Annotated in this window: 47 protein-coding genes and 7 pseudogenes; 28 read left to right on the top strand and 26 right to left on the bottom strand. The window is 63.8% G+C overall.

The features are described from left to right. Positions 1-48: 48 nt before the first annotated feature. The 5 genes and pseudogenes from VK682_RS23830 to VK682_RS23810 form a co-directional block, all read right to left on the bottom strand. A pseudogene (locus VK682_RS23830) lies at positions 49-251 on the bottom strand (transposase); the annotation flags it as partial. 156 nt (positions 252-407) lie between these two features. After that, positions 408-1,388 carry a glycosyltransferase family 2 protein gene (locus tag VK682_RS23825; protein WP_324782678.1) on the bottom strand — a complete coding sequence of 327 codons (981 nt, stop codon included), beginning with the start codon at positions 1,386-1,388 and terminating at the stop codon, positions 408-410. Positions 1,389-1,877: 489 nt separating this feature from the next. Then, the gene (locus VK682_RS23820; RefSeq protein WP_089851582.1) at positions 1,878-2,198 is read right to left on the bottom strand and encodes an H-NS histone family protein; all 321 of its coding nucleotides are present in this window, start codon (positions 2,196-2,198) and stop codon (positions 1,878-1,880) included. Between the two features lie 182 nt (positions 2,199-2,380). Then, positions 2,381-2,479 (bottom strand): annotated as a pseudogene (locus VK682_RS23815) (IS5/IS1182 family transposase); the annotation flags it as partial. Between the two features lie 160 nt (positions 2,480-2,639). Further along, positions 2,640-3,265 (bottom strand): annotated as a pseudogene (locus tag VK682_RS23810) (IS5 family transposase); the annotation flags it as partial. Here VK682_RS23810 and VK682_RS23805 point away from each other — a divergent pair. Further along, positions 3,255-3,374, top strand: a pseudogene (locus tag VK682_RS23805) (IS481 family transposase); the annotation flags it as partial. The pseudogenes VK682_RS23810 and VK682_RS23805 sit on opposite strands and share 11 nt — an antisense overlap. Here the strand turns inward: VK682_RS23805 and VK682_RS23800 are convergent. The 4 genes from VK682_RS23800 to VK682_RS23785 all read right to left on the bottom strand — a co-directional run bounded on the left by VK682_RS23800 (position 3,371) and on the right by VK682_RS23785 (position 7,510). Further along, positions 3,371-3,697, bottom strand: coding sequence for an IS3 family transposase (locus tag VK682_RS23800; RefSeq protein WP_324782677.1), 327 nt, complete (start codon positions 3,695-3,697; stop codon positions 3,371-3,373). The pseudogene VK682_RS23805 and the gene VK682_RS23800 overlap by 4 nt on opposite strands. A 669-nt stretch (positions 3,698-4,366) precedes the next feature. After that, entirely contained in the window at positions 4,367-5,392 is a 1,026-nt protein-coding gene (gene proX, locus VK682_RS23795; RefSeq protein ID WP_324782676.1) for a glycine betaine/L-proline ABC transporter substrate-binding protein ProX, read from the bottom strand. A 116-nt stretch (positions 5,393-5,508) separates the two neighbouring features. Beyond that, positions 5,509-6,456 (bottom strand): ABC transporter permease, encoded by a 948-nt coding sequence (locus tag VK682_RS23790; protein ID WP_324782675.1) that lies wholly within the window; start codon positions 6,454-6,456, stop codon positions 5,509-5,511. Continuing rightward, positions 6,449-7,510, bottom strand: coding sequence for a quaternary amine ABC transporter ATP-binding protein (locus tag VK682_RS23785; RefSeq protein WP_324782674.1), 1,062 nt, complete (start codon positions 7,508-7,510; stop codon positions 6,449-6,451). The genes VK682_RS23790 and VK682_RS23785 overlap by 8 nt, the downstream gene beginning before the upstream one ends. 297 nt (positions 7,511-7,807) lie before the next feature. Between VK682_RS23785 and VK682_RS23780 the strand changes: the two genes are divergently transcribed. The 7 genes from VK682_RS23780 to VK682_RS23750 all read left to right on the top strand — a co-directional run bounded on the left by VK682_RS23780 (position 7,808) and on the right by VK682_RS23750 (position 15,111). After that, positions 7,808-9,583 (top strand): helix-turn-helix domain-containing protein, encoded by a 1,776-nt coding sequence (locus VK682_RS23780; protein ID WP_089851564.1) that lies wholly within the window; start codon positions 7,808-7,810, stop codon positions 9,581-9,583. 107 nt (positions 9,584-9,690) lie between these two features. Continuing rightward, positions 9,691-10,662 carry a flavin reductase family protein gene (locus tag VK682_RS23775; protein ID WP_324782673.1) on the top strand — a complete coding sequence of 324 codons (972 nt, stop codon included), beginning with the start codon at positions 9,691-9,693 and terminating at the stop codon, positions 10,660-10,662. Then, a complete protein-coding gene (locus tag VK682_RS23770) occupies positions 10,659-12,167 on the top strand; it encodes an aldehyde dehydrogenase (RefSeq protein ID WP_089851560.1) in 1,509 nt (502 codons plus the stop codon). The genes VK682_RS23775 and VK682_RS23770 overlap by 4 nt, the downstream gene beginning before the upstream one ends. Before the next feature lie 21 nt (positions 12,168-12,188). Then, positions 12,189-13,259 (top strand): LLM class flavin-dependent oxidoreductase, encoded by a 1,071-nt coding sequence (locus VK682_RS23765; protein WP_324782672.1) that lies wholly within the window; start codon positions 12,189-12,191, stop codon positions 13,257-13,259. Between the two features lie 55 nt (positions 13,260-13,314). Further along, positions 13,315-14,118 (top strand): alpha/beta fold hydrolase, encoded by an 804-nt coding sequence (locus VK682_RS23760; protein WP_324782671.1) that lies wholly within the window; start codon positions 13,315-13,317, stop codon positions 14,116-14,118. Beyond that, positions 14,111-14,494, top strand: a complete 384-nt coding sequence (locus VK682_RS23755; protein ID WP_324782670.1) for a carboxymuconolactone decarboxylase family protein — start codon at positions 14,111-14,113, stop codon at positions 14,492-14,494. The genes VK682_RS23760 and VK682_RS23755 overlap by 8 nt, the downstream gene beginning before the upstream one ends. Next, positions 14,491-15,111 (top strand): amino acid synthesis family protein, encoded by a 621-nt coding sequence (locus VK682_RS23750; protein WP_324782669.1) that lies wholly within the window; start codon positions 14,491-14,493, stop codon positions 15,109-15,111. The genes VK682_RS23755 and VK682_RS23750 overlap by 4 nt, the downstream gene beginning before the upstream one ends. A 245-nt stretch (positions 15,112-15,356) precedes the next feature. Here VK682_RS23750 and VK682_RS23745 read toward each other — a convergent pair whose 3' ends face one another. From VK682_RS23745 to VK682_RS23735, 3 genes are all read right to left on the bottom strand, one after another. Next, the gene (locus tag VK682_RS23745; protein ID WP_324782668.1) at positions 15,357-15,560 is read right to left on the bottom strand and encodes a hypothetical protein; all 204 of its coding nucleotides are present in this window, start codon (positions 15,558-15,560) and stop codon (positions 15,357-15,359) included. A gap of 449 nt (positions 15,561-16,009) precedes the next feature. Next, positions 16,010-16,387 (bottom strand): hypothetical protein, encoded by a 378-nt coding sequence (locus VK682_RS23740; RefSeq protein ID WP_131821873.1) that lies wholly within the window; start codon positions 16,385-16,387, stop codon positions 16,010-16,012. A 126-nt stretch (positions 16,388-16,513) separates the two neighbouring features. Continuing rightward, positions 16,514-16,735, bottom strand: coding sequence for a hypothetical protein (locus VK682_RS23735; RefSeq protein ID WP_089851547.1), 222 nt, complete (start codon positions 16,733-16,735; stop codon positions 16,514-16,516). Positions 16,736-17,063: 328 nt separating this feature from the next. On the opposite strand from VK682_RS23735, the gene VK682_RS23730 reads away from it, so the two are divergent. Next, positions 17,064-17,615 (top strand): hypothetical protein, encoded by a 552-nt coding sequence (locus VK682_RS23730; protein WP_324782667.1) that lies wholly within the window; start codon positions 17,064-17,066, stop codon positions 17,613-17,615. A gap of 203 nt (positions 17,616-17,818) precedes the next feature. Here VK682_RS23730 and VK682_RS23725 read toward each other — a convergent pair whose 3' ends face one another. Beyond that, entirely contained in the window at positions 17,819-18,187 is a 369-nt protein-coding gene (locus VK682_RS23725) for a hypothetical protein (RefSeq protein WP_089851543.1), read from the bottom strand. 473 nt (positions 18,188-18,660) lie between these two features. On the opposite strand from VK682_RS23725, the gene VK682_RS23720 reads away from it, so the two are divergent. The 3 genes from VK682_RS23720 to VK682_RS23710 are packed head-to-tail and all read left to right on the top strand — an operon-like array spanning position 18,661 to position 20,695. Continuing rightward, complete coding sequence (locus VK682_RS23720) at positions 18,661-19,083, top strand: hypothetical protein (protein ID WP_324782666.1); 423 nt, start codon at positions 18,661-18,663, stop codon at positions 19,081-19,083. 14 nt (positions 19,084-19,097) lie between these two features. Further along, entirely contained in the window at positions 19,098-19,919 is an 822-nt protein-coding gene (locus VK682_RS23715) for a nucleotide-binding protein (protein WP_089851540.1), read from the top strand. Then, positions 19,916-20,695 (top strand): hypothetical protein, encoded by a 780-nt coding sequence (locus VK682_RS23710; RefSeq protein ID WP_324782665.1) that lies wholly within the window; start codon positions 19,916-19,918, stop codon positions 20,693-20,695. Before VK682_RS23715 ends, VK682_RS23710 begins: the two co-directional genes overlap by 4 nt. Before the next feature lie 262 nt (positions 20,696-20,957). Here the strand turns inward: VK682_RS23710 and VK682_RS23705 are convergent, their stop codons facing one another. The 8 genes from VK682_RS23705 to VK682_RS23670 all read right to left on the bottom strand — a co-directional run bounded on the left by VK682_RS23705 (position 20,958) and on the right by VK682_RS23670 (position 29,207). Next, a complete protein-coding gene (locus tag VK682_RS23705; RefSeq protein ID WP_230796937.1) occupies positions 20,958-22,049 on the bottom strand; it encodes a tartrate dehydrogenase in 1,092 nt (363 codons plus the stop codon). Next, positions 22,036-23,529, bottom strand: a complete 1,494-nt coding sequence (locus VK682_RS23700) for an NAD-dependent succinate-semialdehyde dehydrogenase (protein WP_324782664.1) — start codon at positions 23,527-23,529, stop codon at positions 22,036-22,038. Before VK682_RS23700 ends, VK682_RS23705 begins: the two co-directional genes overlap by 14 nt. 8 nt (positions 23,530-23,537) lie before the next feature. Beyond that, positions 23,538-24,383 (bottom strand): class II fructose-bisphosphate aldolase, encoded by an 846-nt coding sequence (locus tag VK682_RS23695; RefSeq protein ID WP_089851533.1) that lies wholly within the window; start codon positions 24,381-24,383, stop codon positions 23,538-23,540. 3 nt (positions 24,384-24,386) lie between these two features. Next, on the bottom strand, positions 24,387-25,316 hold the full coding sequence (locus tag VK682_RS23690) for a carbohydrate kinase family protein (RefSeq protein ID WP_324782663.1): 930 nt from the start codon (positions 25,314-25,316) through the stop codon (positions 24,387-24,389). Then, positions 25,303-26,346 (bottom strand): zinc-dependent alcohol dehydrogenase family protein, encoded by a 1,044-nt coding sequence (locus VK682_RS23685; RefSeq protein ID WP_242656823.1) that lies wholly within the window; start codon positions 26,344-26,346, stop codon positions 25,303-25,305. The genes VK682_RS23690 and VK682_RS23685 overlap by 14 nt, the downstream gene beginning before the upstream one ends. Before the next feature lie 14 nt (positions 26,347-26,360). Beyond that, on the bottom strand, positions 26,361-27,632 hold the full coding sequence (locus tag VK682_RS23680) for a TRAP transporter large permease (protein WP_089851527.1): 1,272 nt from the start codon (positions 27,630-27,632) through the stop codon (positions 26,361-26,363). Position 27,633: 1 nt separating this feature from the next. Beyond that, positions 27,634-28,107, bottom strand: coding sequence for a TRAP transporter small permease (locus VK682_RS23675; protein ID WP_089851524.1), 474 nt, complete (start codon positions 28,105-28,107; stop codon positions 27,634-27,636). 113 nt (positions 28,108-28,220) lie between these two features. Further along, positions 28,221-29,207 carry a TRAP transporter substrate-binding protein gene (locus VK682_RS23670; RefSeq protein ID WP_324782662.1) on the bottom strand — a complete coding sequence of 329 codons (987 nt, stop codon included), beginning with the start codon at positions 29,205-29,207 and terminating at the stop codon, positions 28,221-28,223. 191 nt (positions 29,208-29,398) lie between these two features. On the opposite strand from VK682_RS23670, the gene VK682_RS23665 reads away from it, so the two are divergent. Beyond that, positions 29,399-30,193: a DeoR/GlpR family DNA-binding transcription regulator gene (locus VK682_RS23665; protein WP_324782661.1), complete on the top strand. Its 795-nt coding sequence runs from the start codon at positions 29,399-29,401 to the stop codon at positions 30,191-30,193. Between the two features lie 382 nt (positions 30,194-30,575). Here VK682_RS23665 and VK682_RS23660 read toward each other — a convergent pair whose 3' ends face one another. From VK682_RS23660 to VK682_RS23650, 3 genes and pseudogenes are all read right to left on the bottom strand, one after another. After that, a complete protein-coding gene (locus VK682_RS23660) occupies positions 30,576-30,938 on the bottom strand; it encodes a hypothetical protein (protein ID WP_324782660.1) in 363 nt (120 codons plus the stop codon). A gap of 644 nt (positions 30,939-31,582) precedes the next feature. Beyond that, the gene (locus VK682_RS23655; RefSeq protein WP_324782659.1) at positions 31,583-31,774 is read right to left on the bottom strand and encodes a hypothetical protein; all 192 of its coding nucleotides are present in this window, start codon (positions 31,772-31,774) and stop codon (positions 31,583-31,585) included. A 153-nt stretch (positions 31,775-31,927) separates the two neighbouring features. Further along, positions 31,928-32,472, bottom strand: a pseudogene (locus VK682_RS23650) (transposase); the annotation flags it as partial. Positions 32,473-32,480: 8 nt separating this feature from the next. On the opposite strand from VK682_RS23650, the gene VK682_RS23645 reads away from it, so the two are divergent. Beyond that, positions 32,481-32,669, top strand: coding sequence for a hypothetical protein (locus tag VK682_RS23645; protein ID WP_324782658.1), 189 nt, complete (start codon positions 32,481-32,483; stop codon positions 32,667-32,669). A gap of 275 nt (positions 32,670-32,944) precedes the next feature. Here the strand turns inward: VK682_RS23645 and VK682_RS23640 are convergent, their stop codons facing one another. Further along, on the bottom strand, positions 32,945-33,547 hold the full coding sequence (locus VK682_RS23640; RefSeq protein WP_324782657.1) for a hypothetical protein: 603 nt from the start codon (positions 33,545-33,547) through the stop codon (positions 32,945-32,947). 800 nt (positions 33,548-34,347) lie between these two features. On the opposite strand from VK682_RS23640, the pseudogene VK682_RS23635 reads away from it, so the two are divergent. The 10 genes and pseudogenes from VK682_RS23635 to VK682_RS23590 all read left to right on the top strand — a co-directional run. After that, positions 34,348-34,702: pseudogene (locus VK682_RS23635) on the top strand (transposase); the annotation flags it as partial. A gap of 289 nt (positions 34,703-34,991) precedes the next feature. Beyond that, positions 34,992-35,939 (top strand): hydroxymethylglutaryl-CoA lyase, encoded by a 948-nt coding sequence (locus VK682_RS23630; RefSeq protein WP_324782656.1) that lies wholly within the window; start codon positions 34,992-34,994, stop codon positions 35,937-35,939. Further along, positions 35,932-36,678: an enoyl-CoA hydratase/isomerase family protein gene (locus tag VK682_RS23625; RefSeq protein ID WP_230796948.1), complete on the top strand. Its 747-nt coding sequence runs from the start codon at positions 35,932-35,934 to the stop codon at positions 36,676-36,678. Before VK682_RS23630 ends, VK682_RS23625 begins: the two co-directional genes overlap by 8 nt. Beyond that, positions 36,675-37,865: a CaiB/BaiF CoA transferase family protein gene (locus VK682_RS23620; RefSeq protein WP_324782655.1), complete on the top strand. Its 1,191-nt coding sequence runs from the start codon at positions 36,675-36,677 to the stop codon at positions 37,863-37,865. Before VK682_RS23625 ends, VK682_RS23620 begins: the two co-directional genes overlap by 4 nt. Further along, the gene (locus tag VK682_RS23615) at positions 37,862-38,641 is read left to right on the top strand and encodes an enoyl-CoA hydratase/isomerase family protein (RefSeq protein ID WP_089851510.1); all 780 of its coding nucleotides are present in this window, start codon (positions 37,862-37,864) and stop codon (positions 38,639-38,641) included. The genes VK682_RS23620 and VK682_RS23615 overlap by 4 nt, the downstream gene beginning before the upstream one ends. Continuing rightward, positions 38,638-40,263, top strand: a complete 1,626-nt coding sequence (locus VK682_RS23610) for an AMP-binding protein (protein ID WP_324782654.1) — start codon at positions 38,638-38,640, stop codon at positions 40,261-40,263. The genes VK682_RS23615 and VK682_RS23610 overlap by 4 nt, the downstream gene beginning before the upstream one ends. Continuing rightward, positions 40,260-41,243 carry an NAD(P)H-dependent flavin oxidoreductase gene (locus VK682_RS23605; RefSeq protein ID WP_324782653.1) on the top strand — a complete coding sequence of 328 codons (984 nt, stop codon included), beginning with the start codon at positions 40,260-40,262 and terminating at the stop codon, positions 41,241-41,243. Before VK682_RS23610 ends, VK682_RS23605 begins: the two co-directional genes overlap by 4 nt. Before the next feature lie 153 nt (positions 41,244-41,396). Then, positions 41,397-42,536, top strand: a complete 1,140-nt coding sequence (locus tag VK682_RS23600; RefSeq protein WP_324782652.1) for a TAXI family TRAP transporter solute-binding subunit — start codon at positions 41,397-41,399, stop codon at positions 42,534-42,536. Positions 42,537-42,614: 78 nt separating this feature from the next. Next, positions 42,615-44,552 carry a TRAP transporter permease gene (locus VK682_RS23595; RefSeq protein WP_089851502.1) on the top strand — a complete coding sequence of 646 codons (1,938 nt, stop codon included), beginning with the start codon at positions 42,615-42,617 and terminating at the stop codon, positions 44,550-44,552. Then, positions 44,549-45,682, top strand: a complete 1,134-nt coding sequence (locus VK682_RS23590; RefSeq protein ID WP_324782651.1) for a mandelate racemase/muconate lactonizing enzyme family protein — start codon at positions 44,549-44,551, stop codon at positions 45,680-45,682. Before VK682_RS23595 ends, VK682_RS23590 begins: the two co-directional genes overlap by 4 nt. Positions 45,683-45,725: 43 nt before the next feature. Here the strand turns inward: VK682_RS23590 and VK682_RS23585 are convergent, their stop codons facing one another. Beyond that, positions 45,726-46,274: a MarR family winged helix-turn-helix transcriptional regulator gene (locus VK682_RS23585; protein ID WP_089851498.1), complete on the bottom strand. Its 549-nt coding sequence runs from the start codon at positions 46,272-46,274 to the stop codon at positions 45,726-45,728. A 158-nt stretch (positions 46,275-46,432) separates the two neighbouring features. On the opposite strand from VK682_RS23585, the pseudogene VK682_RS23580 reads away from it, so the two are divergent. The 4 genes and pseudogenes from VK682_RS23580 to VK682_RS23565 all read left to right on the top strand — a co-directional run. Next, a pseudogene (locus tag VK682_RS23580) lies at positions 46,433-46,653 on the top strand (transposase); the annotation flags it as partial. A gap of 51 nt (positions 46,654-46,704) precedes the next feature. Next, entirely contained in the window at positions 46,705-47,532 is an 828-nt protein-coding gene (locus VK682_RS23575) for a hypothetical protein (RefSeq protein ID WP_324782650.1), read from the top strand. A 497-nt stretch (positions 47,533-48,029) separates the two neighbouring features. Then, positions 48,030-49,583, top strand: a complete 1,554-nt coding sequence (gene istA / locus VK682_RS23570) for an IS21 family transposase (protein WP_324782649.1) — start codon at positions 48,030-48,032, stop codon at positions 49,581-49,583. 19 nt (positions 49,584-49,602) lie between these two features. Beyond that, entirely contained in the window at positions 49,603-49,914 is a 312-nt protein-coding gene (locus VK682_RS23565; RefSeq protein WP_324782648.1) for an ATP-binding protein, read from the top strand. Positions 49,915-49,950: the final 36 nt, after the last annotated feature.

Raw genomic sequence — 49,950 nt, 5'->3', positions numbered from 1 at the left:
CCTGGAATCACAAAGCCTGAACGGTCTCGGCTACCCGCTTACGGCCATACCCTCAATCGGGCGAGTGAGGAAGACATCCACCCGTTCATCGATCTCTTCGCAGAGCCGGCTGATCTGGCTCTTCGAGATGTCAGTCCCGCCCATGGCCATCCATCGACCGCGTCGACACGCCATGAACGTAGGTCTCTTGGATTACGGCCTCAGCGCCTTCTCCACAGAGCGCCGGGCTCAAGGAGCGAAGGAAAGTAGGAGCAGTCCCACCCCCTCGTCGAAGATCAGCAGATTGCAAATCGTAGTTTACGTCACTGTCCGAACTTTGGGAGGAGCTCCGTCCCGGGCGCAATTTACCGTTTGTGCCTCTCCTAGCTCAACTAATCACTTAGTTTCAAAAGGTTAAGCCGGAAGCCTCACCGCGACCACGCTTTGCGACGTTCAGGCGTTAGCACTTTGGCCCGCCGGGAAAGAAACCAATCTTGGCATGCCTTCTCAAGTCGTGCCAGTTCTGGATCAGAACGCCATTCGGCAAGGGTCTCCGAAAGCTTTGGCACATGGGACAACATGGCGCGCTCTTCCACGTCATTGCGATTGGCCATCCGATGCCAGTGAGAGCCAAGATGATACTTAATTTCGCCTCGTTTGCCCTGTCCATCGCTACGGTCATTTTTCATCAAGAAGCAGTCCTCAGATCGGATGGCATAGTGAAAAAGAACTGCGTTTCGCCCGCGCACCGCCACATCATGCGGCCTGAACCGGGCCGCTTTTTTCTGGTAGAGCGACTTGTTCTCCAACACATCGCCATCAGGATTCATTACTACAGGGTCGTCCACCAGAGGCTCCAATGGATTGTGGTCTGTCGCCCGCGCGAAACTGTCCACACGAAAGAAGCACTTGGACTTGCTCTGCCCCGGCACTGGCGCAGGCTCCGCCCGCAGATTTTGCGCAACCACCAAGTCGCCAGGCTTCCAATGCCTCATCCCCCCATCCCCAAACAGGCGCCACGGTACCGGTACGACATCAGCGCCGCGCGTAGCTTTCATCACTACCTCCAAGCCTTCCGGTACATGGAGAAACTCATCGCTATCGATATGTAAATCATGACTTTGCCCATCCAGGCGCAACTGCGCCAACACCAAATTCATACCTAAATCCTGAGGCGACGCACCTTCAGGAACGTCCTGAGGCACGTGAACTAGCACGCCAAATTGTTCTAATCTATCGAACAAAACGTTTGATCCATCGCGGCAATCGTTAGTGACGACAAAAATACGCTCAAACCCCAACGCAATATGATAGGCGAGCCATTCCAAGGCAAAAACGCCTTCGTTCCGCATGCAAGACACCAGCGCCACACGCGCTTTATCATTCACTGTCAGAGCCTTGGATGCCATTGTTACTCCATTGAATTTTTATCGGAACCGCTAGAAATTCATCGTCTGGTTCAGGGCCTTAAACGGATCGCCCACCAACTTGCCGCAGTCGAGATTGCTCCTGAACGAATGGCCTTCCGCCTTTATTGATCCTTCGGAGAAATTCGGTCTGATGGTGCTCGCATTCCGCGGCGATTCTGATGCCTACCAGAAGACGGGCATCTGAAGTATGCTCAACCTTGCATGGTCGGCCTCCTCTGTGGTGCGGTTCGCAATATCACCATAAGATGCCAAAATTGAATATGTTGCTAATACTGCAACAGTGTCAGGTTGGAACCCCTTCAGAGCTATGCGGAGCTCATCATCCCTGGCGATCTCCCACCAGCAGTTGGAAAAGCGACAAACAGCTTGAAAACTGCGCAGAGCATAAGTGCCCGTGGCGCCAGAGGTCCATCAAAGACAGCCCCGCCGGTGGTGGCGGGGCTAATTTTTAGGAGAGGCTAAGCCGTCTTACTGAATAGCGAGTGTGTCGAGATCGCCGCCAGCCGCAAGGTGCTCCTCGACCCATTTCGGTTTTCGACCGCGGCCAGTCCAGGTCTTAGAGGGATTTTCGGGATGTGCGTACTTCGGGGCCCCTTTTGACCCCTTAGCGCCGCCGACTTCCATCAGCTCGGACAGAGAGTACCCGGCTTCCTTTGCGAGGGCTTCCGCGGCTGCCCGGGCTTCGGCTTTCTTGCGTGCGTCGTAGTCGGAGAGAGCTTTGTCAATTTTCTTGCTCAGCACCAGCAGGTCTTCTTTCGGCATCGACAGTAGATCGAGATCAACAGTCATTATCGTCTCCATTTTTGACTGGAGCTGTAATGTCCGTAAGGCATCGTAATTGCAAGTCTGAAGGTGCGAGGATGTCTTTTGAGAAATTTTCGCCCGTAGATATAAGAATCTCTTGGCTGCCCATCTCGGCTTTGTTGTGAGGATAGGGTAAAATCCATGCCCCCCCTTTTGTCCAGATGAACTTACCCCGTGGGCTCGGTTACGGGAATGCCGATCGCGGTGTAGCGGTTCAGCACGGTAGCGCGGACATGGAGTTCAGCGACGTGGCGATCAAGGTCGCGTTATAGCGCGACATTCTGGATGAGACGCCGCATTGCCTCGCCTGAACTGTTCCCAAAAATGGCGCCGTTGCATCATTAGAAATGTTCCCGAAGCGGTTCTGTTCGGGAGCGGAAATGAGACGGATCAGCATGGGAACGAGAGATGAGCTAGGGTCAGGATTCATAACCAATAGATGACGAGAGCCGCGAGCGCGATGGCAGAGAGGAACACCTTGGGGCAGCGGTCATAGCGGGTCGCGACGCGCCTCCAGTCCTTGAGCCTGCCGAACATGATCTCGATGCGGTTGCGCCGCTTGTATCTGCGCTTGTCGTAATTGACCGGGGTCTTGCGCTTCTTTCGGCCTGGGATACAGGCGCGTATCCCCTTGTCCTGCAACGCGTCTCTGAACCAGTCAGCATCATAGCCGCGATCCCCGAGCAGCCATTTGGCGTTTGGTAGGCCGCTGAGCAATGCGCGTGCGCCGATGTAATCGCTCACCTGTCCGGCGGTGACGAACAGGTCGATCGGTCGTCCCTGACTGTCGCAGACGGCGTGCAGCTTGGTGTTCATGCCGCCCTTGGTACGACCGATCAGGCGACCACGCCCCCCTTTTTGGCGGCCATGCTGGTCGCCGTTCGATGGGCCTTGAGGTATGTCGCGTCGATCATCACGGTCTTCTCTTCGCCGTGTTCCGCCGCCAGCCCGGCCATCATCCGCGCGAAGATGCCCTGTTCGCTCCAACGCTTCCATCGGCTGTAAAGCGTTTTGTGAGGGCCATAAGGAGCAGGAGCGCCGCGCCAGCGCAAGACCCTCAACGGGCTCACGCCCTACGAATACATCTGCAAGATCTGGACTTCAGAGCCGGACAGATTCATCTTGAACCCGATCCACCAAATGCCGGGACTGAACACCTAGCCCACGACCTTGCGCGACCAGGCGTCCAGGATGACGGCCAGATAGACGAAGCCGGTCCCGATGGCGACATAGGTGATGTCCCCGACCCAGAGCTGATCCGGTCCATGGACTTCAAACCCCTTGGCAACATTCCGATAGATCGGGCTATCGTGGCTGCTGTCGGTGGTTCCGGTATAGCGGTGTTTTCGCTCTGGATTCAGATCATTATCACGCATGATCCGCCGCACTTTCTTCGAGTTCACGACAGGGCCACGGTGGCGTAATTCGACAGTGACACGGCGATATCCATAGTTGCGGCAGGTTTCCCTGAGCAACAATATCATCGCCGATGACCGGATCTTCCGCGGTCGGATTGGGAGCGGCATAGAAACTGGTACGGGGCAGATCCCATCAGCTCGCACTACCGTCTGACCGAGAGGCGGGCCGGTGATCACGGTGGTTGGTCATTTCTGCCGTTCGTGTCATCGGGCGAGCCCGCGTTTCCCGGAAGGTATGTGCGTAAGGCGCGGTAGCCGACGTGAACGAAAAGACACCTGCGCACCCCTTGCCCCTCCACGACAAACCCTGCCACCCGCTTTCCAGTCCAGGTGAGGACTCCCCTCCTCAGCTGCCTCTGTAGGTGGGGCGACGGGCCGGGCTGTCAGGGGTGACGTTTACCGACCCTGCGGATCCGGGAGCGGAATGGTACCCCGGGCGGATCTTGGCGGCACGCTGATGGTGGTCCGCCGCTGGATGGCCTGAAGCCTGTTTAAGCTGCCGGGCCGCCTTGGACCGGTCGGGGGGACGCACGCCATTGGCATGGCCAAGACGGCCCTCGGAACCGGCCTGTTGCCTTGACAGCGAAGCCCGGGAACCGGGCGCAGGATTTCTGCCGGGTGTCGCGCGCCGGACCGACAGTCGTGACCACACCCGGCATTTCCCCTTGGCGTAGGCAGGTGGAACGGCAAAGGGGCCGCCTGATCCTCAGGCGGCCCCGATGTGCCGATGATGGCTTACTCTGCGGCGGCCTTGGCCGTCTCCAGCCAGCCCTCATAGGTGGCGCGGTTTTCTTCGATCCAGCCATCGGCGATCTTCCGGATGGCGCGGTCGGAATTGTCTTCCTTCATCTGGGTTTCCCAAACCGACCATGTGGCCAGAGGCCATTCCACGCCATCCGCCAGCGCCGCGATGGCGGGGTTGTCGGCGATGAATTCCCGGTTGGCGGCAATGTCCCAGTTCCACGACCCTGTCGCCATGCGGCAGGACGTGGCGCCGCCCGCGCAGCCCTCGACCCCTTCGACAAGGTGGCCATTGGGCACCTCGACGCCTTCGGGGGCCGCGTCATAGGGGATCGGCAGCCAGACCACATCTTCGCCCGGGACCAGCGTCTCGGTCGCGAAAGAGGGGCTCCATGTGTAATACAGCACCGGATCGCCCTGACGGTAGCGGGCAAAGGTTTCGGCCAAAAGCGGCTCATATTTCGCCCGCACCGATTCAACCGTGTCGGTCAGCCCGTATTCCTGCAGCTGGAATTCCACCACATCGCCGCAGCTCCAGCCCGGATCGCAGTTCATCAGATCGGCCTTGCCGTCGCCATCAGCATCGAACAGCGCCGCGATCTCGGGATCGGCCAGCGCGCTGAGATCGGTGATGCCCCGGCTTTCGGCGGTGGCCTTGTCGATGAGATAGCCGTTGATGCCGCCGCCCTGAATGGTGCCGCCGCTCAGCAGGGTCACCTCGTCCTTCACCGTATCATACTGCAGGGCGCGCTGCGGCATGTTGATGTCGCCCGAGATGTCCAGATCGCCCTGCGCCGCCGCCTGCAGGAAGGCCGCCGTGCCGATGGAGGTCATGGTCACGTCATAGCCAAGATCTTCCATCGCACGCTTCAGGATCTCGGCCTGAACATATTGCGTGCCAAGGCTGTCGCTGCGGGACAGGCGCACCTCCTTGCCCTCGCCGGGCAGGTCCTGGGCCATGGCGGGCAGGGCCAGCGTGCAGGCCAGGGCCGTGGTGAGGAAAAATGGTTTTTTGGTCATGGGAATCTCCTACTGTTGGGGACAGGCTGCTTGTCGCAGCTCGTGGGGGATGAGGGACCGCCCGCAGTTTGGGGCGGCCCTCTGGCCGGGCGGGCGGCAGGGCCGCAGCCCGCGGGTCAGGTCTTGCTGTCGAGCGAGGCTTCCAGACGGGCCTCCGCCCGGCGGTGACCGCCGCCGAAAAGGCGGGCAAAGGCGCCGGAAATCCGGGACTGGCCCGCTCTGGCACGGGGATCGCGGTCGGCCACGGCCTGCGTCAGCCGGTCAAGGATGATGGCCATCAGCACGATGCCGATGCCCCCGACCGCGGCGCGGCCCACATCCAGCCGTCCAAGCCCCTGCAGCACCACCAGCCCAAGCCCTTCGGCGCCGATCATCGCCACAATGACCGACATCACCATGGCCAGAAGCACGGTCTGGTTGAGCCCGCCAAGGATCGTCGGCAGGGCCTGCGGCAGCTGGATTTCCCACAGAAGCTGGCGTTCGGTGGCGCCAAAGGCGATGCCCGCCTCGATCAGCTCCTGATCGACGCCCCGGATCCCGATATTGGTGAAGCGGATCAGCGGCGGCACCGCCACCACGATCACTGCCACCGCCCCGGGCACGGTGCCCACGCCAAAAAGCATCACCACCGGGATCAGGTAGACGAAGCTGGGCGTGGTCTGCATCACGTCAAGGATTGGGCGCAGGATGCCCCAGGCGCGGTCACTGCGCGCGCAGAGGATGCCAAGCGGAATGCCGATCGCCACGCAGACCACGATGGCCGTGGCGATCAGCGACAGCGTGGTCAGCGTTTCATACCAGATGCCCAGAAGCAGGATGAACACCAGCGACACGACGGTGAAGAGCGCGGTGCGCCGCCCTACCAGCCACAGCGCCAGAAGGCCGAAGAGCGCGATCAGCAGCAGCGGCGGCGTCACCTCCAGCGTGCCGTTGATGGCGTTCAGCAGCTCGTCCACCGGCCAGCGGATCGACCGGAACAGCGGGCGGAAATGGTCGGCGATCCACTCGATCGCGATCTGGATCCAGCTTGCGAGCGGGATGTAGACTTGGTCCGGATCAAGCATCGGGCCGGGTTCCTTTCATCGTCTCGGCATCGCCCGCGATCCCGGCAAGAAGTGCCTCTTCCGGGATGCGGCCACGGAACCTGCCCGCGTCATCCACCACCGCAATGGGGCCACGGCCCCGGGAGGCAGCGCGGGCAATGTCGATCAGGCGGGTGTCGGGACGCACGACGATATAGGCACCGCTGGCGGGGGCGCCGCCGGGCGCGCTCCATCCTGCGACCTGCCCGGTATCGTCCAGCACGAACTGGCCACCCTGACCGTCGGCAGGGGTCTCGACCATGACAGAGGCGGCATCGAACAGCCGCGCCCGGTCGACATTGCGGGTGAAGGCCGCGACATAATCATGCTGCGGGTCGATCACGATCTCCTGCGGGGTGCCGTCGCGGATGACCGATCCGTCCGCCATCACCGCGATCCGGGTGCCAAGCCGCAGCGCTTCCTGAAAGTCATGGGTGATGAACAGCACGGTCTTGTGCAGCGTGGTTTGCAGGCGCAGCAGTTCATCCTGCATTTCGGTGCGGATCAGCGGGTCAAGCGCGCTGAAGGCCTCGTCCATGATCAGCACATCCGCCTCTGTGGCCAGCGCGCGCGCCAGCCCGACCCGCTGGCGCATCCCGCCGCTCAGCTCTCCGGGCAGGTGCGAGGCCCATTCCGACAGGCCGACGATTTCCAGCATCTCGCCCGCCTTGCGGTGCCGTTCGGCCAGCGGTTCGCGGCGCAGCTTCAGCCCCAGCGCGACATTGTCGATCACCGTCTGGTTGGGCAGCAGGCCGAAATTCTGAAACACCATGGAAATGCGGCGGCGGCGCAGGTCGCGCATGCGACCCGGCGTGCAGGTGGTGTAATCCTCGCCATCCAGCAGAAGCTGGCCCGCATCCGGTTCGATGATGCGGTTCACGCAGCGCGCCAGCGTGGACTTGCCCGATCCCGACAGCCCCATGATCACCGAGATGGCGCCTTTCGGCACCTTGAGGGAGACGTTGTTCACGCCCACCACGGCCTGTGTCTGTTCCAGAATTTCGGACTTGCCCTTGCCCGCCCGGACAAGCGCCATCGCCTCGTCCCTGCGGGGTCCAAAAATCTTGTAGACACCGCGTATCTCAATCCTGTCTGTCACTGTGGAATGATCCCTGTCGGTCTGGTCGTTTTTGAGTGTGATTTCATTAATGCGCCATGCAGCTTTTGTGTCTTCCTATGTTTCGTAGGAATGCGGCTTTGCGTTCTCCGTCTGAAGGCACCATGATCGCCCCCGGCTTCGTCGCTAGCGAGGACTCACGCCCTTTGGGGAGGCATCGCCCATGTACCACCGCCCGACCGCCGCGCCCCGCTCCGCCGCAGGAAAGCCACCCGCATGACCGCTGCAGACCATCCCGGCCGTCCGCCCACCCTGCGCGCCGACCAGTTCCGCCAGCTTTCAGAAATCACCCGGCTGATCAATGAGGGCGGCGATTTCCGCGATGTGCTGGTCCGGCTGACCGAAGGCGTCTGCCGCCATTCGCACTGGGCGATCAGCAGCGTCATGGTGATGGACACCGACCGGCAGCTCTCGATCTCGACCGTGCGCTTCGACCAGTTCCTGACCGCAAGCGGGCGGCGGTCCACCATGCAATGGGATCTGTCCAGCAGCCCCGTGCGCGAGGTGGTCTCGCGCGGGCGGCCTCTGGTGATTTCGGATGCCGCGTCGCAGGACAAATATGCCGCTTTCCGCGATGACGCCCGCGCGCGCGGCTATCATACCGTGGTGCTGGTGCCGCTGAAATTCCCCGACGAGGAGGGCCGCGCCATCGTACTGTCGGTGCTGGCCAACGAGGTGGTGGAGGTTGACGAGGTCGAACTCAGCTTCCTGCAATGCCTTGCGGATCTGGCAGATGTGGCGGTGCGCCGGATGCAGGCCCTGCGCGAGGAGCGGGCCGAGGCGGAGCGGCTGCGCGCCATCACCACCAACCTGACCTCGGCCCTGACCACCACACTTGATCCCGATCACGCCACGGATCTTTATGGCTCGCTGTCGCGGCTGTTTCCCACCGGCTGGTTCGCCATAGATCTGACCACCGGGCAGATGCTGTGCGATCCGGCGGACGCGGCGCCGCTGCTGCGGGCGCTGGCGCACCGGCTGCCGGAATCGGTGGTGCGCACCGCGATGAAGGCCGATACCGATCTGGGCGACCAGAACGTGCGCCTGCTGGTGGGCGACGAGACCCACGCCGCGCTGATGCGGCCGCTCTTCATCGACGGCAGCCGGGTCGGCGCGCTGTTCCTGCTGGGCGCGGCACAGCTGGCGCCCAACGAACAGATCGCCGCCGATGCGGGCCAGCTGGCGCTGTCGACGCTGATCCTGCGCAATTACATGATGTTCCGCACCCGCGAACAGGCCTCGCGGCGGCTGATCCTGCGGCTCTGTCAGGGCGATCTGCGCGATCTTGGCAGCCTGCGCGACGAGGCGCGCCTGCTGGGATTCGAACTCGACCAGCCGATGTTCCTTGTCGGGCTGCGCAGCCCCGGCGGCGCGGTGGCGGGCGAGGATGCGCACAGCTTCGTGCTGCGCACCGCGCAGCGCACGCTGGGCAAGGCCATTTCCTGCCGGGACGAGGGCGAGATCTGTCTGCTGATCCGCGATGGCGAGGACATGCGCAGCGCCAAGCAGCGCGAGCTGTTCATCCAGCGCATCCGGCCCATCCTGCCCGATGCCATAGCGCTGCTGTCTGACCGCATCGACCAGCTGGATCAGGTGGCCCCCGCGCGCGAGGCCTGCGCGTGGAACCTGCAGGTCGCTGAAAAGATGGGCGCCCGCGGCTGGGTGGACCGGCGCAATGTCGGCTCGCTCCCCTCGCTCATGGCCGGGCTCAGCAGCCGGGTGGCCGACCGGTTCCTGACCGACACCATCGCTTGGCTGACCGAGGACGGCACCGACAAGGGCGAGGCGATGCTGCAGACGCTGGAGGCCTATCTGGCCACCGGGCGCCGCCCGCAGGAGACGGCGGATCTGCTGGGCATCCATGTCTCGACCCTGCGCTACCGCATCGGGCGGCTTACCGAACGCGCGGGCGTGGATCTGAACGATCCGGAGGAATGTTTCCAGCTGGAGCTGGCTCTGCGCCTTCACCGGTTCAGGACTTCCTACAGATAGTAGGAATTTTTTCCAATAATCTCGCCAGTTTCGCGGGAGGACTGGTCCGAAACCTGCAGCCTAAAGTCATCTTCAGCACCCGCTGAACGACCGAAGGCTTCCCGACCATGCCCGACCCCGCCCCCTCTGCCGCCCCCTTCGACCGCGCCGACCTGCGCGCAGCCTTTGGCCGCTTCGCCACCGGTGTGACCGTCGTCACCACCCGCACCAAGGCGGGCGCACCGGCAGGCTTCACCGCAAATTCCTTCACCTCCGTCTCGCTGGATCCGCCGCTGCTGCTGGTCTGCATCGGCACCACCTCCCGCAATCTGGCGCTGTTCCGGGATGGCGAGGGGTTCGCCGTCAACATCCTTGCAGCCGACCAGACCGACCTTGCGGGGCGGTTTGCCAGCCGAGGCGAGCACGACCGCTTTGCCGGGGTGCCGTGGCAGGCCGGGCCCACCGGGTCGCCCCTACTGGAAGGCTGCGCCGCCGTATTCGACTGCACGCGGCACGAGGTGGTGGCGGCGGGCGATCACCTGATCCTTGTCGGGCGCATCACGGCGCTGCGGCGCAGCCCGCGCCCCGGCCTGATCTTCGCTGATGGCCGCTACACCCGGCCCGCCGCCGATCCCGCGCTGTGCGCGGGCGCCATCCTGCACCGCGCCGGAAAGGTGCTGCTGCTGGCGGGGCGTGACGGCGGCTACCGCCTGCCGCTTTCCGCGCCGCAGGACAGCACCGCCGCCGCCATCGCCGCGCTGGAGACCGATCTGGCCGGGGCGGGCCCGGCGCGGGTGGCATGGGACAGCCCCTATGCGATTTTTGACAGCGCCGATGGCCTGACCCGCAACTTCTTCTTTCACGGCGAACTGGCGGCGGGCTCCGACCTGCCCGAAGGCGTGGTGATGGTCGCGCCAGAGGCGCTGCCCACGCTCGCCGTGGCGGATCCCGGCGCGCGGGCGATGCTGCGCCGCTACGCCGAAGAGATCGGGGCGCGCCGCTTCGGCCTTTATGTCGACACCGCCGGTCCCCACGGGGCCGTGCTGCCGCTGACCGTGCCGCGGTCCGCTCCGTTTCAACCCGAGGACATCGTGCAATGACCCTGTTTACCACCGACGCGCTGGAAGGCCGCTGCCTGCCGCTGTTCATCAATAACGAATTCGTCCCCTCGCAGGGCCAGAGCTTTCCCAGCTATGATCCCGCGACAGGGGCGGAATGGTCCTCCATGCCCGATGCCACCGCCGACGAGGTGGATCGCGCCGTGCGGGCTGCCCGGGGTGCGATGACCAGTGCCGCATGGCGCGACATGTCCCAGACCGACCGCGGCAGCCTGATGTACCGTCTGGCCGACCTCATCTCGCAGAATGTCGACCGGCTGTCGCGGCTGGAAGTGCGCGACAATGGCAAGCTGCTGAAGGAGATGACCGCGCTGACCCATGCGGTGGCCGCCAGCATGCGCTATTTCGCGGGCATGGCCGACAAGATCGAGGGCACGACGATCCCGGTCAACAAGCCGGACATGCTAAATTTCACCCTGCGCGAGCCGGTGGGGGTCATCGCCGCCATCGTGCCATGGAATTCGCCGCTGCTGCTGCTGAACCGCGCCTTTTCCCCGGCCATCGCCGCCGGGAATGCCATGGTGGTGAAGCCGTCGGAGCATTCCGCCGCCTCCATCCTCGCCTTTGCCGAACTGGTGGCGGAGGCGGGCTTTCCGCCGGGCGTGTTCAATGTTGTGACGGGCGGCGGTCAGACCGTGGGCGACGCGCTGGTGCGCCATCCCGAGGTGGACAAGATCGACTTTACCGGCGGGCCCGAAACCGGGCGGGTGATCGCCGCCAGCGCCGCGCAGAACCTGACGCCCGCGATCCTCGAACTGGGCGGGAAATCCCCCAACATCATCTGCGCCGATGCCGATCTGGACCGCGCCGTGACCGGTGTCGTCTCTGGCATCTTCGCGGCGGGCGGGCAGACCTGCGTCGCGGGATCTCGCTGTCTGGTCCATGACAGCATCTATGACGAAGTGGCCGAACGGCTGGTTGCCCGCGCCGCCGAGATCCGGATCGGCGCCCCCACCGAGGCCGACACCCAGCTTGGGCCGCTGGCGCTGTGGTCGCAGGTCGAAAAGGTGGGCCGCTTTGTCGAGGGCGCGAAGACTGCCGGGGCCAAGCTGCTGGCCGGGGGCGGGCGGGCCGAACAGATGGGCGCAGGCTGGTATGTGCAGCCCACGATCTTTGGCGACGTCACCAACGAGATGGACATCGCGCGGAACGAGATCTTCGGCCCGGTGCTGGGCCTGATCCGCTACAGCGACGACGAGGACATGATCGCCAAGGCCAATGACACGCGCTACGGGCTGGCCTCCGGCCTGTGGACCAATGACATGGAGCGCGCGATGCGCTTCATGCGCCGGATCAATGCCGGGATGGTCTGGATCAACACCTATCGCAGCCCCTCGGTCATGGCGCCGTCGGGTGGCTACAAGGACTCCGGCTACGGCAAGCATAACGGTTTTGCCGCGATCAACGAATTCACCCGCATCAAGACCGTCGTCATCGATTACTCGGGCAAGACGCACGATCCCTTCGTGATGCGGGTGCAGAGCTAACAGCCGGAGCAGGAGAGAAAGATGCGCTTTTCCATCGCAGTGAATCCGGGGCGCCCCAGCCCCTCCACCGACATGCGGCAGATCATGGCCGAGGCTCTGGATCTGGTCAAGATCGCCGATCAGGGAGGCTTTGACGTCGCATGGACCGCCGAACATCACACGATCGAACTGACCGTGTCGCCGAACCCGTTCCAGACGCTGACCCATTGGGCCGGGCATACCCGCAACATCCGGCTGGGCACGGCCATCGTCTCTGCCCCCTACTGGAACCCGATCCGGCTGGCCGGAGAGGCAGCACTTTGCGACATCTATTCCGGCGGAAGGCTGGAAATGGGGCTGGGTCGCGGCGCCTATCAGTATGAATTCGACCGCATGGCGGGCGGCGTGCCCCAGCAGGAGGGCGGATCCTTCCTGCGCGAGCTTGTGCCGGTGGTGAAGGGGCTCTGGGCAGGCGAATTTGCCCATGAGGGGAAACATTTCTCCTTTCCTGCCACCACCAGCGTGCCGCAGCCGCTGCAGAAGAACGTCCCGCTCTGGATCGCGGCGCGCGACGAAAGCACCTTCCGCTTCGCCGCCGAGAATAGCTGCAACATCATGTCCACGGCGCTGCGCAAGCCGGTTTCCGAAGTGGAGGATCTGCACCGCAAGTTTCTTGCCGCCACAGCGGGCGTGCCGGGGGCCGAAGGGCTGAAACATGCCACTTTGCGGACCTCCTGCGTCTTTGCTGACAAGGCGGGCAGCGATCAGGCGGTGCGGTCGATGATCGATTTCGGCCGGTCGTTCGAGAACCTCTTCAAGAACGTGGGCGAGGTGCGCAACGGCTATCCCGAGCCGGTCGATTTTGACGTGGTCGCCAACCGCAATGAATACCAGCCCGAACAGCTGCTGGAGAACATGATGTTCGGCCATCCCGAGCAGATCATCGAAAAGCTGGAGCGCTACCGCGCCATCGGCATCGACCATTTCATCTATGGCAGCTCGTTCTTCCTGCCGCATCGCAACGCCGTCCGCTCGCTGGAGCTGTTCTGCGATCAGGTGCTGCCGCATTTCCAGAAGCAGGATGCGGTCAAGGAAGCCGCGCTGGCGCACTGACCCCCTGCCCCGGCCAAACGGCCGGGCGCCCCATCACGACACAAAGGAGAGCCGGGTGCAGACCAGCGACAACCAGATCACCTATTATCGCGAAGGCAGCGGCACCCCCTTGGTGCTGATCCACGGTGTCGGCGCCAGCGCCGAAAGCTGGAGCCGGGTGGCGGAGCGGCTCAGCCCCCGTTTCGACATCCTGCGCCCGGATCTGCGCGGCCATGGCGGCTCGGCCCGGATCGACGCGCCGATCACCATCGACACCTTCGCCGAAGATGTGCTGCGGGTCATGGATGAGGCCGGGGTGGAAAAGGCCCATCTGGCGGGGTTCTCGCTGGGCGGGCTGATCACGCAGCGGCTGGCGGTGGGCTGGCCCGACCGGTTCGACCGGATCGCCATCCTGTCGGCGGTGGCGGGCCGCACCGAAGAAGAGCGCGCCAAGGTGGTGGCCCGGCTGCAGATGATCCGCGACGGCGGCATGACAGCGATCACCGGCGCCGCGCGCGACCGCTGGTTCACCGCCGCTTTCGCCAAGGAAAACGAAGCGCTGATCCGGCAGAGGATCGCGGAGCTGGAGGCGGTGCATGTGCCCTCCTACCTCGAAGCCTATCGGGTCTTTGGCCAGACCGAGCTGGTGCAGACGCTGGACCGCATCCGCCATCGCACGCTGGTCCTCACCGGGGAATGCGATGTGGGGTCCAATCCGCGCATGTCCGAAACCATGCACCGGCTGATCCCGGAGTCCGAGCTGCAGATCCTGCCGGGGCTGAAACACTCGATCCTGCTCGAAGCGCCGGATCTGATTGCCGACCGGCTGCTGAGCTTTTTCACCAGACCAGAGACCGCAGAGGAGATGCAGAATGGATGAGGCGCTTTATGCCAAGGGACTGGACCGGCGGAAGGCCACGCTGGGCGCGGAGTATGTGGACCGCGCGCTGACCAGCGCACCCGACTTCTCCAAGGAGTTCCAGAGCTTCATCACCGAATACTGCTGGGGCGCGGGCTGGGGCGATGACACGCTGCCGCCCAAGACCCGGTCGATGCTGAACATCGTGATGATCGCGGCGCTGAACCGGATGCATGAATGGGAGCTGCATTTCCGCGGCGCCCTGACCAATGGCGTCAGCATCGAGGAACTGAAGGCGATGATCACCCATATCACCATCTATTGCGGTGTGCCGGTGGGGGTGGAATGCCACCGCATCGCCAACCGGGTGCTGGACGAACAGGGACTGCAGGCATGACCGGCGTCGTGATCCGCAAGGTCGTCGATTTTGTCGAGGACACGCTGGTCGAGGGGGGCAAGCCCGCTGCCAGACCGCTGCGTATGGCCGCCTGCGCCGCGGTGATCCGCAGCCCGTGGGGCAGCGCCTATGTGGAGGATCTGCAGCCCGGGATTCATGCCCATGCCGCCATTCTGGGAGACCTTCTGGTGCCCCGGCTGGTGGCGCTGATGGGCGGTCCGGAGGGCATCGAAGCCTTTGGCAAGGCCGCCGTCGTGGGCACCAGCGGAGAGATCGAACATGCCGCAGGCCTGATCCACACGCTGCATTTTGGCAATCTTTACCGCACGGGGGCCGGGGCCGACAGCTTCCTGCCCTTTACCAACAAGCGCGCCGGGGCGGGCACCGCGATCACCATTCCCATGACGCACAAGATGCAGGACTCCAAAGGCGCGCGGTCGCATTTCCTGACCATGGAATTCACCATCCCCGATGCGCCCGCCCCTGACGAGATCGTCGTCGCCCTTGGTGCCGCCAGCGGCGGGCGGGTGCATGAAAGGATCGGCGACCGCTTCAAGGACATGGCCTTCATGGGGGTGGATCAGGCGGGGCGCCCGCTCGACCCCTGGAAAGCCTGACACCCGGAAACGGGCAGGCGGGGTTTCTCCCCCTGCCCGCGCCACAAGGCTCTGCCCAAGTTTCGGACCGGGCCCGCATGACTGCCCAATCTTCGGGCACAGCCTTGGCAAGCCGCGCCACGCCGCCAGAACAATATGTCAGACAGGTCCGTTACGCGTAAGCGCGTTGAGATCAGATAGGTTTGCTGCGCGGATCACGCAGTCAGGCTCGGTTGTGCTGGTAGCAGCATGGCGTTCCGGAGCCGTCATGCCACATGCATTTTCGCGCGTTCGATGAAATCGGCGACAATGGCCTCGGCCCGTGCGGTGTCGCGCTCGAAGATGAAAAGGTGGTCGTAGTGCGCGCCATATTTAGGGTCGGTCTTGATACTGGCGTCATTCAGCTCCTCGATAACTGGCCGAAGAAACCGCCGTGTGGCACCTGGGCACGGATGCCAGTGGCCGTGCATCCCTCAGGATCGCTGGGCGAGAGCGGGTAGCCTCTCCTCCGGCATTCTCCCTTCGAGCACTATGCCAGATTTTCTGGTACCGCTGAGGGCGGTCTGGCTGGCTGCGAAACCAGAACGTCTGAGCCCCTTGCAGGACGCTCTGGGCCGTAGTTCGGAATGCCCCCTGCGTCTCGCGTGGGGGCAGGCACGTCACAAGGCGGGGTCTGATTGGGCTGTGGGCCGGGGCTGCATCTGGTTTGAGGCTGCAGCGTGGCAGGCTTCGACCATGGCCGATATGGCGGGAGATGGGCCCTGCAGGAGCCAAACCTCGCCAGAGGAAACGCGGATTGTGGCGTGGCAAAGTTCGGCTGTCGGGAGCGGGGGGACGACCAGGTTCTCTGGACGCAGCACCCGGATCACCAGAGGTTCCCCCGGCGCGGCGGCAGCACCGATCCGGCGCAGGCGGGCCATCAGTCCGGCCCGGCTTTCGGCGCAGGCGGGGCGCCAAGCCAGTCCGTCAGCATCCGCAGCTGGCCCGAGATTTCGGTCAAGGCGCGCTGCTGGCGTGTCTGGCGGCTTTCGATCCGGTCCAGCGCGGCCTGCAGGGCGGGAGACAGCGTTTCTGACGCCATGAGGCTGCTCAGCCCCGCGAGCACTGTCTCGAAGCTTGCGGTGAGGTTGACGAGACTGTCGACAATGTCCGCCAGCTGCTGGGCCGCCCCTTCCTCGAGCGCGGCCTGTGCCTCCAGCAGCTGATGCAGTGGCAAGATCAGCTGGATCAGCGTCTCCAGAGCCTCCGAGACTTTGTCGGTCTGACAGGGGGGTGTTTCGGCGGGCAAGGATGGCATTCAGGATCTCCAAGTCATGGGACAGTAGGTCAAGGCGGGCGGCGAGGGGCGATAGGCCAACCCGGACGAGCCGGGTCAGGACAAGCCGGGCGGACAGATCGGGCAGCAGGCTCCGGAACCGATCGGTCAGGACGGCGAGGATGCGTCCGGGGCCAGCGGACCCAGCAAGCGCGCGAGCGCTCTGCTCAAATCGGAGATGGCCCTGTCGCGGGCACGGATCTCGGCTTCCAGCGCGTCGATTCTGCGGTCCTGTCGTTCGGCCCTCGCGATCTGATGGGTTTCGAGCGACTGCAGCTGCAACAGCAAGGCGCGCTCCATTGGGGTCAGTGCGGCGGAAGGAATCAGCATCTGGCAGCTCCGTGTCGAAGAGGCTGGGGGTCAGGCGTTGTGCGGGGATCATGAGCGGCAGCGAGTGGAGGGGACGGTGCAGCCAGTCTCCGGCCGAAAACTCACTCTCGCGCCAGCGATCTTGTCCATAACGGCCTTGATTGAATTGCGCCCGCTGCCGCCAAGCTTGATCAAGGCGCGAGGGGGCAGTGGAAAGGTCAGCCAGGTGTCGCTGTAGATCATCCGGGTTTGGGGCAAGGGCCTCGGGCGCTGCGAATGTGTTCGACAGCAGCAGTCCCCGCAGTCGCATGCGAGCCTGTGGCGGGGCCCCGGGCGGACCGACCGTGACATGGCCATCGCCAATCCCATGCAGAACAAGACCCAAAGGCCGACAGGCATCGGCCAGCCAGTTCAGGCTGTCGCTGCGGCTTCGCAGCTGGCCTGCGGCATGTGCGTCAAGCAGGCCGTCAATCAGCTTCTGGCGTGGGCTTCGGGGCTGGCACATGTCGCTCCGCTGCTGTTTCAGCCACCAGTTTGGCGCGCCCAGCAGTCTCTGCCGCTCCGGGGCGCGGGGGTCGGACCAGCCGAAGCGCAGAGTCAGAAGATCCTCGACCGCCTCCCAAGCTGCCCGGCTTGCGGAGCCCGGGGGATCAGGATTGAAAGCGCGAAGTACGCCGTCAGGTCGTGCCACCCAGCGCGGCAGGAGCATGTTCAGCTCAAGTCGCTTCAGATGTGTGTGCGTCGTGATGAACGGCGGTGGGCGGAAGCGGACCGGAACCCCGGCGAAGCCGATCTCCAGGCAGAGCGCCAGCGCGAGGTTGACGGCACCGCGCAAAGCCGGGTCACCTGCATTGAATTGGAGGGTGTCGATGTCCTCCGCCGCGAAGGACAGCACAGCTGAGCGGTATTTCAGGGCGCCGGGCGCGAGCCGGATCGCGGCGCGCGCCATTGCGGGATCGCCGCGCAGGATCTCCGGAGGCGGGTCGCGGCGGAAGAGGCGCGGCCCTGTGGCTGCCGGTTTGCGGATCTCCGGCGCGCTCATATAGCTCACCGCATCCTGCGCCGCGGGACCTTTCGGGTCACTGCCATGTCTGGAGAAGCTGATCAGCATGAAAAAGGTGCCTCCGTCGCATCAAGCACGGGTGACCCTGGCAAGGCCACCTGCCTAAAGGCGCGCTCGATGGCGCGCAGTTCTGCCTGCAGCAGCACGGCATCAAGCGGTGCGGCTGCTGCGGCGATGCGGTCTGACAGGTCCGACAGCTGCTGCTCGGCCGCGATGAGAGCCCGCGTCCGTTGCAGATTGTCCTGCCCCCTCGGCCTTGGCATGTCCGCATGTGCGCCGATGAGGTAACGGCTGACCGACTGGCCTGCGGCTCTGGCCGCCCCGGCGATGGCGGCGCGCTCGGCGGCGGTGACGTAAAGCGCATCCCAGCGGAGGCGCATGTCGGCAGCGGATTTGCGGGGGCGGGCCATGAAGCCTCCATCAAAAGGTTTTACCCCGGCGGTTCGAGGTGTCTTGCTCTGCAGATGTTGCTTCGCCCCTGCACCTGCACGTCTTTCTGTTGCACCGGTTCTGCATCACGGAGGCATCGTGCAGCATCACGGAGCCACCAGGGCTGGTACAACAGAGGAGGCAACCTGCAGGACGGGTGCAGCGTCGGCGACGATCGGTGCGGAGGGAGGTTGTCGCAGGAAAGCGCGGAGAGAGAGGCGAGCGGATCGGTGGCGCCTGTCCTCTGCGGAGGGCTGGGCGGTCTCCCTGCATTGGCGTTGCGCCCCAAACTGGCGCCCAGCATAAGGCCGACTCGTGAAAATATGAAATCATAATAAATTCAGCAGCTTATCTTGATTTTTNTTGGGCTGAATTTTCCGCCTGCATGCACAGATACATTCTGAGCATACACAAGAGCGAGCCGACGATGTCCCAGCCCCCCTCCCAGTCCCCGATGCCGCTGCTGAGTGAGCGGCTCATCGCCCAGGCCGAAGCCCTTTCTCCGGACCGGCCCGTCCCGCTGGTTTTTCGGATTGTCGAACTGCGGCGGGTACTGAGTCAGCTGAAGCTGAGTGGATTTAGCTGGGGGATGCTTGCCAGGCTGCTGGCGGAGGAGGGACTGCACATCTCGCCCGGAACCCTTCGAAACTACATGCGGCTGATCGGGCTTGCCGAAGCGCGTCTGCACGGGCTCGGGCAGATCGCCCCCTCAGATGCGGAGATTCATGCCGCGCTGCGCTTGGCCCGGGCTGCTCCTGCAGCTCGACGGTCGCCTTCCTGCCCTCCATCCGTCCTCTCGCCTCCTCCTGCTCCGATCCCCTTGGGGCTCCTTCATGCACGAGGCGCTCTGAACCGCAATCCGGACCGCGATCTCTGAAAGGATTCCTGAAAATGACCGAGTTCAGCCATTATATGTGCCTCACATCCAGCATGAAAGGCGGCGGGGGCAAGAGCACCTTGGCCTGCACATTGCTCGATTTTCTGCGTCGTCACGATGTGGAAGTGGCCGCGTATGACGCCGATGGCGCAATCGGCACGCTTAGCGACATGCATGCCGCGCGTGACGCGGACGGACGCCCCCATGATCCGCAGACTCCGCTTGAGGGGGTCGTCGCCTACAACATCCGCGACGAAAGTCGCGCGCTGCTTTTCAATTCTCTGGCAGCAGGACACCGGCATATTCTGCATGATGTGGCCGGAGGGGCGCTTGCAGACATGCAGCGGCTTTTTGGTGACGAAAACAGCCTGCGCAATTTTTTCCGCGCCCTGCGGTCGGCCCATGCCTGCGTGATCTTTTTCCATGTTGTGACACCAGACGTCAGCACGATTGAATCCGTGGCTCTGCATCTTGATCTGACCGAGAAGCTGGGCGATCTGGCCGGAAATGCCCGGCATGTTGCTGTGCTGAACCGTCACGGCGACAGGCAGGATCGAGACTTTCCGCACTGGTTCGGCTATACCGATGCCGCCGGCGTGGTGCGCGGCGGCAAGACACGGGCTCGTTTGATGTCCTGCGGCGGCGCCGAGATGTTTCTTCCCGCACTCAACGACCGTACCATGTCGATGCTCAAGGAACTCCGGCGGCCCTTCGCAAAAGCGGTATACGATCCAGCCCTGTCCTTCATTGATCAGCAGCGCGTGCAAATCTTTATGGAGGATTTCGAAAACGCGCTGACGGCTGACGTGCGCGGCATGCTGGGACTCAGCGCATGAACCGCACGCCGAACGCTTCTCGCCTGTGGCATTATATGATCGCACACGGGCCGTTGGGCGAGGATCTGGAAGAGCGCATTCTGGACCGGGTGCATCGGGCGGGCTGGTCGCTCGACGATCCGGTCAGCATCCAGATCGCACATGACACCCTCAGTGAGGCGCGAATGAACGCTTTTCTGGACAAGACGGGGGCGTTGCCCGACCGGATCGAGCAGGCAACGGTCAGGGCGCTGCGTCAGGTGGAGAGCCAGGGTCGGCGCGACATCGAGGCCCGGCAGCAGGTGGTCGCGGCCGCTGTCACCGCCGAGGTCGCCCGTGCGCTGCAAACTAATCTTCCGCAGCTCGCACGTTCCTTGCGCGCGCATATGGCACAGAAACTGGCAGCGATCATGCTGGTGCTCGCACTTCTGTCGCTGGCGGGGGGCTATACTCTGGGGCGGCAGGAAGCCAGCTGGCTGGGGCAGGACTATGCCGAGCTCGCCCTCGCGCCGGATGGCCATCGCTGGCTTCAGCTGCAAAGCTTTAATGGTGATCTCGACATGACGATTGCCCAGTATTGCCGGCCCGACCAGCAGGGCCATATCCCGACCGAAGACGGTCGAGAGGCCTGCGCTGTGCCGCTTTGGCTTGAAGGTCCTGCGCCGTCGCCCGCGGGTGCGGTGACGACCGGCTCCCGTCTCCGCGCGCTTGTTGCGCGCCTGCCCGTGGGTACAGGCGTCGGGCTTGGTCTGCTGTTCGGAATCGGACTGGCCTTCCTCTTCTCCCGCAGGAAGTGACCTCGAACCATCTCCGAGCAACGCAGTGACAGGATTCGTATTCGGCGATGACGCTCGCCTCCGCCTCCTCACTCGTCAGCTTTCCCCAATCAAACTGCATCAGTCAAAGGTGGATTAGGTTGGCTGAGATACCCGGCTTATGTATGGGTACCCCCATTCATGCCGCGCGACAATCAGGGTGAGACGTCGTGGTGGACCTGTGGTGGAGGAAGGGCGTAGCCCGACCGGAAGCACAGCACCACCGCTATCCCGGGGCGCCTGGTCACGCGTGAACTGACGGCCCTGCTCGAGTACCTTGACAGCCCTGCAACTCGGAAGCGATGGCCTCGGCAACCTCTTGCGTGTTCGCGGAACCGCCGCAGTCTGGGGTGAGGCGCTCCGGTGCTCCGGCCACAGTCTCGACGGCGGCCATGATCGCCTTCGCGGCAGCCGCCTCTCCCAGGTGCTCGAACATGAGCGCGCCAGACCAGATGGTCGCGATCGGGTTCGACAGACCTCTCCCGGCTATGTCTGGAGCGGATCCATGCACGGGTTCGAACATCGAGGGCACGCCCCCGGACGGGTTCACGTTCGCCGAGGCCGCAAAACCCAGACCGCCCTGGATGGCGGCACCGATGTCGGTGAGGATGTCGCCGAACAAATTCGAGGCCACGACCACATCGAGCGACCCGGGATGGGTGATCATCCGCGCAGCGATGGCGTCGACATGGTAGCGTGTCACCTCGACGTCAGGATATTCAGCCGAGAGCGCCTCGGTGACTTCGTCCCAGAACACCATCGAATGCTTCTGCGCGTTCGACTTCGTGACCGAGGCCAGCTTGCCGCGTCGTCTACGCGCCTGCTCAAAGCCGTAGCGCAGAACACGTTCGACGCCGCGGCGGGTGAAGATTGAGGTTTCCACTGCGACCTCGGCGGGGGTGCCGACGTGGACTCGGCCACCGGCGCCGGAATATTCGCCCTCGGTATTCTCGCGGATGCAAAGGATGTCGAAATCCGTTGCCCGAAGCGGACCGGTAACTCCTGGCAGCATGCGATGCGGCCGCATGTTGACGTAGAGGTCAAAAGCCTTGCGTATGGGCAGGAGCAGCCCGTGCAGCGAGACGCTGTCGGGCACCCTATCGGGCCAGCCCACCGCCCCAAGCAGAATGCTGTCGTGCCTCCGCAATTGTTCCACCCCGTCCTCGGGCATCATACGCCCGGTCTCCAGATAGACGTTGCAGGACCAAGGATAGACCGTTTCTTTGAGCGTGAACCCGTTCTGCCCGGCTGCTTTGCGGAGCACCGGCATCGCCGCTTCGACGACCTCTTTTCCGATCCCGTCTCCAGGGATCAATGCGATATCATATGATCGCATCTGCGGCCTTTCTCTCCTCCAGTCCGCCGAAGCAGACGTATTTTCGATCCAGGTAATCCTCGATCCCGTATTTCGAACCTTCCCTGCCGAGGCCACTCTGCTTCATTCCGCCGAAAGGGGCGACCTCGGTTGTGATGACCCCTTCGTTCACACCCACAAGTCCGTATCTCAGTGCGCCGGACACCCGAAACGCGCGCCCAAGATCCGTGGTGTAAAAATAGCAGGCCAACCCATAGCGGGTATCATTGGCGACGCGTAGGGCCTCCTCCTCGGTCTCGAAGCGGAACACCGGTGCAACCGGGCCGAAGATCTCCTCGTGCGCGAAATCCATCGCGGCGGAGGCGTCGGCGATGACGGTCGGCTGGAAGAAGAGCCCCTTGCTCCGCGCCCCACCGGTGACAACACGGCCCCCCTTGGCGAGCGCATCGGCCACAAAGGCCTCTGCCCCGACCACCGCCTTTTCGTCGATAAGCGGCCCGAGGGTCACGCCTTCTTCGAGGCCGGACCCCGCGCGAAGCGCCCCGACAGCACGGGAAAAGGCTTCGACGAAGCGGTCATAAATCCCAGATTGCACGTAGATCCGGTTAGAACAAACGCAGGTCTGGCCGGCGTTGCGAAACTTGGACGCCACTGCTCCTGCAACGGCTTGGTCAAGGTCCGCGTCGTCGAACACGATGAAAGGCGCGTTGCCTCCCAGTTCCATCGAGCAGCGTTTGACGCTGTCCGCCGCCTGCCGCAGCAGGGTCTTGCCCACCTCGGTCGAACCGGTGAACGTGATCTTGGCCACGTCCGGATGCGATGTCAGCACGCCGCCGATGGCGCGGGCATTGCCCGTCACGATGTTCACGACGCCGGACGGAATTCCCGCCTCCTCGCACAGCACGCCCCAGGCCAGCGCGGAAAGCGGTGCCTGGCTGGCGGGCTTGGCCACGATGGTGCAGCCTGCCGCCAGTGCCGGCCCGATCTTGCGCGCGAGCATGGAAGAGGGAAAGTTCCACGGCGTGATCGCTCCCACCACCCCTACGGGCTCCGGCGTCACCATGAGACGTCGACCCTGCCAGGGCGAGGGGATGGTGTCGCCGTAGACACGCCGCGCCTCTTCAGCGAACCAGCGGATGTAAGCAGCCGACATGCCCACCTCGCCGCGCGCCTCGGCAAGCGGCTTGCCCTGCTCGCGGGTCAGAAGCTCGGCCAGCGCGGGGCCGTGCGCGTCGATAAGGTCTGCGAGCCGGTGCAGCATCCCTGCACGCTCGGCAGCAGTCAGAGCCGCAAAGGCCGGAAAGGCGGCGCGGGCAGCGGCAACCGCGAACTCGGTCTCGACTGCGCCGCCGTCGGGAACTTGGCCGACTGAGCTGCCGGTGGCCGGGTCAGTCACCTCGATGACCGCGCCGCCCTCCGCCGGAACCCATGTGCCGCCGATGTAGAGGCGGTCGCGCAGAAAGTCTCTCCAGCCCCGCGCGCTGGTGCTCGGCTTCTCCATCTCACTTCTCACGCCTTGCCCGCCGAACCGCTGACCTCGAGCTTGCTCAGCACAAGACCGTCGACGATCTTACGGCCGCGCTCGAAGCAGGCATAGATCGAGTCTCCGGCCTCGACCCCGGCATGCACGCCACGCAGGAAGCCGAGCCGCAGTTCGGTGCCCACGTTGAGTTTCTTCATGCCCATGCCGAAGGCTTTTCGCAGAGCGGTGTCTGGGATGCCCGAGCCACCGTGCAACACCAGCGGCGTGTCTGTGACGCCGACAAGCTGCGCGAGCAGCTCGAAATCCAGCTTCGGTTCGGCTTTGTAGATGCCGTGCGCGCTGCCCACTGCCACTGCAAGTGCATCGACCGAGACATTGGAGACGAATTCCTCGACCACCGCAAGATCGACCTTGTTGGCCTGCTCCTCGGTCACGACCATATCGTCCTCGACCCCGGGGATGCGGCCGAGCTCGGCTTCAACCGACACACCCAGAGGACGGCAGAGGCCTAGCACGTGGTTCGTGACCTCAATGTTCTCGGCGAGCGGCCGAGCCGAGCCGTCAATCATGATCGAGGTAAAGCCCGCGCGCAGCGCCTGCATGATCTGATCAGGGTCCTCCGAGTGGTCAAGATGCAGGCACACCGGCAGCTTGGAACGCGCGCAGTAATCCCGCAGCATCGCCGCGATGGGGGCGATTTTGCCATCCTTCACGGCGCCCTGCCCGACGCCCACGATGATCGGCGCGGCATATTCTTCGGCAGTGCGCAGGAAGGACTGGGTGATCTCAATACAGTCGGTGTTGAACTGCACGACCGTGTAGTCCCGCGCCACAGCGTCCGCGAGAAGTTCATTCATGGGAACCAGGGGCATGTGTCAGGTGGTCCTTTCTGTTGCGCTCAGGCTGCGGGCGTGGCGCTCGGCCTCGTCCCGCGTTGGAATGGCGCTGCGTCCCCCGACGGAACGGGTGGTCAACGCAGCGAAAGCGTTCGAAAATGCGAGGATGCGGTGCAGTGGCCAGCTCTCGAGCAGGCCGAACTGGAAGGCGCCGTGAAAGTTGTCGCCGGCGCCGGTAGTGTCGCGAACGGCGATGTCCCGCAGGGGGCCGACCGAGACAACCTCGTCTCCGCGCAGCGCGAGGCTGCCAGCCTCACCCAGCGTGATGCAGACCGTTTCGGGCCCCATTGCGGCGAAGGCTTGTGCGAGTTCGAGTGGGTCCGTTACCCCCGGAAGCTGGCGTCGCGCCGAGGCGATATCAGGAATGTAGATGTCGACGTCCCGCAGAAGCTCGGGCAGCACCCTGCCGTCGATATTTCCGCCGTCCAATAGCACCGGCACCCTGCGGGCCCGAGCCGCCGGGGCGACATGGCGCACCAGCGCCGGGTTGTTTCCGTCGGTCAGTACCGCGCGAGCGGAGTCGATCCGGTCGAGCTCGATTTCATGCAGGCGGATGGCGTTGATGCACCCGCCGTAGACCGCCATCGCCCGCGCACCCGACGGCTCGATCATGACCGACGCGACAGTTGAGGGGACGCCCGGCAACCGCTGCGCGCCGGACAGATCGATGCCGTCGTCGGCAAGCTCGGCCAGGATCAGATCACCGATCCGATCGTCGCCCACCGCCGTGACAAGGCCTGCCCGGGCGCCGAGACGGGCCAGTGCGGTCGAAGCAGTTGCCGCCGGACCGCCACCGCCCGCCGCATAGCCCGAGGCCGGGATGCGCGTGTCGCTTGCGGGCAAGCCTGCGACCTCGACCAGCAGATCAAAACCGGCGCTGCCGAAACTCAGGCAGTCAAGCGGTCGCATCGGCGGGTCCGTTTGGCCGGATCGCGACCTTGAGGCCGACGCCGCGGCGAGCGGCATCGAAAGCCTCCTGAGTGTTCTCGACGCCGAAATGATGGGTGATGATCCCCTCAAGCCCGAGCTTCGGCATCAGCTGCAGGATGCGGTGGTGGGTGAAGGGATTGCGGATCGACCCAAGGATTGCCAACTCGCGTGCAAAGACGAGGTTAGGCTCGATCTCGATCATGCGGCCCGGCGCCATCACTCCGAAGAAGAGCACCCGCCCGGCGTAGCAGGCGAGCAGGGGCGCCTGCGCCGCGGTGGCGGGAACGCCCGCCGCGTCGATCACCACATCGGCGCCGAGACCGCCGGTCCGCGAATGCACCTCGTCCAGAAGATCGGTCGTAGCCGGATCAAAGGCCAGCTCGTAGCCGAAGCCCTGGATCGCCTCACGGCGGGCAGCGTTGGGTTCCGAAAAGATAATCTGCGCCGCGCCGCACTTCTCGGCCAGCTTGGCCAGCAGGATCCCGGCGGCACCGCCACCGAGGATCACCACTGTATCGCCGATGCCGACGTTCAGCCGCTCGATGCCATTCATCACGCAGCCCAGAAGCTCGGCCAGTGCCGCCTGCTCGAGAGGCAGCCCCTCGGGAAGCTGGTAGACCACATCGTGGCGCACTGTCGCATATTGCGCGAAGCCGCCGTTTAGGTTGATTCCCCAGGCGAGCCGGTCGATGCACAGATGCGGCTTGCCGATGCGGCAGGGCTTGCAGCAGCCGCAGTAGATATGCGGCTCGACCGAGACGGCATCTCCCGGGCGGCAGGTGGTCACGCGGTCTCCCACCGCTTCGACATGGCCCGAGAACTCGTGGCCGAGCACGACAGGCGGTTTTGCCTCGAATTTCTTCTCAAGGATGTGAAGGTCGGTGCCGCAAATGGTTGCTGTGTCGATGCGCAGCAGCACCTCGTCGGGGCCCGGCTCCTGCACCGGGATCTGGCGCAAGTCGAGGGTTTCGGTTCCGTCGAAGACGGCGGCATTCATCAGTCTGGTCATGGCACGCCTCGAAATTAGAAGAAGGTTGTGAGGAAGAGGCCGACGTCGGGCACGAAGATCACCAGCAGCAGCACCGCCATCATCACACCCAGGTAGGACGGCAGATAGCGGAACAGCGATGACAGCGATGTGCGCGCAATCGCCATGGTGATGAACAAGATCCCGCCCACCGGCGGCGTCACACCGGCGTAGACAAGCGTCATCACCATCACGAGCGAAAAGTGGATCGGGTCAATGCCGTACTGCGCGGCCACTGGCATGAGGATTGGAGCCACCAGGATCGTGGCCGAGATCGTCTCGACGAACATGCCGAGCAGCATTAGGAATACCACCAGCAGGCACAGCAGCAGGTAGCGGTTGTCAGTAATACCCGTCAGGAAATCCACGACCAGCCCGGGGATCTGTTCGTAGGCGACGATCCAGCTCAGGACCGAGGCACCTGCGATCACCAGCATCGCCATCGCGGTTAGCGCTGCGGCCCGGACCAGCACCTCGACGAGCTGGTCGAACTTGAGCTCGCGATAGATCACCCCACCAATGAAGACCGCGTAGGCCACGGCGATCGCGCCGGCTTCTGTCGCGGTAACGATGCCGCCGATGATGCCCCCGACAATGAAGAAGGGCATAATGAGCGCCCAGACAGCATCCTTGCCGGCGGCGAAGAACTCGGCCCGGGTGGCACGGCGTTCGACCCGGAGGTTATGCACGCGGCCATAATGCCAGGTCAGTGCCATGAGGCCGAGCGCGATCAGGAGCCCCGGAACGATGCCCGCGATGAAAAGCTTGGAGACGGAGACACCCGTCAGCGAGGCGAAGATGATCATCGTCAGGCTGGGCGGAATGATCGGCCCCAGCGAGCCGGCCATCGCCTGCAATGTTGCGGCAAGCCCGCGGGGGTAATTCTCGCGCGCCATCGCAGGAAGGGTGATCGAGCCCACCGCGGCAGTGTCTGCGGCTGCCGAACCCGAAACCCCCGCGAAGATCACGCTGGTCAGGATCGAGACCTGCCCCAGCCCACCCCGCAGGTGGCCGACAGCAGCCTGAGCGAAACGGACCAGCCTGACCGAGATCCCGCCCGCGGTCATCAGTTCGCCCGCAAGCATGAACAGCGGAATCGCCATGAGGCTGAAGCTATCGACGCTAACAAAGAGGCGCTGCAGCACGATAGCTAGCGGGATCTCGGAACCGAAATAGATGCCGAGCACGGCCGCACTGCCCATTGCGAAGGCGATCGGAACACCCGCGAACAGGAAGACGAGAAATGCAATGAAGGTGATCAGGGCCATGTCAGTGCGCCTCGGGGCGAAGGTGGTCGGGGTTACGCAGGCGGGCGATGCAGTAGGCCACCTGTGCGATCAGCATCCCGAAACATCCGATCGGGATGGCGAGATAGACGAAGCGCATCGGGATGCGCAGCATGGACGACACCTGTTTCATGTCGGCGGTCGCCTCGACGCCCAGCCAAACTGCAAGCCCCAGAAACAGGCAGACGATCACGTTCGTCGCCACGAAGACTACGGACCAGGCCAGGCGCGGCAGGGTCTCGAGGAACAGCTCGAATGTGATGTTAAGCCCCTGACGCACCGCGAGGATGCCGGAGAGATAGACCAGCCAGACGAACAGATAACGCGCGCCCTCCTCCGCCCAGGCGATCGACATGCCCACGAAGTAGCGAAAGACGATCTGCGCGAGGATCATCGTGACCAGCGCGACGAACAGCAGCGCGATGAAATATTCGAAAGCACGGAAGAGCCCATGCATGCCTCAACCCTCCAGCATGGTGCGGCGACTGCCGCGTGGGCCCGGCGTTCACCGGGCGAAAGCTGCGCAGTCCGGGCGCTCGTCGCCCGGACGCAGCCCGGCGACAGCCGAGCTCAGCGCGTCTCTTCGATGATGCTCCAGAGTTCGTCTGCGCCGTTATCGGCGACGAATGACCCGATCATCGGAGAGACCGCCTCGCGGAACGGCGCGAGATCGGGCGACGAGAAGGTGACACCCTCGGCTTTCAACTTCTCGCGGAACTGGTTGTCGATTTCGGCATTTGCGGTGCGGAAGTGGGCTGCGGCCTCAGCGGCAGCCTCGGTGATCGTAGCCTGCTGCTCTTCACTCAGACGGTTCCAGGTGATGTCGCTGATGTTGAGCACGTTGAACGTCAGGTTGTGCTTGGTTTCGATCCAGTGCTTCGCGACCTCGGGAACTCGGATCGTGTAAATGAACTCCTTATGGCCCTCCATTCCGTCGACCACATGGGTTTGGATGGCGGTGTAGGCTTCGCCCGAAGGGATCGGCGTCGGGTTCGCACCTAGGGCCCGGAAGGTATCGATCAGAACCGGCGCTTCCGGGGTGCGCACCTTGACTCCCTTGAGATCGTCGAGCGTTTTGACATCCTTTTCCGCGAGCAGCGTGTCGCGGAAGGCCACCGGAATCATGCCGAGCACCTGGAAACTTCCGGCGTCCGCGACACGCGCCTGCACGGCGTCGAGCAACCCGTCCTCCATCGCGCGGTAGGCGTGATCCATATTATCGAAGACATACGGCAGATCTAGCGTGCCAAGCGCCAAGTCATAATTGGCGACGACCCCGATATCGGCATAGCTCATGTCGATGGTGCCCAGCTCGAGCCCTTCGAGCAGCTCGCGCTGTCCGCCCAGCTGGCCAGCAGGGTAATTCTGAACCTTGATGGCGCCGTCCGACTTCTCTGAGACGAGGTCGACAAAGACCTGCGCGAATTCCCGATTGGTGCTGTGCTCGGCGGGCACGTGATGCCCGAGGCGCAAGGTCAGATCGGCTGCGGTGGCGGGCGACGCAACCTGAACGAGCGCGGTGGTGACCGCGAAAAGGCCGGCGTGAACGTATTTCATGGTGTCCTCCCTAGATGGCTTTGGCAGCAGGTCGGAGCCGACGATCGCCCAGTCCCACTGCCTTGTTGTTTTTTGTCGTATTTTGTAATCATGTCAACATTTGTGTGCAATCATGTACAACTTTTTGACATTCAAGCGGAAGTGAATGAGTATATTCGGACAAACTTCCCAAAAAAGGTTCCAAACTCGACATGAAGCGCCGCGCGGAAAGACATGAGATCATCCTCGAGTTGGTGCGTGCGAACGGCTTCGCCGCCATCGACGAGCTGGCGCGGGCCTGCGACATCTCGGGGCAGACCGTCCGGCGGGATCTATCCGAGCTCGAGGCGCAGGGCCTCATCCAGAAATACCATGGCGGCGCCTCCTGGGCCGGACAGGCCCCCAAGCCCAGCTATGCGCTGCGGTCTGCCACCCATGTAGAAGAAAAGCAGATCGTGGCCCGGCTGGTCGCCCGTCTCGTGAACGATGACGCATCGCTCTACCTCGCCGGCGGTTCGACGCTTGCACTGGTGGCCAAGGAACTGGCCGCGCGCAACCGCCTGTTCATCGTGACTAACAACCTTCAAGCCGGCCTCGCGCTTTACGAGAACGACACGCTGCGCGTGATGGTTGCGGGTGGCATGATCCGCAGCGAAAGCGGCTCCCTGACCGGTGAGGATACTCTCAAAGTCATTCGCCGTTTCATGCTGGACTTTGCGATCATCAGTGCCTCTGGAATCACGGCGGACGGCACAATCTTGGAGCGTGACCAAGAGGTGGTCGCCCCGATCACCGAGATGTCCGCGACATCGCGTAAAGTGATCCTTGCGATCGACGGAAGCAAATTCAGCGATGTGGGCACGATCAAATCCGGCTGGATTGGCGATGTCGATACGCTTGTCTGCGACGTGATACCGCCAGCCGGCATCTTACGGCTTTGCAAGGAGAACAACGTTACCGTGGTGACCCCCGAGGCACTTAGCGAGGGAACCGCCCTGACCAGCTGAACGCTACACGCTGGCCTGCGTGGACCCCGCCGAAATACGCCGCCCTATCAAACGCCATCACCCTTTACCCAGCGCAGCTCGTCCAGAGGCGCATAACAGCAATGCGGGCTTCACTAAATTGGCGAGAAGACTATGAATCATTGCATAAAATGAAGGAACGCGATGATGCCGATGGAAACCTATTTGATCTATTTGGCGGCAGTCGCAGTTTTCCGCGTCACCACCTGATACAAGTGTATGCGTCCGCTCAGGCCGCGTGGCTTGACCAGTTGCATGTATGGACGCTCGCCGTTTGCAAGGATTTTCTTGTCTTGATGTCGACAGGTTGGGTGGGGTCATGTATTCGGCCCTTGAACCGCTCCGGGTTTGCCGGCAACTGTATTCAGCCTGGCTGAACTTCCCGGAAGCAGGTTCCGTCCGCGACCATGCTGTTGAGCACGCTGAGCAGCTTCTTGGCCGTCGCCGTCAAGGCGACCTTCACCGGTTTTCCTGTGTCCTGCAGCTTCTTTCGGAAGGCTCTGAACGTCGCCGAGTGCCGTGACGCATGGAGTGAACCCCGGCTCAGTTCTGGGTGGTAATCAACATCTTCTCCTTGCAAGAAAAAAGCCCCCGCACAACGGCGGGCGGCCCAGCGGGCGGCAGCGGTTAATGTATGAAAAATGGGCAACTCGCCTTCACTTCGGGCAGCCACTGCACGTGCCCGCAGGAATTTTGTGCATGTGAAAATATCGGTGATTTTTTCCATAAATTTAGATTATATATCGTATAAGCTGCGGCTAGCGTGTTCTTGCGAACGTGGCCTGCAGTGAAACCTACGTATCCCCAACCAAGGTTGTGCACGCACTTTTTGCATATCTGATATGCAAAAAACGCCTCTGTTCATCCTGACGCCGCACCCGATTGTGCCTGATGTGAGCGCAGCCTGCAGTTTAACGAGTGTGGGCCGCGCAAATTGATAGCTGCGCTCATGCGGCCCTTTTTTATTTCTGCCCTCTTCCCGCTGCTGCGCATTGCGCAGCGCTTCCACACCGACGCGCATATTCTGCCCCGACAGCCCAGCTGCAGGACCGGTCGCGAAGCCAAGCGCCGACGCTGCCGCTTGGAGCAGGCGAATTTCTTGCTTGATGGTCACCTCCTGATTGCACCGAGTGACCGGCGTGGGTATGGGTAGATTGATCGCGGCAGCGTGGAAATGTAGACACGCCCTGTCTTCGCCGGGACATGGCCAGCTGGAGTAGGGCATAGCGGTAAACCGCCATCCCGAATCGTGTGTTGGAGCCGGGATTCTTCCCCTCTAGGCTGGAGCCGGGATTACGACCGGCCCGCGATCACTCACAAAGCCGGGTAGGCCCTTCTTTTGGGGATCGCCCCCACTCCCTGCCCCGGCCCTCAGCAAAGCCATGACGAAGCGCGACTGCGCGGGGGCTTCCACGCCAAGCGCAAGCAGCCCCAGCATGGATAGACCCATTCGGGCACCTCCTTGGCGAGGATATCCATGCCGATGTCTGCGACGAACAAGGCGATGAACGCGATCAGACTCAGCACCTGCGCCCAGCGGACGCGCTTTTCGGTCTTGCTCATGCCGGGCAGCACGCTCTGCGTATACCGCGCTGGATCAGGCGCACGGTCGACCATGCCGCCAGAAATTGGATCCCGCCGCTGGCGGTGATGAGGGCGACAAACGTGACCACCACAGGCATCGAGCTATGCGGGAATTTGGGTGACGCGCCCTGATCAAGCGGCGCGGTTTTCCGTGTCGTTTACAGCGACACCGCCGGTGAGCGTGACGCCTTCGATGATCATTGGCAACTGGTTCGCGCCCTTCAGGCGGCGCCATTCTTTGCGGCAGCCTGAATGAGCTTGAAGACCATCAGCTTCGCCGTACTTTGGGAAAGCGCGCCCTTGGTCTGGACGGTCCGGTGCGGGACGGTGGCGAACACGCTCTCGATCGGGTTGCCCGTGCGCAGGTGATCCCAATGCTCGGCCGGGAAGTCGTAGAACGCAAGCAGGGCCTCGCGATCCTTCGTCAGGCAGGCCACTGCCTTTTCGAACTTGCCCCCGTATTTCTCGGCGACGGTCCTCATGGCTGGTTCCGCAGCGGCGCGGGTCTAGGCCTGCCAGATCTCACGCAGGTCGGCCTTCATCGCCGGCTGCATGGATTTCGGGAACTTGTTCAGCATGTTGGCCGTCTTGTGGAACCAGCACCTCTGGTGGCGTGTGCCAGGCAAAACCTTTTCGAGCGTTTTCCAGAATCCGATGGCCTCGTCGCCCAGTCGCAAACCTCGCCATGCTGCCCGAGGTCATCGTGGTGCGACTCAACGAAGCGACACTCATAGCCCCTGATTTCGGATTTCAGGTCCGCCTGCACGATGCCCCCGAGAGCGGTGAAGGATACGTCCTCCTGCGGATCGACGGGATCTCGCTCGGCCAGACGCCGAACCCTGCGCGGGCGGCCGCGATACGCTGGCTGTATTGAAGGCGGTCGGTCATGTAGGCTGCCAATTGCTGATCGGTGACGGGTTTGCCCGGCAAGGTCGGATCTTCGTTGGGCAGCAGAGACTTCGACCCTACCGGCCTGCAGCGGCCAGCCTGCGTTCGCTTGGCGAATAGTTCTCAGGCCACTCCGGGGGTAACGCGCCCGCCTCCATGAGCCGCAACGCGCATGCGGCCTCCCAGTCGCAGCCGCGCACGAGCGTCACGATTTCTCCGACTTCGACCATTCTATAAACACCGCAAGATCACGACTGTTTGTTACAGCTGGACTTGACGGGAGCTCGTGGCGCTATCGGCACAAATCGCCGCGAAAACGTTACGGGCAGACTCCTGGGAGTGGTTCTCGGGGAGATCCGGTACTGGCTTCTGCGCCCCGAGAAAGGGAATGGGATCGCCTCGCAGGTACGTCTCGACTTGCAGCGGCAGCCAGCGCCGCCCCCGCGCGGGGGCTTGGTCCGGACCCGTGGCGGTCAGCTCGCTAGGGGCAGGAAGCGGGCTTCGGTTTTCGCAAATACCGGCGCTGACGGCCGAGGTGCTCAACCCGGTGATCTGCGACACCCAGCTGGCCTTCTGCAGGGGCATCATCAGCAGCGCCAGGTCTTCCTGGCTCGCCGCGGTGACGCCGATGATTTTTTGCAGAACGTCATGGATCGCGAAGCGACGGTTTTTCGCATGCCCGGTAAGCTCGCGGATCCCGAAGCGCGCCACGAGCTGGGGAACCGCGTTCTTGCCGACCTGGCTCCAGGCGGCCAGCTCGGCAGTCGTCATGATGGCAGGAAAGCGGAGGGTGACCGGAGAGAGCCGATGGGTCGCGGCGGTGTAGGCCGACTGATTGGCCGCGAAGTGCTGGTGGTGCTGCATGACAGGTCCGTGGTCGGTGTTGAGAAACACGGCCTGCAGACTCACGCTTCAGAAAAACCGTGTGGTATGGAAATCAAACACGGCGCCGTCATCGATCTGCATGTCGTGAGGTTGCTCAGAACTGCAACCCAGAGCTCGAACCCCTTGCAGCGCCGTGGCCACAGGTCCGCTTAAATCATGCGTAGATGACCATTCAGGTACCCCCGCTCTTCCGGCGGGACCCTAGGTGCAGCGAAGCACCGTGTCTTCAATAAGTTAGCTTTTCGCAGTCTGGCTGTCTAGAGGAACGCACTGATCGAAGCAATTTTGGTGCGAGGCTCGCCAGCAGGTACGGACCTGCGCCAGTATGGATCGCAGACGCTCCAAATTTCCCTTACATTTCATGTATGTAACGCTGTTACAGCTGTGATACACATCATGAAACACGCGTAAGTTACTGATATAGCTTATCTTATGGAGATAAGTAACAAAGTAACATAAGAATAATATTTTATATATATAGAGAAATAGACACATTATTGCGCACATAGATATATATAAATCTGGCGTTACGTGCGTTACGGCGTTACATTTTTCTAAGTATTTGTTGTAAATAAGAAAATTTGTTACGCCGTTTCCTGCGGGCAAGGCGCTAGATGTTACGTGAGTGACACGAAGCTGCCGTTGCCCATCACGGGCGGGGCATCGAGATTGGCACTCGGGTCGGCCATAGGTCCGATCAGGCCGCTCTCTGCCCCCTGAAGTATGGGTTGCCAGAGCCGGGGGCGAACTCCGGCGCTAGTAGGAAGCCGCCGGCTTACATGATGTATGCCGATACCGTGGCAGACATCGAGACCCGGCGCAGGGCGTTCCTGCGGAAATGGCGCCTCAATGCCGGGCTGTCGCAGACAACCTGGAGGAAGCGGGAAGCCGACTCTTCACCCTCACCCGCCATGACCCGTCGCAATGGAAATCCTCCCGGACTATGAATGCCATCTAGCGGCTGAACGAGGAATTCCGACACCGCATCAAGATCCAGACCGTGCTGCCATGCGCCGAGACCGTGCCAATGCTCCCCTGAGCACTGTTGGCTCCGGGCAGAGCCAGATGCGGAAGCTTGATGGATGGGGGACCCTGTCCCAGGCCCTCAAGCCGATGCCTCTTGTCCTCGCCGGAAGGGAATTTCCACAGAATTCGCGACACGACCGTCAGCAGAAGGCTACGGCGAGGGATCATCGACCCTCCTCCCATTCGTGATCGCTATGTGGTTTACCTAAGCACAAATATTGTTGTCAGAATCAACAAATCTATCGAAGTCGCATCGAGTTAAGAGGTCCACCTGCCAGCGGACATCATCGTTAAATAACTGATATATAATCATTATATCCTCGACTTCGTGCCCGAGAAATTTTGTTGATTTTTAGCTCGATATCGATGATAACATCAACGATATTGGAGGGGAGTTATGCCGAATATCGTGATCTGCGAATGCTTCGCCCGCGACGGGCTGCAGCATGAGCCCGCCCCGCCCGCCGCTGCGGTCAAGTTGTCGCTGCTGGCGGATTTTGCCGCTGCGGGCTTCCACCGGATCGAGGCGACCAGCTATTCCCATCCCGGGCGGGTGCCGGGTTTTGCCGATGCCTCGGATCTGCTGGCGCGGCTGCCGCGCCGTCCGGGCGTAGCCTACAAGGCGACCTGCCCAAACCCCCGCGCCGTGACCCGCGCGCTGGAGGATCTGGCCGCCGGCCACGGGGCCGAGGAGATCTCGCTCCTCGTTTCAGCGACGGAGGCGCATACCCAGCGCAACCTGCGCGCCAGCCGTGATGCGCAATGGGCGCGGGTTGCCCAGATGGCACAGATGGCGCAGGGCCGATTTCGCGTGGTCGGCGTCATCTCCATGGCACTGGGGTGCCCGTTCGAGGGGGCGGTCGATCCGGGTCGAGTGGTGGCCGATGCCGCGCGCTTTGCCGATCTGGGCTGCAGTCTGCTGACGGTGGGCGATACCATCGGCGCAGGCACGCCACAGCAGGTCCGCAGGCTTTTTCGGCGCCTGCTGGACGAGGTGCCGCAGATCGTGCCGGTGGCGCATTTCCACGACACGCGGGGCAGTGCGATCGCCAATTGCATCGCCGCGCTCGAGGCCGGGGCAACCCATTTCGACAGCGCGATGGGGGGGGTCGGCGGGCATCCGACGAAAATCAGCTACGGTGCCGGTGACACAGGCAACGTCGCGACCGAGGATCTGGTTGCGCTGTTCGAGGCCGAGGGTCTGGACCACGGCATCGACATGCTGGCGCTGATGCGCGCCTCGCAGGCCTGCGAGGAGGCGCTGGGGCGGCGGCTGATGTCGCGCGTGGCGCGGACGGGATTGTGGCGCGACGCCGCCGAGACGAGGGAGAAGGAGGATGTTTGATGTGTCCGACGAGAAACTGGTGCTGATCGAGGATCGCGATGCGATCCGCATCGTAACGATGAACCGGCCAGACAAGCTGAACGCGCTGAACACCGCACTGACCCAGCAGCTGCTGGATGCGCTGCTGGCTGCCGATGCAGCAGAGGGTGTGCGCGCGGTCGTGATGACCGGTGCAGGGCGCGGGTTCTGCGCTGGGGCCGACCTGCAGGAATTCAAGCACCTGACCCCCGCCCAGGCCGGCGCGGTTGAGGCGCGCGCCGATTTGACCTGCCGCTTGCAGGTGGCCATGCAGAAGATGGCCAAGCCGGTGGTTGCCGCCGTGCATGGCGCCGCCATCGGCGGCGGCGCGGGGCTTGCGATCGGTTGCGACATGGTCGTTGTCTCGGGCAGCCTAAAATTCGGCTACCCCGAGGTGAAACATTCCATCGTGCCTGCGCTGGTGATGACCGGCCTTGTCCGCGCGCTCGGACGCAAGCAGGCGTTCGAGATGATCTCGCTGGGTCGGCTGATCGGCGCAGAGGAGGCGCTGGCGCTGGGGCTGGTGAACCGCGTGGTCACTGGCGATCCGCTGCCCGCCGCCCTGGAGATCGCCGAAGCTTGGGCCAAGGCCGAACCGCGCGCCATGCGGGCCGCGAAAAGCCTGATGTACCGGGTCGAGGATCTGCCGCTGGACGCCGCGATGCTGGCGGGCCGGGACGTGAACGCACTGATGCGCTCGTTCCGGGAGAGGGAGGCATGAGGCCACTCGATGGCATAAAGGTTGTCGACTTCAGCCGCGTGCTGGCTGGCCCCATGGCCACGCAGGTCATGGCCGAATACGGCGCCGAGGTCACCAAGATCGAGCGCCCCGGCGACGGGGACGAGAGCCGCGTGTTCGAGCCGGTTTTCGACGGCGGACACAGCGCTTACTACGCGGCCTTCAACCGTTCGAAACGTTCGATCGCGGTGGATCTGAAGTCCGACGAGGGGCGCCAGCTGGCGTTCGATCTTGCGGCCTCCGCGGATGTGCTGGTGGAAAATTTCTTGCCCGGCGGCATGGCCACCATGGGCCTAGGATACGAGGTGTTGAGGGAGGCCAATCCTGGCCTCGTCTACGTCTCGAACACCGGCTTCGGGCAGACCGGGCCCTATGCCAAACGCAAGGGCTACGACACGATATTTCAGGCGTTGTCGGGCGTCATCGACCTGACGGGCCACCCGGACAGGCCGCCGGCCAAGGTGGGGCTGCCGTTTGCCGACATGACCTCGGGTCTGTGGATCCTGATCGGGGCGCTGACGGGTCTGCTGGGCCGGGTAAGCTCCGGGCAAGGGTGTCATGTGGACATGGCGATGATGGACGCGCAGGTCAGTCTGCTGAGCCTGCCGGCAGCGCGCTACTTTGCGCTTGGCGAAACGCCCACACGGACGGGCACGGAACACCTGGGCCGTGTGCCGTCCTCGGCCTTTGCCTGCAAGGGTGGCGAGTGGCTGTTCATTTCGGCCTCGGACCAGCATTGGCCACTCTTGTGCGGCGCGCTGGGGCTGGATGGCATGGCCCACGACCCTAGCCTTGCGCGCAACATCGACCGCGTGGACCGGCGGGCCGAGGTGACGCAGGTGCTGGCCGATGCCATCGCGATGCGGGACCGCGCCGAATTGGCCCCCGCGCTGCGCAAGGTCGGCGTGCCGGCGGGTGAGGTGAACACCGTGCCCGAGATCCTGAACGATCCGCACACGCAGGCGCGCGGCATGGTCGCCACCTACGACGACCCGGACCGCGGCGCCACGCCGGGGCTGCGCACGCCGCTGCGCTACTCGGGCTATGACGATCACCGTTTTGAGGCGCCGCCGAAACTCGGCGCCGACACCCGCCGGATCCTGGCCGAGGAGTTGGCCCTGGACGAGGCGACCATCGCCGCACTTTACGAGAGGGGGATCGTGCAATGACCATGAACGGACTGGTCCGACTGGAGGATCACGGCGCCCGCATCGACGTTGTGCTGAACCGCCCCGATGCGCGCAACGCGCTGAACTTGGCGATGTGCGAGGACTTGATCGAGGCCTTTACCCAGATCGCTGCCATGCCCGATGCTGGGCTGGTGGTGCTGCGTGCCGAAGGGCCCGCCTTCTGCGCCGGTGCCGACCTGAAGGAGCGCAAGGGCCGGGACGAGGCATGGGTAAAGGGGCGCCGTCGCCTTGCTTTCCAGGCCTATGAAACCATTGGGAACTGTGCGCTGCCGGTCATCGCGCAGGTGCAGGGCGCGCTGGTCGGATCGGGCGGTGAGATCGCGATGAGCTGCGATTTCATCGTCGCGTCGGAGGCCGCCACCTTCCGCTTTCCAGAACCGCAATGGGGCACCGTGGGAGCGACCCAACGGCTGCAACGAGTGATCGGCGTGCCGCGCGCGAAAGAGTTGCTCTACACTGGCCGCGTCATGGGCGCGGAAGAGGCACTGCGCATCGGTCTGGTGACCGCACTGACCGGCGCCGAGACGCTGAGCGCGACGGTCGACGAGATAGCCGAGCGCATTCTCCGTGCGCCGACGCTGGCGCTGCGGCTGACCAAGCATTGCATCGACCAAGGCGCACGGACGGACCTGAACTCGGGCATCCGGATCGAACTGGCGGCCATCGACCGGCTGCTGTCGGAAAGTGACTGGCGCGGGGGCGTGGAACGCTTTGGCGCCCAGATCGGATCGGCTGCGAAAGAGCAGAAGGCATGAGTCTCTCCATCGATAGCCTGTGCCCCGTGACCGTGCAGGACGCGCTGGCCCGCGCCGTGGCGCTTGCGCCGGACGTCGAAGCGCTAGTGGCGCCCGACGGGCGCGTGACATTCGCCGAGCTGGCCGATCAGGTGGCGCAACTGCGCGCCGCGCTGCACGGGCTGGGGGTGACACAGGGCGATCACGTCGGCATCTGCCTTGGCAACGGCGTGGCGTTCGAAACGCTGTTTCTGGCGCTTGGCACGCTGGGGGCGGTCGCCGTCCCCGTGAACACGCGGCTCAAGGCGGATGAGATCGCTTATGCCCTGCGCCAGTCCCGCGTGCGCGTCCTGATCACCGCCGACCGGCTGCTGAACGTCGATTTCATCGCGACCCTGCGGGAGATTCTACCCACCATCGACAGCGCCGACGCGCTGCCCGATGCCACGCTGCCCAACCTGCAACAGATCGTGGTGCTGGGGGACAATTGCCCTGCTGCTGCGCGTGGCTGGGATGCCATGCTGGCCGCCGCGCCCGCCGATCCGGGCCCGAAGGCGCGGGCCGACGCAACGCTGCTGATCCAGTATACCTCGGGCACCACCGCCTATCCCAAGGGTGTGATGCTGTCGCACCGCTCGATGCTGGGCAACGGCTTCGTCTCGGGCCAGCGGATCGGGCTGCGCACCGGTGACCGCTTCCATTCCTCGCGGCCCTTTTTCCACGTCGCGGGCACGACGCTGTCCATTCTGGCCTGCCTTCAGAATCTTGCGACCCTCGTCACCATGACCCGGTTCGAACCTGGCGAGGCGCTGGCGATGCTGGAGGCCGAGCGCTGCACCCATGTCTCGGGCAACGACACCATGGCGCTGATGCTGTTGAACCACCCCGACCGGGCAAGGCGCCAGCTGCACCTGCGCGGCGGCTGGGTCGCGGGATCGCAATCCGTCCTGCGCCGCGTGGCGGACGAGATGGGCGCGCGCGAGATCGTGTCGGGCTATGGCCTGTCCGAGGCATCGCCCAACATCGCGCAATCCTGCTGGTGGGAGCATGAGGACATTCGCACCGGCGGGCGGATGCGCCCGCAACCGGGGCTGGAACTGCGGGTGATTGACCCGGTGAGCGGTTCTGAAAGCGCGGCCGGTCAGGCGGGCGAGATTCAGGTGCGTGGCTGGTCGGTGATGAAGGGCTATTACGACATGCCCGATAAGACCGCCGAGACGCTTTCGAGCGACGGCTGGCTCGCCACCGGCGACCTTGGGCGGCGCGGCGCGGACGGGCGTCTGGAATTCGTCGGACGGCTCAAGAACATCGTGCGGGTGGGGGGCGAAAATGTCTCGCCCGAGGAGGTCGAGGACCGCCTGCACCGCCACCCCGCCATCAAGCAGGCGCAGGTCGTTGGCGTGCCCGACAACCGCCTGGTCGAGGTCTGCGCCGCCTTCGTCATCCTGAATGAGGGCGCGGCGTTGGACCCTGCCGCCCTGATCGACTGGTCCAAGGGTGTCATGGCGGGCTTCAAGGTGCCGCGCCACGTCTGGATCGTGGAGGGGTTCGAGGAGATCGGCATGACCGCGTCTTCGAAAATCCAGAAGACTAAGCTGGCGGATCACGCCCGCTCGCTGCTGGCGCAGGAGGATGTGGCATGATGCGGATCGAAACCGATGTGACGCGCCTTTTGGGGATCGACCTGCCGATCCTGCAGGCGGGGATGTCATGGGCCTCGTCCAACGCCGCGCTGCCGCTGGCCGTGTCGCGCGCCGGGGGGCTGGGGGTGATCGCCGCCGGACCGATGTATCTTGATGCGCTGGAAGAGGCGATCGACACCGTCCGCGCCGGCACTGACAGGCCGTTCGGGGTGAACATGCCGCTCTACCGCAAAGGTGCGGAGGAGGTGCTGGACCTGCTCGAAGCCAAGCGTGTGCCGGTGATTATCGCCTCGCAGGGCGGGCCGCAGAAATACCTCGACCGGTTCAAGGCCGTCGGCACGGTCTGCATCCATGTCGTGGCCTCGGAAACCCATGCGCTTAAGGCCGCGGAAAAGGGTGTCGATGCGCTGGTCGTCGTGGGCGGCGAGGCGGGCGGGCATCCCCCGGCCGAGCTGGTCAGCACGCTGGTGCTGATCCGGGCCGTGGCGCTGGCGACGGGAGGCCGTGTGCCGCTCATCGCTTCGGGCGGTTTTGCCGACGGGCAGGGGCTGGCCGCCGCGCTGGCACTGGGGGCAGGAGCGGCGAACTTCGGCACCCGTTTCATCGCCACGCCCGAGGCGGGGGTGAGCGAAGCCTACAAGCAGGCTGTGATCGGCGCGGGAGTCGCGGATACGCGCACCGTCGGGCGGGGCTTGGGCATGATCCGCGCTATCGCCAACCCCTTCACGGACGAGATGGAGGCGCTGGAGCGCAGCGGCGCGGACGAGGACGCCCGCCGCGCGGCGTTCGGCGCCTCCACGCTGAAGATGGCGGCGTTCGATGGCGACATGGCGCGTGGCAAGGTCGAGGCTGGGCAATGCACCGGGCTGGTGCGTGCGATCCTGCCGGCGGCCGAGGTCGTGGCCGAGATCGCGCGCGGCTATGCCGCCTGCAGGCAGGCGCTGCCCGAGGCGCAGAGGGTCTCCGTGGCCGCCGAATAGGCCACGCAGGACCCGCTGCCTGCGGAGCCATGAGACGAGGGCCCCGCCCGGAGATCGGGGCAGGACGGGAGACCGCTGGCACAGCCCGGCGGACCATCAAGGGGGGCCGCGCGATACAGCTGCGGCCACCCGATACAGAGGAGGAGACCACCAATGATCAGCGACCTGACAAGACGCGCCTTCATGCAACGCAGCGTCATGGCGGCGGGGGCCAGCTTGGTGCTGCCCGGCACCCTGCATGCGGCCATTCCGTCGAAACTGCAGTGGACGGCCGCCGACGTCGGCTCGTCCGGCTATATCGAGGCGACGGCGGTCGCCAACGCCCTGATCGAGCAGCACAGCTCGCGTATTCGTGTCGTGCCCTCGGGCACGTCGATCGGGCGGATGATGCAGCTGAAGCAGGGGCGCGTCTCGCTGGGGTTCCTGGCGAACGAAGCCTATTTCGCCTCCGAGGCGCTCTATGATTTCTCGACCCGGGAATGGGGCCCGCAGGACCTGCGTGCGCTTATGGGCCGCGAGGCGCTGTTCGGCATCGTGACCACGGCGAATTCCGGGATCAAGACAATCGCAGACCTCAAGGGCAGCCGGATGGCGCTGATCCAGGCGCATCCTTCGACCAACTTCAAGGTGGAGGGCGTGCTGGCCTTCGCGGGTCTGGGCTGGGATGATGTGGAAACGGTCGAGGTGCCGGGCTATTCCGCCGGCCTTCAGGCGGTGCTGGACGGTGCGGTGGATGCGGCGGGCGCCGTGGTCGGCGCCTCGGTCCTGCGAGAGATCGAAGCCAGCCCCAACGGCATCGGCTGGTTGCCCGTGCCGGCTGATGACAAGGAGGGATGGGACCGGATCAACGCCAGCGCACCGCTCTTTGCTCCGGCCATGATGACCAGCGGGCCGGGCGCCTCGGCCGAGGCACCTGTACCGCTGGTGGGCTACCGCTATCCGATCCTGTCGGTCTATGCCGAGGCCACGATGGAGGATGTCTACGATATGACCAAGGCCATCGTGGAGGGTTATGACCTCTACAAGGGGGCCGCACCGGTGATGTCGGAATACGACGTGAACAAGGCCGGGCACCCGCCCTATGACACGCCCTGCCACGACGGTGCCAAGAAATATTTCGAAGAGATCGGCGTCTGGACCGAGGCGGACGAGGCCTGGAACACCAACCGTCTGGCTCGCCTAGCCAAGGTGCAGGAGGCATGGGCCGCCGCGACCGAGGCTGCCGACGGCCAGGGCGTCGCCGACAAGGACTGGCCCGCCTATTGGGACCAGTTCCGCGCCGACCATCTCTGAGCCCGACACGGGTTCTCTTACGGGCACGGTCGGCCGCTGGCGCGGCCGTGCCCGACACCCCCTGCCGACAGGTGAGCCATGTCCGACCCCGCACTGACCGATCCCGATGTCCCGGGCGAGGATCTGCGCCCCGAAACCTCGCGTCTGCATCAGACCCGATTTGTCGTCTTTCCGCTGACGGCCCTGGCGCTGCTGCTGGTCGCGAACCAGGTATTCCTGCTGCGGATCGGGGACTTCCAGCTGCCCAGCACGGGCCTCTACTACGCGCTGATCGGCTTCTTCTTCGCGATCCTCTTCCTGACCTTCCCGCTGCGCAAGGCTGACGAGCGCCGCGTGCCACTCTACGACTGGGCCTTTGCGGCGATATCCCTAGGGGCGGGGGTCTACTTCGCCTCGATCTCGGGTGACATCATCAACCGGGGCTGGGACTATTCGGCCCCGCTGATGCCTACCCTGCTGGCACTGGCGCTGTTCCTGCTGGTGCTTGAGGGGTTGCGCCGGACGGGGGGCATGGTGCTGTTCACCATCTGCCTGGTCTTCGCGGTTTTTCCGACCTTCGCGGACTACATGCCGGGCCTGCTGTGGGGCAGCCAGTACACTGCAAGGGAAACCCTGTCGGCTCATGTCATGGGCTCGGGGGCCATCGTCGGCGTGCCCGTGCAGGTGGTCAGCGAACTGGTCATTGGCTATCTGCTGTTCGGCGCGGCGCTGACCGTGACGGGCGGCGGGCGCTTCTTCATGGACTTCGCCAGCGCCCTGATGGGACGCGCGCGGGGCGGGCCGGCCAAGGTGTCGATCATCTCGTCGGGCCTCTTCGGCTCGCTGTCGGGTTCAGTGGTGTCCAACGTGATCTCGACCGGCGCCTTCACCATCCCGACCATGAAACGCTGCGGCTATCCGCCAACCTATGCTGCGGCAGTCGAGGCCTGTGCTTCGACCGGAGGCTCGATCATGCCCCCGGTGATGGGGGCGGCGGGTTTCATCATGGCGTCCTTCCTAAACGTGCCCTATGCCACCGTCGTCTCGGCGGCGATCCTGCCGGCGGTGCTGTTCTACGCAGCGTTGCTGATGCAGGTCGACGCCTATGCCGCCCGCAACGGCCTGACGGGCATGGACGAGGCAGAGCTGCCCCGCCTGGGCCCGACGCTGCGCGAGGGCTGGCCGCACATGGTGGGCGTGCTGTCACTGGTGGCGCTGATCCTGTTCTTCCACATGGAGCGTTCTGCGCCCTTCTTCTCGGCCGGCTTCATGCTGGTGATCGCCATCCTGCGCAGCCCCCGCGACAGCTGGACCATGCTGCGCGAGACCCTGGTGGAGACGGGGCGCAGCGGTGCCTATCTTTACGGTATCCTGGCGGGCATCGGGCTGATTGTCGGGTCGCTCTCGATCACCGGTGTCGGCAGCTCCGTCTCGCGCGAACTGGTGCATGCGGCAGGCGACAATCTCTACCTGCTGCTGATCTTCGGGGCACTGACCTCCTTTGTCTTGGGCATGGGGATGACGGCCAGTGCCTGCTACATCTTCCTGGCGATCATTCTGGGCCCGGCGCTGACCTCGCAGGGGTTGGACGTGGTGGCGAGCCACCTGTTCATCCTCTACTGGGGCATGCTGTCCTACATCACTCCGCCGGTCGCGCTGGCTGCGGTGGTGGCGGCCGGAATCGCTGGCAGCGGCGGGCTCAGTACCGGGATCCGGGCGATGCGCCTAGGGTCGGTGCTGTTCATCCTGCCCTTTGCCTTCGTGCTTAATCCCGCGCTGATCCTGCGCGGTGACCTGCCGCATGTGATCCAGGCGGTCTGCACGGCGGGGCTGGCGATCTGGTACATCTCGGCCGCCTTCGAGGGCTGGCTGCACTTTGCCGGACGGCTGTCCATGGCGCTGCGGGTGCCGGCAATGATTGCGGGCCTTGCGCTGCTGATCCCCGAGGGGCACAGCGACCTCGTCGGCCTGGCGCTGGCAGCGGCGGTGATGGTGGTGGCCCTGTGGCAGAAAAGCCGCCACGCGGGCCTGGCATGAGTGGCCCGCAGCAGATTGAGGCTTGGTCTGTCGAGGCCACCAGTCATCGCAACCTCGACCCCGAATGGCATTATGCGGGGCGCGACGTGCCCCGTCTGCCGGGGCTGCGCGTCGCCCTGCGGGCCGGGGACCTGATGGGCGAGGGCTATGCCCCCTTCCTGCCGCACCTCGACGCCAGTCCCGCGACGCTGGAGGCCACGAGCCAGGCCATCGCTGCCGCCCTGCTGGGGGCGCGGCTGGACGAGCCGGACGCGGCGCTGGTTCGGTTGGGCCCCTGCACGCGGAGCCGGAACGCGGCGCGTTCGGCGGTGGAGATGGCGGTGCTGGATCTGGTGGCGCGGGCACGCGGCATCAGCGTGTTGCAGATGCTGGGCGGGACGCCTTGCAGCCTGCCGGTCCTGCGCATCATTCCCGTCAAGACGCCCGAACGCATGGCCGAGATCGCGGCCGAACTGGTGGCAGAGGGCTATGGCGCGCTGAAGTTGAAAGCCACCGGCCAGCCCGAAGCGGACCTGGCGCGGATTGCCGCCGTCCGAGCGGCCGTCGGGCCGCAGGTGGTGCTGACGGTGGATGCGAACCAGGCCTATGGCGGACTGGGCGCCATCGCGCTGGAGGCGGCGCTGCGCCCGCTTGACCTGTGGTCGCTGGAACAGCCGGTTCCGGCGGGCGAGCGGGCAGCGCTGGCGGCGCTGCGCCGGGCGGCCGTAGCGCGGATCGAGGCCGACGAGGGCCTGTTCAGCGCGGCCGATCTGGCGCGCCTTCTGGACGCGCAGGCGGCCGACGGGATCAGCCTAAAGCTGGCGCGGTCCGGCGGGCTGCTGCCCTCGCTTGCCATGGCCCGCAGTGCGGCTGCGGCGGGCGTCCATGCGCGGATCGGTACGGCCTTCGGCGGGCCGCTCGTGACACTGGCAACGGCGCAGCTGGCCGGTCTGCATCCCTGCGCGGGGCCTGCCGAATGCGCCGAGTTCACCCATTTCGATGACGAGGACCACCTGTGGCCCGAAATCGTACAGGGTCGTCTGACGCTGGGCGGGAGCCCCGGGCTGGGCCAGATCCGGCGCGTGCCGTGGCAGGCGCCCTGGCTGGACAGGGCAATCGTCGTCCCGGACGGGACATCGCTGAGATCCTGAGTTGGGGGCTGACCGGTATCAAATCGGTCCCCTAGGACAGGGATCAGAGAATCTCGGTCTCGAAGATTGTGGCGGGGGGCGGAGGACGGCGCGGCGGCGCGGTCTCGCCCTTCAGCGCGCGCAGGTAGGCGAGCGAGCCGCGGGACACCTTTTCCATCAGGCGCATCAGCTCACAGCGTTCCTCCTGCGTCAACTCCGCCAGCATGTGGCGGTTGCGCTCGCGCGAGGCGGCCAGCACGTCGCGGACAAGCTTTTGCCCGGCGTGGGTCAGCCGCAGGTTCACGCTGCGCTTGTCCTCGGGGTTCGTCTCGCGCCCGATGAAGCCGCGCTCTTCCAGCGCCGAGACGGTGCGGCTCATCTGGCTTTTTTGCACGCCGGCCCGCTTCGCCAATGTATGCAGCGGCGCCACGCCCAAGAAATCCAGCACCGCCATGGCGCGCCAATCATGGGTATTTAGGTCGAAATCCGGCTTCAGGCCGAGCAGGGCAATGCGTGACGAGAGCCCCGCAAGACGCTGCAAATTATAGGAAAAAAGGTATCGGATGTCGTCGTCGTGGCTGCCGATGCCGTCGATGTCGCTGCTGGCGGTCACCAGTTGCTCCTAGATAGAAAACAATTTAGTTGAGAGTGTAATCCGTTTCGTACCGAATGCAACGTTCTCTAGGGTTTTGGTAAGTTTGTGAGTCCCCGATGCGGCGTTTCTGCATAACACTGAGCGTCGAGGATTCACATCCTGGACCCATGCGGTTAGACGGGTTGAAGGACAAGGGGATACGCCCCTGCATCCCGAGCCGGAAATCGCGCGCCGAGACCGTCCTCTATGACAGGCGCCGCTATCGCCGCCGCAACCGGATCGAGATCATGTTCGGCAGATTGAGGGGCTGGCGCCGCGTCGCAACCCGCTACGACAGGTCGCACAAACCTTCCTCTCCGCCATCGCTCTCGCCGCGACTGTCATCTTTTGGCTTTGACGATCAATGAGCCTGGAGACTAAGTTTTTCGATGTGACGTAGAAAAAACTCTTGGAACTAAGAGATGTTGCTGATATAGTATTTGACGATATGCAAGCATATCTGTTTGCCGCGTCTCGTTTTCTGCGGCTGTTTGATTTTCGCTGTGCTCAGCAGCGACCGATATGGCTGAAAAAGCTTGAAAGCTGTTGCGTGGGTGCTGTCACTCTCGTCACATCCTTTTCGCTCGCTTGGTCACTTCGGAATTCAACGGCCAAGAAAGGAAAACAGATGGTCCATTACTCTCCTGTAGTCAACGTACCTGCGAAGAAGCTCATTGAATCGAGCGAATTCGAGGCGTTGGTGACTCTTAACGTCGATGAGAAAAAAAGCCTGCCTCGCATCGAATTCTTTGCGTCTCCAGATGCATTTGAGGCATATCAGGCCTCCCCAATCCTTCAGTTCCAGAACACGATCACGGCGTCTGCGCCTGGAGTGGCGTTTGTCGTGGATGTGCCGTGCGTGGAAGCATTCGCAAAACACGTTCTGCCGCTTTGTAAGAAAATTAACTGTAATAGTTTGTTTTTCTACGACGAGAGCAAAGGAGAATATGTACGTGTAATGAACGATGAGGCTGAAGAAGCTGCCGATGAACTCGAGGCGGAATTCGAAAATTTCATCGATAGCGGTGCTTGGCAAGACCCTAGCGTTACAATTGTCGACTGCGAGGATCTCTGGACAATCGAGGAATTGAAATCCTTATACGTACCTGGCATGGATATGGAAGACTTCGAGAACGCAGTGATTTCTGCACAAAATTCTGCAGAAAGTAACGACTATAAAGTCTGGGGCATTCCTTACGGCATGATTCAAGATGCTTTTGATGAGGTGGCATACTAATCCGCAGCTACATCGTTCACGTCATTTCGCGGCTTGTCGAATTTCAAGACGTAGTCCGAGACCTTCGTCAAATCAGTCGAGAGTTTCCTTCGGCATGAGGTGCATACGGTCCTCACGTCGACCACTGCCGGCTCAGCGCGATCGCAGCCCACCTTGAGCTAGACACGCGGGCGTACATCGTAGTCTGTTATGGGCTTATCAATGTGTTCTCCGAGCCAGTCCCGGAGACTGCGTACGCAAGCCCACTTTATGGCAGCCGAGAGGTATCCGAGACGCGAAAACAAATAATGACAGCCGATTTCCTTCGAGCCTAGTGCTCTAGTGCGGGTTTCGCAAAATCCCGGACGGGCATTTCGATAATTCCCGGACACGCGTTTCAGTAAATCCCGGACAGGGATTTCGCTAAATCCCGGACAGCCTGCGGGCGGTCGCGAGGGTTGGTCATTGCCTGCTGTGTCACGGCACTCTGTCGATCTTGGAATGGATCGGGAGGGAGCATGCCGCGACGCAAGCAAACGAGGCGCATGACCGTGCAGGACATACGAACCATATTGCGGCTGACGCATGAACAGGGCCTCTCCGTGCGGGAGATCGGGCTGCGGCTGAAGCTGAGCAAGACGACCGTGGCCACCTATCTCTTGCGGGCCCGGGAAGCTGGGCTCGACCGGTGGCCCCTGCCGCCCGGGCGCGACGACGATGCCGCGCTGGAAGCAGCTCTGTTCCAGCGGGTCGGGCGCCCCCCGCGCGATCTTGCGGAACCCGACTGGGCCAAGGTGGCCACCGAGTTGAAGCGCAAAGGCGTGACCCTCGTGCTGCTGTGGCAGGAGTACCGCGCCGGTCACCCCGACGGCTATGGCTACACCTGGTTCTGCGAGCAATTCCGGGCTTTCGAGAACCGCACCAGCCCGAGCTTCCGCAACCGTCATGAAGCGGGCGCGGTCATGCAGACCGACTATGCCGGCCACACCTTCCCCATCACGGACCCGGCGACCGGCGCGGTGCATCGGGCGCAGATCTTCGTCGCGGTGCTCGGCGCCTCCAGCTACACCTTCGCCTGGGCCAGCCTGACCCAGACGCTGCCCGACTGGATCGAGGCGCAGGTCCGTGCGCTGAAGTTCTTCGGTGGCGTACCCAAGGCCATCGTGTGCGATAATCTGAAGGCGGCGGTGGCCAAGCCGCTGTGGTTCGAGCCGTCGATCACCAAGACCTTCGCCGACATGGCGGCGCATTACGACACGACGATTCTGCCGACGCGGCCGCGCAAGCCACGTGACAAGGGCAAGGTCGAAGGCGCCGTACTGATCGTCGAACGCTGGATCCTGGCGCGGTTGCGCAACATGCAGTTCTTCTCGGTCGAGGCGCTGAACGCCGCCATTGCCGAACTGTTGGTCGATCTCAACGACCGGCCAATGCGCCGGATCGACCGCTCTCGCCGCGACCTGTTCGAAGAGATCGAGCGTCCCGCCCTTAGCACCCTGCCGCCGGAAGCCTTCGAGTATGCGGAATGGAAGCAGGCCAAAGTCCATCCCGACTATCACATCGACGTGCTGCACAGCTTCTACTCCGTGCCCCACCGTCTGATCGGCAAGCGCGTTGATGTTCGGCTGACCCATCGGATGGTGGAGATCTTCCATAACCATGAGCGTGTTGCCCTCCATACCCGGCGCGGCACCCGCGGCGGGCATTCGACCGTCCGCGAACACATGCCCAAGGCGCACCAGCGTCACGGCGGGATGACACCAGAGTATCTGATCCTGCGTGCCGGTCGCGTCGGCCACCATGTCGCCGTCCTCGTCGAGCGCCTGATGCGCGACAGACCGCACCCCGAGCAGGGGTATCGCTCGGCTCTGGGTGTGCTGAACCTCGAGCGCAGGTTTGGCCGTGACCGGCTGGTGGCCGCCTGCGATCGGGCGCTGACCTACAACACCGTCAGTTACGCCTCGGTGCAATCCATCCTCGCCACAGGCCTCGACAAGGCTGTCGCAGAGCCAGCCCCCGTCCCGCCAACCCCGCGCCACGACAACATCCGTGGCGCAGACTATTACCAATAAATCCAAGGAAAGACTGATCATGCTGACACATCCCACCCTCGACCAGATGGCCACCCTCGGCCTGAGCGGCATGGCCGCCGCTTGGCGCGCGCTTGCCGAACAGGACCCCGCCGAAGCCCTGAACCGCAACGAATGGCTCGGCCTCATGCTCGACCGCGAAGCCGCATGGCGCGCCGACAAACGCTTCGCCAACCGTCTCAGGAATGCAAAGATGCGCTTCCCCAATGCCTGCATCGAAGACATCGACTTTGCAGCCGCGCGCGGTCTCGACCGCCGCCAGATCCTGTCGCTGGCCCAGGGCGGATGGCTCAAGGCCCACGAGCAGTGTTGATTTCCACCCAGAACTGAGCCGGGTAGGCGCATAATT

This window comes from Salipiger marinus (genome assembly GCF_035481585.1).
Lineage (GTDB): Bacteria > Pseudomonadota > Alphaproteobacteria > Rhodobacterales > Rhodobacteraceae > Salipiger > Salipiger marinus.
The sequence above is the reverse complement of the archived record's forward strand: the minus strand, read 5'-3'. Positions and strand labels throughout refer to the sequence as shown.

Excerpts from the sequence above, each read along its gene's own strand:
- VK682_RS23735 (WP_089851547.1), bottom strand. The coding sequence starts at position 16,735 with ATGCTGATTCCTTCCGCCGCACTGACCCCAATGGAGCGCGCCTTGCTG.
- VK682_RS23780 (WP_089851564.1), top strand. The coding sequence starts at position 7,808 with ATGACCGCTGCAGACCATCCCGGCCGTCCGCCCACCCTGCGCGCCGAC.
- VK682_RS23675 (WP_089851524.1), bottom strand. The coding sequence starts at position 28,107 with ATGCATGGGCTCTTCCGTGCTTTCGAATATTTCATCGCGCTGCTGTTC.
- VK682_RS23590 (WP_324782651.1), top strand. The coding sequence starts at position 44,549 with ATGAGTGGCCCGCAGCAGATTGAGGCTTGGTCTGTCGAGGCCACCAGT.
- VK682_RS23740 (WP_131821873.1), bottom strand. The coding sequence starts at position 16,387 with ATGCCATCCTTGCCCGCCGAAACACCCCCCTGTCAGACCGACAAAGTC.
- VK682_RS23605 (WP_324782653.1), top strand. The coding sequence starts at position 40,260 with ATGATGCGGATCGAAACCGATGTGACGCGCCTTTTGGGGATCGACCTG.
- VK682_RS23790 (WP_324782675.1), bottom strand. The coding sequence starts at position 6,456 with ATGCTTGATCCGGACCAAGTCTACATCCCGCTCGCAAGCTGGATCCAG.
- VK682_RS23645 (WP_324782658.1), top strand. The coding sequence starts at position 32,481 with ATGCTGCCCGAGGTCATCGTGGTGCGACTCAACGAAGCGACACTCATA.
- VK682_RS23775 (WP_324782673.1), top strand. The coding sequence starts at position 9,691 with ATGCCCGACCCCGCCCCCTCTGCCGCCCCCTTCGACCGCGCCGACCTG.
- VK682_RS23615 (WP_089851510.1), top strand. The coding sequence starts at position 37,862 with ATGACCATGAACGGACTGGTCCGACTGGAGGATCACGGCGCCCGCATC.
- istA (WP_324782649.1), top strand. The coding sequence starts at position 48,030 with ATGCCGCGACGCAAGCAAACGAGGCGCATGACCGTGCAGGACATACGA.
- proX (WP_324782676.1), bottom strand. The coding sequence starts at position 5,392 with ATGACCAAAAAACCATTTTTCCTCACCACGGCCCTGGCCTGCACGCTG.
- VK682_RS23690 (WP_324782663.1), bottom strand. The coding sequence starts at position 25,316 with ATGCGACCGCTTGACTGCCTGAGTTTCGGCAGCGCCGGTTTTGATCTG.
- VK682_RS23565 (WP_324782648.1), top strand. The coding sequence starts at position 49,603 with ATGCTGACACATCCCACCCTCGACCAGATGGCCACCCTCGGCCTGAGC.
- VK682_RS23660 (WP_324782660.1), bottom strand. The coding sequence starts at position 30,938 with ATGGAAAAAATCACCGATATTTTCACATGCACAAAATTCCTGCGGGCA.
- VK682_RS23770 (WP_089851560.1), top strand. The coding sequence starts at position 10,659 with ATGACCCTGTTTACCACCGACGCGCTGGAAGGCCGCTGCCTGCCGCTG.
- VK682_RS23710 (WP_324782665.1), top strand. The coding sequence starts at position 19,916 with ATGAACCGCACGCCGAACGCTTCTCGCCTGTGGCATTATATGATCGCA.
- VK682_RS23640 (WP_324782657.1), bottom strand. The coding sequence starts at position 33,547 with ATGCAGCACCACCAGCACTTCGCGGCCAATCAGTCGGCCTACACCGCC.
- VK682_RS23685 (WP_242656823.1), bottom strand. The coding sequence starts at position 26,346 with ATGACCAGACTGATGAATGCCGCCGTCTTCGACGGAACCGAAACCCTC.
- VK682_RS23715 (WP_089851540.1), top strand. The coding sequence starts at position 19,098 with ATGACCGAGTTCAGCCATTATATGTGCCTCACATCCAGCATGAAAGGC.
- VK682_RS23665 (WP_324782661.1), top strand. The coding sequence starts at position 29,399 with ATGAAGCGCCGCGCGGAAAGACATGAGATCATCCTCGAGTTGGTGCGT.
- VK682_RS23785 (WP_324782674.1), bottom strand. The coding sequence starts at position 7,510 with ATGGCGCTTGTCCGGGCGGGCAAGGGCAAGTCCGAAATTCTGGAACAG.
- VK682_RS23625 (WP_230796948.1), top strand. The coding sequence starts at position 35,932 with ATGTTTGATGTGTCCGACGAGAAACTGGTGCTGATCGAGGATCGCGAT.
- VK682_RS23595 (WP_089851502.1), top strand. The coding sequence starts at position 42,615 with ATGTCCGACCCCGCACTGACCGATCCCGATGTCCCGGGCGAGGATCTG.
- VK682_RS23655 (WP_324782659.1), bottom strand. The coding sequence starts at position 31,774 with ATGAGCAAGACCGAAAAGCGCGTCCGCTGGGCGCAGGTGCTGAGTCTG.
- VK682_RS23755 (WP_324782670.1), top strand. The coding sequence starts at position 14,111 with ATGGATGAGGCGCTTTATGCCAAGGGACTGGACCGGCGGAAGGCCACG.
- VK682_RS23765 (WP_324782672.1), top strand. The coding sequence starts at position 12,189 with ATGCGCTTTTCCATCGCAGTGAATCCGGGGCGCCCCAGCCCCTCCACC.
- VK682_RS23695 (WP_089851533.1), bottom strand. The coding sequence starts at position 24,383 with ATGCCCCTGGTTCCCATGAATGAACTTCTCGCGGACGCTGTGGCGCGG.
- VK682_RS23825 (WP_324782678.1), bottom strand. The coding sequence starts at position 1,388 with ATGGCATCCAAGGCTCTGACAGTGAATGATAAAGCGCGTGTGGCGCTG.
- VK682_RS23730 (WP_324782667.1), top strand. The coding sequence starts at position 17,064 with ATGGCCATCGCCAATCCCATGCAGAACAAGACCCAAAGGCCGACAGGC.
- VK682_RS23680 (WP_089851527.1), bottom strand. The coding sequence starts at position 27,632 with ATGGCCCTGATCACCTTCATTGCATTTCTCGTCTTCCTGTTCGCGGGT.
- VK682_RS23670 (WP_324782662.1), bottom strand. The coding sequence starts at position 29,207 with ATGAAATACGTTCACGCCGGCCTTTTCGCGGTCACCACCGCGCTCGTT.
- VK682_RS23600 (WP_324782652.1), top strand. The coding sequence starts at position 41,397 with ATGATCAGCGACCTGACAAGACGCGCCTTCATGCAACGCAGCGTCATG.
- VK682_RS23820 (WP_089851582.1), bottom strand. The coding sequence starts at position 2,198 with ATGACTGTTGATCTCGATCTACTGTCGATGCCGAAAGAAGACCTGCTG.
- VK682_RS23720 (WP_324782666.1), top strand. The coding sequence starts at position 18,661 with ATGCCGCTGCTGAGTGAGCGGCTCATCGCCCAGGCCGAAGCCCTTTCT.
- VK682_RS23620 (WP_324782655.1), top strand. The coding sequence starts at position 36,675 with ATGAGGCCACTCGATGGCATAAAGGTTGTCGACTTCAGCCGCGTGCTG.
- VK682_RS23745 (WP_324782668.1), bottom strand. The coding sequence starts at position 15,560 with ATGCACGGCCACTGGCATCCGTGCCCAGGTGCCACACGGCGGTTTCTT.
- VK682_RS23610 (WP_324782654.1), top strand. The coding sequence starts at position 38,638 with ATGAGTCTCTCCATCGATAGCCTGTGCCCCGTGACCGTGCAGGACGCG.
- VK682_RS23750 (WP_324782669.1), top strand. The coding sequence starts at position 14,491 with ATGACCGGCGTCGTGATCCGCAAGGTCGTCGATTTTGTCGAGGACACG.
- VK682_RS23700 (WP_324782664.1), bottom strand. The coding sequence starts at position 23,529 with ATGGAGAAGCCGAGCACCAGCGCGCGGGGCTGGAGAGACTTTCTGCGC.
- VK682_RS23630 (WP_324782656.1), top strand. The coding sequence starts at position 34,992 with ATGCCGAATATCGTGATCTGCGAATGCTTCGCCCGCGACGGGCTGCAG.
- VK682_RS23725 (WP_089851543.1), bottom strand. The coding sequence starts at position 18,187 with ATGGCCCGCCCCCGCAAATCCGCTGCCGACATGCGCCTCCGCTGGGAT.
- VK682_RS23705 (WP_230796937.1), bottom strand. The coding sequence starts at position 22,049 with ATGCGATCATATGATATCGCATTGATCCCTGGAGACGGGATCGGAAAA.
- VK682_RS23800 (WP_324782677.1), bottom strand. The coding sequence starts at position 3,697 with ATGATATTGTTGCTCAGGGAAACCTGCCGCAACTATGGATATCGCCGT.